The organism is Vibrio qingdaonensis (assembly GCF_026191675.1).
Taxonomy (GTDB): domain Bacteria; phylum Pseudomonadota; class Gammaproteobacteria; order Enterobacterales; family Vibrionaceae; genus Vibrio; species Vibrio qingdaonensis.
In genome coordinates, this window is the sequence record NZ_JAKRRY010000005.1 from 1 (window position 1) to 57671 (window position 57671).

The following is a 57671-nucleotide window of genomic DNA, read 5'->3' on the forward strand; positions in this document are numbered from 1 at the left end:
GTTCACTGGGCTTTGCTGTATTTAATTAGAATGTCTAGAAGTGCAAATGAATCACCGATGTCGCAACACATGCAGGACGACGAATCCCTTCAATTTCCACTCGAATCTCTCGCTCTATCTCCAATCCCTTTTTGATTGGTGTGACCTTTACTAAGGTGCTTTTTGCACGCAGATTACTTCCTGCTTTCACTGGATATGGGAATCGAACTTGATTAAGACCAATATTAACCATCATCTTAGCGGTTGGAAACATTGGTTTATCTGGATCAACGCTATCTGTCAACGCTGGTAGCAAAGACAAGGTAAGAAAACCATGAGCAATGGTTGTCTTAAACGGTGATTCTGTTGTCGCACGCTCAGGGTCCGTATGAATCCACTGATTATCTTCAGTAACAGCGCCAAACTGATCAATACGTTCTTGACCAACCGTTAGCCAGTCCCCCTCGTGAATGACCGTACCGACTTTGCTCTGCAGCTCTAGGTATAAACGCTGTGCTTCTGGCTTTAACACAATCTCTGGCGTCAAATCCGAAACATGGGGTTCATTTACTGCAGGCTTGTGGTAGTCTCTAACCCATGCAAGAAAATTACGGTTGTGGGTTTTATCAACAAACTCAGACCAATACTCGCGAATTGCAGGCGACATCCATTGCATAAGCTCAGACTGATGCTTAATCGAATCAGCGCTTTGTTTAAACAATTTTACCACTTTCATATTGACCTCAGCTTACAGTCGTTTCAACTAACCGTAATATTTTGAATCAGTTCACAACTTCGTGCAAATGTTTTTGAGCTAACACCCGTATTCTGAACGGCGTTTTATTTAAAATAATCAACCAGTTAAGCATAAAAAACAATATTTTATTAATTTGTAAACGTTATCAATTTGAGTGGATATCGAGATCTATTTTCAACTACACTCAGAACAATCTGACTTTTGGTCATTCTAAAAGCAAAACGTGCAGGATTTGTGCAAACAGTTCACTGAAGGTAAATTTAGTCTTTACAGCGTTGGGCGTAACGAATAATATTAGCGCCAACAACGGAGAGATGGCTGAGTGGTCGAAAGCACCGGTCTTGAAAACCGGCAAGGGTTAATAGCCCTTCTAGGGTTCAAATCCCTATCTCTCCGCCACATTCAAAAAAAGCCGCTAATTATTAGCGGCTTTTTTGCATTTAGCGTGCAATTGTCTGTGGTGCGATGGTTCGTCTGTAGTTGCGTTTCCTTTGTTACTTCTATATTCCAACCCATTGCTCATTTGGTTCTAGGTATCACTATCGTAAACCTTGCTCCCCCCAGGTAGCTATCATCAACCGAAACTGACCAACCTAAATTTTTTGCTGCCTGATTAGCGATAGCAAGCCCTAATCCAAACCCTCCTTGACTGACGTTTCTATGTGTATCGATACGTGAAAACGCTAAGAAGATTTCGTCTCGCTTGTCCAATGGAATACCCGGCCCATTATCTTCTATGTCGATCGTCCAGCACGCATCAAAACTCCGAATAGCGAGTTCAACTTCCCCGCAACCATAACGAACAGCATTTTTAAGCAAATTATCTAATACCAACTTAGCGAAACACTGAACCGCAATATATTCTTCACTAGATCCCTCGCTGTCTATAACTAACCTAACTTCGTCTTCTCCCACAACCATCTTAATTCTATCTTTACAAAATTCGCTCAAGCTAAAACGTTCTGGATTAGCATTTGATGCACTGCAACGACCATTCCCGAGTCGGGATAATTGTAAAATATCGGTAGTTAATGAAGAGATATCTTGTATATAGTCATCAATATCATTGAACAGTCTTTCTCTATCTTTCGTATCTTCTCGCCTTAGTAAGTCGCTTGCCATTTGTATTCGACTTATAGGTGTTCGAATCTCATGAGGAATAGCCTGAGCAAACACCATAGACTCTTTGACTCGCAATTCAATATCCGACGCCATTTCATTAAAACTCTCTGCAAACTCTTTCACAGGCGAGATATGAAAAGCTTCAGAGCGTGTGGACAAGTTCCCTTGACCAAATGAGGCCTGAGCTCGTAGTAACTTGTTAATGCGTTTGTTGACTCTTCGAATAGGTAAGTAAAGTAAACCAGCAAGCGCAAACGCCATGGTCAAAAACATCAACGCAACAACGTGATTATCTCGATTTTTATACCAGGCCGTAGTCGACGCAAATGGGTCTTCTAATTCTCGATACAACAAGTAGCGCGCTGATTTTGGGATAGGAAATGCGGCGTAGAACAAATTATCACCATCGACAAAAACCTTTATACCGTGGGTGGTTGTAAAAAGTTGGCAAGCTTCACAGCGGTCTTGACCGACATTGTATTTATCCACTATTCGTAACTTATAATCATACAATGTCAACGCGCCAACTCTATTTAAACGACCATATAATCCATCTCGTTCGAACTGGCTGTTGACATAATTTTTTACGTGTCTGATTCCACTATCAACGAACGTTTCAGCATCGGACGCTCTTACATAGTCTGCGGTTAAATGGAGAAAAACTAAGAAGGTGACCACAAGGCCCACTAAGCTCTCTAGATACAAGCAAAAAAACATAGATTTAGGCCGAGTAAAAACCGTCACGATTGATTACCTACCAACCGATAGCCTTGATTTCTAATTGTCTTTATTGTGAGTGAATGTACCTCGGCTTGAATCAATTTTTTCCTCAGCCCTGACACCCTCATGTCAATCGAGCGATTTGTTGAACAATATTCAATACCACGAGCGAGACGGCAGCAGTGCTCTCTGGATACGGTTGTACCTGAATGCTCGACTAATACCTGAAGAATCTCAAACTCCGAGTTGGTCAGATTAAGCGGTTTTTGTTGGTAATAGGCAGTTTGGCGGTCGCTGTTTATTACAATTCCAAATGCGTCATAAAGCGAGCCGTGTTTATCTATCGCTGATTGATGCTGATAACGACGTTGAAGAGCTTCGATTCTTGCCACTAAGATGTGCCCTCTCACAGGCTTCATCAAATAATCATCCGCGCCAAGTTTAAGTAATGAGACTTCGCTCATCTCGTCCTCAGCAGCCGTCAAAATTATAATCATTCCCGAATAGAACTCTCGTGCGTCGCGACAAATATCGATGCCAGATTTTCCTGGTAACATTAAATCTAGAATAACCAAGTCGGGTTTCATATTTTGGATCATTGGTAGCGCTTCCGAACCGTCGCCGATCGCCGTCACTTGATACCCTTCAGCCTCTAAGTACATTTGTGTTAGCTGCGCTATCTCTTTGTCATCCTCAACCAGTAAAATCTTGCAACTCATTTCCTTTCCCCGTAATACTCATCGCGAAGGAGTATATGGATTTATTCATCACACTCAACAATGCAGCCAAATTTATTAGTAATAATGAGTAAGAAGTTTATTACACCCTGGCGCTTACTTATGCTTACAAACGAAAGTTAATTGGAATGATATTCCGTATAATAAGCTTAATTAACACACCAGGCGCTCTAAATTGTTCTAAACCGATTAAATACGAATAAATATTACAAAAAATTATAGTTTGTGAATAATCAATACTGCTTAATTTGCTTACATGCCACGCCAAATAGCACTGTATTCATTCCTGTACATCTAGACATTTGGTTTCAGTTTTTTACTATCTATCTAACGATCTATTTTTAGATCGTACATTCCACACATTCTGCAAGAAGACGCTTATATTATTTTATTAATTATGAATAAAGGTTTATATGCTAAGTAAGAGATCGGCTTTCCCTACTATTTTAGTACTTATGACTCTAGGTTTCAGTAACACGTCTAATTACATCGGTGAGGCGTCACCTGCGTATAAAAATGAAGACAACGTTAACTTTTGGAGCCTAGGATACTTAAACAACCTAGACACATTAAGCAACGTAAAGCGAGTACCACATCGTACCAATAGTATAGGATCCCTTCATGAAGAGCGTACTCACGCGACGAAAAAGGCTAACACCAATATACAGCAGCAGTTTAAACGCATGACCAAGTCACTCATTTTAAAGTTTAGAGTCAATAAAGGCCGCTCTCGCACCATAGCGCACGTAAGGGGTAATCAACCCGACAATCTAGTGTAAATTAGTCCTTGTTCAAGCGATTACGGAGTCAGCTTAGCAATGTAAACCAGATTTTAAAGCTGAAACTGATAACGGCTTGCAGAAATAGTAACCCTGAAATAAATCAACACCTAAATCAACACACATATTCGCGGTAGACCGGTCCTCTATGCCTTCAGCAATAGTGATAGCGTGAATTTTTTTGGCCAACCTAACCGCTTCAGTTACTTTATTTTTATCGGTAACAATACTCTTATCGAGTTTTAGGTATGGCGCCTTGATAGCCATCGCACGTTTAGGAGTGGAGTACAATGTTCCAAAATCATCTAACGCTGTTTCAATTCCATACTCAGTAAGGCACTCTTTTCCCTTCACTATGGCATTCAAATCCGATTCTAAAAACTCTGTGATCTCAAACACAACTTGGCAAGGTGTACTGCCTAGTTCATAACTCCTTTGCACAAAGCGCTCTACTGCCTCTGGCGTGTTTGCTAACGACTTAAAGACTGAAGGCGACGCATTGATAAATAGCTTCACATGGTTGAATTTTGATTGTAGAAAATTGGCGAGGTGAATTTTTCCACACAACAGTGTGTGAACAATATTTTCGGTAGCATCTCTTTCTATTTGAGAAAAAAACAGCGAAGGATCAACACTGTTCGCATTCTCGTCATGTATCCGAACTAAACTTTCAAAAGCATACAGTTGTTGATGACGATCATAGATTGGTTGAAATACACTCGTAAAGTGCAATCCATTATAATCAGCATAAACAACACCGTCATCTGATTCACTTATTAATTCTTGTATTATGTCTTTTTTATTAGAATAGATACCGGTGGATTTCATACATATCCTTTCCTTGGCGTAATGAAAACAGTCACAAATATATGTAACTACACTGGTATTTTATCATATTCGGCATTTAGCTTAAGTAACGATGTGTAAGCAAACTCCAGTTTAATTATGTAAAGTTAGCGTATAAACACGATACTAAAAATATAAACTAATTATTAAGTGCTAACTAATTCTTGGCCGCTGGATGAAATTCAAAACCACCCGATGTAACCAAGTAACAATCCATTCCACCAGCATGAGCAGCTTGCAAACCTAGCATTGTGTCTTCAAACACGATGCAATGCTTCGGTTTCGCTTGCATCAATTGAGCGGCAATTAAAAACGTATCTGGATTCGGTTTATGTTGTGCCACATCATCGGATGTCACTAAGCAATCGAAGTGTTCCAACAATCCTGCATGCTCGAGCAATCGTTTCGCTGACTCTCGTATGCTCCCCGTCCCTATCGCCATCGGCTTACGCCCTAAATAAGCCTCCATCACACTTAAGGTATGAGGGATCGGTTTAGCGTTTATAGGCATTGCTTTGAATGTTTTTAACTTAAAATTAGCTACTGTCTGCGGACTGACATCACTCCCAGCGTGTTTTAGTACGACTGCCGCTATTTTCACGCTGGGCATCCCACCCATCGAATGAATCCATCGCTTATCAAAAGGTAAGCCATAATGTTCAGCGGTTAGCCGCCATGCGTCTAAATGACTGGGCATCGTATCGAGAAGAGTGCCATCCATATCAAAGATGATTGCCTGATAATGTTCTAAATTTAGCACTTAGTATCCTTCCATCTTAGTTCATTACTATTAACGATTCATATCGAGTCAAATTTCAATTCGGCTCGGTTTGTTATTGTTTCTTCACAATGACTTGTTCGTATTCGGCAATTTCTTTAACAAACGATGACGGAGATGACTGGTAGGTCACCCATACTTTTTTCTTCGCCCGTGTCAAAGCAACATAAAACAACCTTCGCTCTTCTGCATGGGGGAAAGTGTCGGTTGTATCTGTCAAAGCGTTATTGAGGTGAACATATTTACGCTTAGCTGGGAACTGCCCTTCATCCACATTAACCAATATAACGTAATCGGCTTCTTTACCCTTACTACTGTGACACGTCATAAACTCTAGAGACAACGTGGTAAATTGTTTTTGCCAATCCGTGAACAGCTCGGGGCGATGGTAGTGATTTCGTCCTAGCAATAACACTGAGGTGTTAGATTTCGCTTTGCTATTTAAGTCGTCTAATATTTTTTCTATACGGCTCGCATTTTCTATGATGATCGATTTTTGTTTAACGACTCTGTGGCTACTCAGCGCTTTTTCTAATTGATTTGGGTTCTCTTGAATAAAACGGTTTGCAACGTCGCCGAGCATATTGTTAAAACGATACGTGGTATCGAGTTGATGAACGGAAGCATTAGGGAAACGTTGAGAAAATCCCGTGGTCAAATCAACATCAGCACCAGTAAACTGATAGATAGACTGCCAGTCATCTCCTACGGCAAATAATGTCGTATTCTCATTTTCATCCGAGGATTGCTCGCACAGTCCTTGGATTAATGCTAAACGATCAGGGGATATATCCTGATATTCGTCCACCATGATATATTTCCACGCCGATGAGAATTGTTTGCTCTCGATCACTTTCGTGGCCTGCGTAATCATCGAGGTAAAATCTATCTGACTATTTTCTTTTAACATTTTTTGCCACGCTTGGTAGCATGGCCAACAAAGCATCAGTTCACTATTAAGGCGAGCATAATCCTCGTTGTCGACGATGTGTTCTTGGATGGATTTCTTAGTTAAACTCGATGATATAAGTTGGTCGAGTTGCTGCTCCAACCAAGCAATAAGCTTAGGGTTTTCCGATTGGCTACCTAATTCATCATCCCCTTTAAGGTAAGCAATCGGCCAACGAGAAAGATGCTTTTGCCACCGCTTGTAATTGGTCGGAGTCATCCAGTGTTTTTTTAACCAATCAACGCACCACGCATTCTTCTGAGCTTTTTCAGTGGCTAATGGCGTGAGTGATGTAGACATCTTTCCAGATTGATTGAGGAGTTTTAGACCTAGCTGATGGAACGTTAGCACCGAGATACTGTCTGCCGTTTGCCCCAATTTGGCAACGAGTCGCTGTTTCATTTCGTTCGCTGCATCACGCCCAAAGGCGACCAGCAGAATCTGTTCTGGTTGTGCAAGATGACTTTGTAGTAAGTAACTGACACGAGCCATCAGTACACTTGTTTTACCTGACCCTGCCCCAGCTAACACTAAGTTATGATCGTTATTGTGTAATACCGCTAATTGTTGCGAATGGTTTAAAGGCGAGGATTCCGACTGAGCAAACAACACTTGCCAATTTTCACACTCATTCTCAAGCCAAGTGTGATTTCTGGCCTGTAATGTATCACTGGTATTATCAAGCCACGGTAACAATGCATTCACTCGTTTCGGCATTCGCCTAATGGCTTCACTCACTGACATGTTCATATCAAGAAACTGAGTGTTCACCGTGCGTTTCCATTGTTCTACGCTTGAATGAGGCAAAAACCGTGGCAGAGCACTTAGGCGTCTTAGTTCATCTTCCCATTTAGGGAGCTGTTCATTAAGGAGTCGACACTGATTTTCATGCCAAAGTTGATAGCAAGAAACCGCATATTTGGCAAATTCTTGAGCTTTGAGCCAAGGAAGCCCCTGTACCACCCAACACAATTGACGAGCGTCAGTTTCATGCGAATAAACGGTTACTGATGACCAGAATACGCCACGCTTTACGCTCAGCTTCCCTGACCATTCACAGAATGGAATCCTCACTTCGGCTCGCGCAGAATGTAATGTAAGGCTATGTTCATCAAGTTCAATAGAGCGAAATTCATGTTGAGTAAAAATTTCGGCTGTTGGCGACGCGGTTAAATGCATGTGACTCATAATTCGTAAACAGATAAAACAACCATTAGTCTACTCCATCAATCTGTGAATACCATCTAAGTTTCTGTCAAAACTGTGAAAACCAATTTAAATTCGAGCGCCGAGAGCGAATGGATTAGGCCTCTAAAATAGGTGGTTCTCTTTATGACTCTACCCCCTAACTATGAATATTCAGGATCGGCGCACCGATGAACCCTTTCGTTTTTTAGGAGATCGTTGTGCAAATACAAGTGAAAATACCTCGATACCACGGTGATGAGATGAGTAAGATCAATAGCTCATCAACTCATCGACGAAGACTGTAACAGAGAACTCACTTTCTGATAGAATGTCATTTTGATTTAATGTAGCCATTCTCTTGAGTATATTCCGTCAACTTCGTCTTCAATGGGCTAATAAAACGTTTAACTACAGCATATTAATGCTGATCACCCTTCTAGGGGTTGTCATACCATCTTGGTACTTTGACAAGAACTCTTGGGTTACGCCTTTAATTCTTGGTGTCATTGCCGCCGCTCTGGCTGAAAGTGATGATAGTTTTGTCGGTCGATTAAAAGCCATCACTTTAACCTTTATTTGCTTCGCCATTGCCGCGTTTTCGATTGAATTTTTGTTTAGTACACCGTGGGCATTTGCAATCGGCTTATTTTGTTCGACCTTTCTATTTATCATGCTTGGTGCGCTGGGTGCTAGATATGCGAGTATCGCCTTCGGTTCACTTCTTATCGCTGTTTACGCGATGCTTGGCGCGCACGAGAGCACTAACTTATGGTTTCAACCACTGCTCTTGTTAACGGGGGCGGCATGGTATTACTTTATCTCGATGATATGGAATGTTTTTTGGCCCCTTCAACCCGTTCAACAGAGTCTCGCAAATGTCTTCAAGGATCTTTCACTATACCTCGATGCTAAACGAGGTCTGTTCCATCCAACTTTTGATTTGGTACCGCAACCGTATCGCCTTGATGAAGCAAAGTTCAACGCAAAAACAGTCAACGCTCTCAATGCCTGTAAAGCCACATTACTTAATCGGTCTCGAAAGGGGCATGTGGACGGCCCGAGCGATCGTTTTCTGAAAGTCTACCTCATTGCGCAAGATATCCATGAGCGTGTCAGCTCTAGTCATTCAAGATATCAAGAACTCTCTGCGCAGTTTGGACGAACCGACGTTCTGTTTCGTTTCAAGCATGTTCTTGAAACCCAGGCTCAAGCCTGTCGGGATATTGCCCTAGCCATCAAACTAGGCAAACAATACGACCATAATGATCGTTCAATTAAAGCGTTGGTTGAGTTACAAGATTCTATCGACTATTTAAACGAACATCCGGACAATGCCCAGTTCTCGTCGTTACCTCAGTTAAATTATCTACTTAATAATTTAGCAACCGTTGAAAAACTGTTAAGTAACGTCAGTAACCCAGATAGTGGCGTCGCAGATGAAACGATTCTGGACGATACGAACCCACATACTTTATCTGCCATGTGGGCCAAAATTAAGACTAACCTCAACACCGAATCGATTCTGTTTCGACATGCGGTTCGACTTTCTATCGCGCTAACCTTAGGGTATGGCATCATCCAATTTTTCGAGATCGAGCGTGGTTATTGGATTTTGCTCACGACACTATTTGTTTGTCAGCCGAACTACAGCGCGACACGCAAAAAACTCTCTGCGCGAGTCGCTGGTACACTAGTAGGCTTGTTTATTGGCGTCCCCCTTTTAACACTCTTCCCCTCTCAAGAGAGTCAGCTGCTACTTATTGTCCTGTCCGGTGTTATGTTTTTTGCTTTTCGCATCAACAATTATGGCTACGCGACCGGTTTTATTACCGTGTTGGTTCTGCTGTGTTTCCACCAACTTGGCGAGGGTTACGCCGTCGTTCTGCCTAGACTGATGGATACACTAATTGGCTGCGGCCTTGCGGTTGCCGCGGTATACTTTATTTTACCCGATTGGGAATCGCGTAAACTGCACAAAGTAATGTCAGATGCGATTCACTGTAACCGGCAATATTTGATGCAAATCATCGGTCAGTATCGAGTGGGCAAAAAAAACGATCTAAACTATAGGATCGCCCGTCGACAGGCTCACAATGCCGACGCACACTTAACTAACGCCATATCCAATATGCTTGCAGAACCAGGCCGCTATCAACTTGCAACAGATGAAAGCTTTAGGTTCCTAACATTAAATCATGCATTACTTAGTTATGTTTCCGCGCTAGGCGCACACCGCCAACGCTTGGAAGATGAGTCTATTCACCAATTAGTACTAGAAGCTCACCGAACCATTAACCATCATCTAGAGCAGTTAGAGCATCAACTGGCCACTTACTCGGAGGACTGTGTCTTTTCGACCGTTGATCAATTTGATATCCATCGGCGTCTAACCGAGTGGCGAGATGAAGATGATCGCTCCGCTCGAATGGTACTGCAACAACTCCATTTGATCTATCGTATGTTGCCAGAGCTGCATATCTTGGCAAACACTTTTTCTAAGCTTGAAGATTCGAGTAGAAAAACGAATGACCTCAATCAATAGCCCCCTAATTCGCTGATATGTCTATACATTATACCAGCACGAGCCTACAACCCCTTTTCCCATAAGGGTTTGTAGGCTTCAATTTTCACCTAGTGCTAAAACTACGCTTACATTTCTCGGACAAATATTGACCGTAAATTCTATAGATTAATGCTTAAATATTTAGTAAGAATTGCCGATGAACGGATCTCATCCCGCTTTGCTCAACACACTAGTAACAGGTGAACCTATGACTCATCAACAATTTGAACGACTTAAAGAACAGCTTAAGTTACTCTCTCCTCAGCAACTTAAGTCACTTAAAAGCGAAATCTCCAGCCAATTGGAACCCAGCACGAATTCACTCCTTAACGAAGATGAAATGAACGCACTTGCACAGTTGTTTCGCTAAATATCGACTAATCCCAGCTCTGTTTCCGTTAAATTGTTTACAAGTATTTCTAATCACTTGAGAAAAAGGCCGGAAATCAAGCACAAGGCAATACTATCGAACCTTAACGACCGGATTTGACTTGTATCTGACGCTGACCTAAGTAGAATTCTCCCAAACTGTTCTACCACGACCGAAATGCCCAAAATTAACCTACACAAACGAGACTATCTTGACAACATTAGTCAAGAAGATGCTCTGACTGAACTACAAAACAAACTTGCACCTAAAATGCATGCTTCAAGTCGACGTATCAATCGCAGCCCCAACCTGACTCAGCGACACGTTGATTACCGCTGGAAGCAACTTGATAACGAGTTGGCTAAAGCGCAGCTTTTGGATTCTCACACTCAAGTTCAGATGAGTGATTACAGTAAAAATATCGAATTTTTTATCGGCACCTTAAAAATGCCAATAGGCACCGCGGGCCCAATGCGGGTTAACGGTTTGTTTGCGCAAGGGGACTATCAAGTTCCACTTGCCACTACAGAAGCTGCATTAGTCGCATCTTACAACCGTGGCGCAAACCTAATCACTGCTAGCGGTGGAGCAAGTGCGATGTTACTTAATGAAGGCGTCACTCGTACGCCTGGCTTCGCATTTCGTACGCTGATTGAGGCTGGTCAATTCGTCGCGTGGGTCGTCACACAGTTTGACGATTTTAAACTCCTCGCAGAATCCACGACCTCACATGGAAAACTCATTGATATTAACGTCAACATTGAGGGTAACCATGTATATCTTGTATTCGAATACCTAACCGGTGATGCATCAGGCCAGAATATGGTCACTATTGCCACAAACTGTGTCTTTAACTTTATCCTTGAACATTCCCCCATAGAACCTGAATTCGCCTTTCTTGACGCAAACCTCTCTGGTGACAAAAAAGCCAACTCGCAATCGCTAAGAAGTGTACGTGGTAAAAAAGTCACCGCAGAAATTACAATACCTTCAGAGCTCATAGGGAAATACCTCCACACTACTCCAAAAAGAATGACCGAGTTTGGGCAAATGACGACCGTAGGTGGCGCACTAAGTGGCACCATCGGAATTAACGCACACTATGCGAACGCCTTGGCTGCCCTTTATATTGCTTGTGGTCAAGACGCGGCTTGCGTCGCAGAGTCGGCAATTGGCATGACTCGAATGGAGTTAACCAAAGATGGTGACCTTTACGCCAGTGTTACTTTGCCAAACATTATGGTTGGTACAGTTGGTGGCGGAACGAATTTGCCGAGCCAAAAAGCGTGTTTAGATCTACTTGGGTTACACGGCACTGGAAAATCTCAAGCATTGGCAGAAGTCACAGCAGTCTTATGCCTTGCTGGTGAGCTGTCTATTGTCGGTGCATTCTGTGCGGGACATTTCTCTCAGGCACACCATAAGCTAGCTCGTTAAAAGTGCGCACTTAATAATTGTGCCTGCCAGGGCTTCGCCTAGTAATAGTTGTAGCCCTGTTAGGCAAAATACGCTTTACAAGTTCCCGTCAGTGACAAATGGCTATCGATAAGTCAAAGAAGACAACGCACTTCCATATGCTAGCGGTTACGCCTTATGTTCAACGTAGTGGTGACGCTTAAAATGCGTTAAAGCTTGATTGAGAGACTTTTCTTTGATCGGTTTCACTATGACGTAGTCCGCACCGGCGTCCATGAATGCTTGCCTTGTCGCTTCCAAATTATCCGCAGTACAGGCATAGATTGTTGTGCTAATCTCATCATTAAGCTTAACCTCTTGCGTTATCTGTATACCAGAAATTGACGGTAATTGGTTATCCATTAAAATCAAATCAAATGGCATACTATTCAAAAGTTCAAACGCCTCATGCCCGTCCCTAGCCCAATAAACATTCATGCCATATTTTTCACAAAATGCTTTAGCGATAAAAGCGTTAGTGTGGTTATCTTCAACTAAAAGTACAGCGAGCGCTCTATTGAACAAGTTAAAATCTAATTCTGGCTCTATCGCTCTCTGCTCAGCTGTCTTTTCCACGATAAATTCAACAGGTAGCTCAATAGTGAAACGCGTCCCTTTGCCAAGATGACTTTCTAGTAAAACGTCACCATCAAATAAGTGTACCAAATGTTTCACAATCGCTAGCCCTAAGCCACTGCCTCCATACTCGCGAATGGATGTCGCTTCAGATTGGACGAAAGGATCAAAAATTTGAGACATCTGATCTTCAGAAATACCTATCCCGGTATCTTCTACAATAATACGTAAAACGTCGCTTGAGTGTTGCAACGCTGTATCTCTAAAGAAAGACACCTTAACGGCACCATCGTGAGTGAATTTAATGGCATTACTGACTAAGTTAAAGAGTATTTGATTTAACCTGACTTGGTCAGTATTCAACATCACGTCATTAGGAAGTTGATTGTTGATAACAAAGTCCACGTCTTTTTCAGTACATAAAGGGCTATAAATGCCATTTAGGGCCGTTGTAATCTCACCAAACTTAAAGGTGTGTTTTTCAACGTGAAAACTGCCATTTTCTATTTTTGAAAAATCGAGAACATCATTAAGAACCGCGAGTAAATGTTCACCGCTTTGGCAGAGAACCCCAATTTGCTCTTGATAGCGACTGTCAACACTACCCTGCTTTAGCAACTGTGAAATACCTAATATTCCATTGAGCGGCGTTCGTATTTCATGGCTCATTTTGGCCAAGAAATCGGTTCGAGCCTTTGCTGCAGATTCTGCTTCTTTACGGGCTTTCTTACTTTGCCGCTCAGCTTCAATTAGAACGGTAATGTCCTGCCCTTGCGCAAGCACCAACGTTTTAATACCATTCGGTTGTATCGCGGATAAATTCCAACGATACACTTTGTCACCAATAGGTACGTTTATTCCGGTAAGCGTGGCACCTAAGTTTGCTTTCTGCACGTGTGTTTGCATCAATTGAACAAATGCTAAATAGCTTTCACTACCATCACTATCCGAATCCATCGACAAACCAAGTGCTTTTTTACCCGCCGGGTTAATGCGCATGATAGTAGAAGTGTCAGACCATACAATTATCGGTGACAATGAAAAGTTGAATAGGTCCTGAAAGAGTTTTTTCTGCTCAGACAGTCGATCAAACGTGTCGCTTAATGTGAGTCCTATGTGGTTAAACTCGTATATAGAAGAACCCGCGAACTTCTTAAAATCGCCCTCATTTCCCGCCACTTTGGTATATGACATGAGCTTAGCTAGCTCAATGCTCACCTTTTTATTCAACCACTTACGTGTAAAAAATGACACAGAAGCAATCACTGCAAGCGAAAGAGCTATCCAAACCAAGTAGCTGTTGCGTAACACCAAAATACTAGGGTTACGTTGAATTGAATACACCTTGAGCACATGCTTATTAAGACCAACCGAAAGGTTAGTCTCAGAAATTAAGAGTTTTCCAAAGTCCTTTTTACCATTTTGGATCATCTCAAGGATCGACACATGCGTATAGCTGTCTTCTTCTGAAATGGTTGACGCAACAAAGCGATCATCAAACTTCAGCAGGACGTCATCACTGTTACTGCCACTCATTATGCTAGACAATAGACCTGCGTTATCATTTAAAACGATGCCAACAAAAACAAAACCGAGCACTTCTCCTGACTCGCTATTAATAACTGGCGTACGACGAACCAGAATAAATAACTCACCTAACTGAGAGTCAACACGAACTGCATTCCAATTACTGTACGCACCAACTTGGCGGAGTATGTCTTGCAGACTGTGGTCTTCTAAGCCATAAAAAAGTGCATTGCCATCATCCCAAATGATATCAGACAGGTGAGTTATAAAACGAAAGTCCGGAGAATGCACCGGCTCTAAGTTATCTTCTCTGAGAAAAAAGTAATCAAGTGAGCGGCTATCATAATTGTCAAAAAACTGTTCGACAGTGTCACTTTTAGCATTACTATCTTGCAGTACTTTTAACGACGCCAAACGATAATCAAAGTAATTTCTCACTAAGCTGCTCGTCTGACGTGACGTACGCTGTACTTCTTCTCGGACTAGGTCACGACTTAGGTGCCAGCTTTGTAATAGCATCCCAATCGTAAACACACCAATCACCCAAACAACAATTCGGGTAATCAGCGTTGCGAGTGTCTTCCTGCTATTAAAATCCGTTAGTGGCATCGTTAATTATCTGAATAGCGAAAGGCTTGCGCTTTCAGTCGATCCATTTTTTCCGTTGAATCCTCGCTGGTAACCAGCTCAAAATCTCCGGAATACACCGTTGGAACCGGCTTACCTTCCAAATCCCATTTAATGGCTTCCGCCATAGCGACACCTGTATCGTCATTCATCCGCATGACTGTAACGTCGAGATCCCCTTGCTTTATAGCATCGAGTTCAGCAGAACCTCCTCCCCAGCCGTTAAGCACGACATCATCACGTTTTAGCTCTTTGATGGCTTTAGCTGCACCTAACGCAACATCGGTGGCACAAGCGTAGATAAACTTGATTTCAGGATGCTCTCTCAAGGTATCGATCGCGGCTTGATAACCGCTTTCTATATTTGCTTTGGTGTAATATGAAGAGGCTAATCGATAACGATTTTCAGCGGACATATCCTGAATAAACGTTCCCCCTCGTGCATCACTCACATAGCCTTCCGAGAAATACAAAACTGAATACGCACTCTTTTCGGATATCGTTTTCTTAAAGTATTCCGCTAATACATGACTTCCTTTTACATGGTCAAATCCGACATACATAAAGGGTTGAGCACTCGCCCAATTTCTCACTGGTGTGGTGATATTTTGCAAAATAAGCTTCGTATCAGTCGAATGCAATACGTGTTCAATAAATTTTCGGTGACGTGTCGTGTCGAGAGTAAAAATCAAATAGCCTGATTTATTCTTTACCGCTTCCATCAAAGATACGCTTTGTTGGCGAGTATCAATATTTGGACGAGTAAAGACTTGGTTGATTTCATAATCGATACCCAGCTCGTCCATTCTTGACTCAAAAGCTTTAATATTACGAACCCAATAATCCGAGATCTGTTGTCCTGGATACACGACAGATATCGTTACCGGATCTTTTTGTTTGATCGTAAGTGGAATGGCGGGAGCTCTGACAGTTTGAGACAGTGACTCGGTTAATTGACCTTGCGTAGGAAAGGCATTAAGGAATTCATGGTACTCCCAATAACCAGGAAGCGATTCGCTCGACCACACAGGTGCAGAGCAAGCAGTGAACAATGTTGAAGCGAGTAGAGAAAACGTCTTTTTCATTAGTAATTATCATGTTGGCGTTTTATTACAATTGTATACAAAACTCCGACCTTCAGCCAGTAAGTGCACTCAGTTCGCTAAGATAAATTGCTCTGAATTAACCACCAGCTGCTCTTTTTGGGCTTTGGATAACTTTTTGATCGCGTGCTCGGTTTTCAGAGCATCACTTTTCCCCCTCACCAACTGAGTCCAAACCAAAGACAAAGGTCCTCGTCCTCTTAGTGCTTTTGCACCCTTTCCGGATTCGTGCTGCTTTAACCGACGCGTAATGTTATTAGTGATGCCACAATAGAGCTTTTGTTCATTGGTCCGTAATAAGTAGACGGTCCATGATTCATCGTTGTTTGTCATTTCGCGTTACCCTTTTGATAAACACACTAGAGACAAAGTCATCTCAACCTAATTAAGTACGCCGTTATATGAATGTTCAGAGTGAGAAAAGACTAAGCCGTAGGAACTAAATGCCGTCAATAAAACACGTTAAGTATTGCGTGCATTGTAAGTTTGGCTTATCAGCATGTTGTTTATACACACTAATGAAAAAACTGAAATGGCGGCTATTATTAACCGCCTCTTCTAGACTACGTAGTCAAACCTTCGACCAATGCTTTTAGTTCCGCTACCTCTAGCTCTAGCGATTCCACCTTAAGCTCGAGCGCTTCAAATCGACTATCCTGGTTAGTGTTCGATATTACTACACCCACAGATGCCTCAGCTAAAGCATTAACATCAACTTCACCACTAAGCAAATGAGCATATCGTGATTCACGTTTTCCTGCTTCACGTGGAAGCTTAACCACAAGCGCACCGTGCTCGCGAGACGCCATCGCATCAAGTGTCGCTTCCACTTCTTTAACGTCACTAAAATTGCATAAGCGGTTCGTACGAGTTCTTAGTTCACCCGGCGTTTGTGCCCCTCTTAGTAACATGCAGCAAACTATCCCCTTTTCCTGAGGTGTTAGCTGCAAATCACCAAACTCGGTGTTACAAAAACGGTGTTGGTATTTTGATACGCGACTATTAAATGCACTCTCATCGCTCACTAACCTGCGATTAATCAACCCCTCTAAGGTATCTTGAACTTCAGCTTCACCAAGCGCTAAAACAGGCTCCCGGTTGCTTTTTTGATTACATGCCGAAGTCAGGCTGTTTAACGTCAGCGGGTAATGATCGGGCGTCGTCACCTCTTTTTCAATGAGACAACCGATGACTCTTGCTTCTAACGGGGAAAGTTCAATACTCATATTAATCCTTTTATCTTTCTGCCTGATGTGCTTTGCTCAGTGCTCCACTAAAAATGGCACCTTAATGACATGCCCATGCTGATCCATTATCACAACACGTGAACGATTTAGTTCTAGTTCGGAAAGCTCGAGTTTTACGCGTTCGTCTATATAGGCTTGTTTGAGTTTAGGTGCAACGCCATCTTCGCATACAGTTGGCGATGAGGAATACTCGTCACTCACTTCAATCTCACTACTGTCTTTAGGGTATTGCTTAGGACTCGGCAACATGACTTATCACACTGTAATCGCTCAATGACCGAAATCATAGCGCTAACTGCCCCTTTAACTCAATTGGTTATTCGCTAAGTGCTTAGATTGTAATCAACAATGGTTCAGCATTGATCTAAGGACTGTTCTACAATCGATTGTTGTGTTTTAATCAGGATAGATTTTGACGAATAATTTAGGAAAGGATTTTATGAGTAGTGTATTCGAAATCGTGTCTCAAGCACGTCGTAAGAACAAACTAAAACGTGAACTGCTAGATAACGAGAAAAAAGTTCGTGATAACCGTAAGCGTGTCGACCTTCTTGAAAATCTTCTGGACTACGTTAAACCAGATATGTCACAAGATGAAATTCTAGCCATCATCAAAAATATGAAAGCGGATTACGAAGATCGTGTTGATGACCACATCATCAAAAGCGCAGAAATCTCTAAAGCACGTCGCGACATCAGCCGCCGTATCCGTGAATTGACAGAAGAAGACAAGCAGCTTGTTCAAGGCAAGAAATAATTAACTTATTTCTGACCTAACAACAATAACCGCCCACTATCATAGTGGGCGGTTTCATATGCAGCCTCAATTCCCCCTATCATCTCCAATTCAACATATTGAGTTATCTCAGCAACAACACCTCGAATAAACGTTTGCGTAATCGCTAACCCTCTCCAATAGCGAAAGTATGGGTTTAATCACAGTTCTAGCCTTGTTAGTATTTGTCCCATACACAACATACACCATTCGAGGCACGGAGCTTCCTCGTTAATCTCAAGATGAGAAGAATTGGTACCAGTTAATCTGGCAAGATTTAGAGGAGCAAAATATGGACGCAAATATGGTGGAAATTCTCGGCTACGCAGCATCAATTATGGTGGCGATCTCATTAACAATGAAGGACATTGTTAAACTAAGAGTGCTGAATTTCATTGGTTGTGCATTGTTTACCGCATACGGCTTAGCAATCGACTCAATGCCAGTTGTCATCACCAATGGCTTTATCGCCTGCGTAAATGTCTATTTTTTAGCGAAGATGATGCAAGAAAAAAAATCGGTTAAGTCTGTGGCTTAATTTACAATTATTGTCACGTCGTCTATGGACCTACTCGGTTTATAGACGCCACTTCCATATTTCCCTACACCGCTCAAAGTCCAAGTAATCGGCTATACCAATTCACTTCACCGTAAGAAATTAAGTCAAAGATAGATAAGAAAACCGCTGTAATCAGGGCGAGTTTAATCAATTTATAAACAATAAACATGGTTGCTCCAATAATGTTTTAGGCAGTCTAACTGTGGCCATTTTAACGCGCAAGTCTTTTAACCAACGGCACGGCACGAGACAAAACGTTTGCTTACTGCAGAACACCTGTTTCAAATGAGTAAAGGGGTTATACGCAATATCATGCTGCTTACGGCTAGCATCTGAAAAGTTTTGATTGGGTATTTAGAGAGAGATAAAATGGAGGCGCCTCCCGGAGTCGAACCGAGGTCCACGGATTTGCAATCCGCTGCATAGCCACTCTGCCAAGGCGCCATATTGTATTGCTGAACTGAGTACTGCCTATGGTAGCAATACTTAGTAAATAGTACTTGGAGAAATACTACCTATTATAGATGGTGCCCCGGGCCGGACTTGAACCGGCACAACGCGAACGTCGAGGGATTTTAAATCCCTTGTGTCTACCAATTCCACCACCAGGGCACGCAATACTTTGCGATGCGCCAACCAGGAACTCTTCATAAGAGTGGTTAAACACCATCTGTGTCTTATCGCTTACGCCATAAGATTTTAATTTGGAGCGATACATCGGGTTCGAACCGATGACCTCAACCTTGGCAAGGTTGCGCTCTACCAACTGAGCTAGTATCGCAATGTATTCTTCTTTCCAAAGAAAGAGAATGGAGGCGCCTCCCGGAGTCGAACCGAGGTCCACGGATTTGCAATCCGCTGCATAGCCACTCTGCCAAGGCGCCGTTTTGCTACTATCCCTCAGGTATCACTTATGATGGCAATACGATTTAAGATAGCTTGTTAATTGATGGTGCCCCGGGCCGGACTTGAACCGGCACAACGCGAACGTCGAGGGATTTTAAATCCCTTGTGTCTACCAATTCCACCACCAGGGCACGCAATACTTTGCGATGCGCCAACCAGGAACTCTTCAATAAGAGTGGTTAAACACCATCTGTGTCTTATCGCTTACGCCATAAGATTTTAATTTGGAGCGATACATCGGGTTCGAACCGATGACCTCAACCTTGGCAAGGTTGCGCTCTACCAACTGAGCTAGTATCGCAATGTATTCTTCTTTCCAAAGAAAGAGAATGGAGGCGCCTCCCGGAGTCGAACCGAGGTCCACGGATTTGCAATCCGCTGCATAGCCACTCTGCCAAGGCGCCTTTACTTTCAACACGTTATCGAGACACTGTCTCCGTGTGAGACGCATACTTTACGGATTGAGGGGGATTAGTCAAACAAAAACAGGAAAAAAACATCTGTATGCTTGGTAAATGTTCAATGCGCTTAGCTAAGCGCCAATATGGATAATATTCACTCGAAGAAACTCACCTAAACTCACTCGATGAGCCGTTCTATTTAGATAGAAATTCCGTCACCACTTTTTCATGAGACGACCCACAAGATTAGGGTGATAAGACCAACAGTGATCAAACATATTCATCAGAGACGGATTGCCGTACTTGGATAAATTAATCGCATGGAAACGATTTTTGTTGTTTTTAAGCTCGTTAATTTTACCCACTAGCTCTTGTGACTGCTCTGGCGCGATAAAATCAGAGATGACGACCAAGTCTGCATTTTTGTAGGTATCCGATAACATCAGATCGATTGACTGCGTTAACACTGGCTCTAAGTCCGTTCCGCCATGAAAGGAATAACTTAAGAAATCTGCAGCTTCACGCAGCCCATCTTGTTTAGTTAGCTCGTACGTGATGTGTTGGGTTGAAAACAAAATAACGTAACACTCTCTGGACTCGGCTAAAGCGATTTGCATCAATGCATAAGCCATTGCCTTTGCACACTGCTCTGGGAAGCCGCTCATTGAGCCTGATGCGTCTACACAAACAATAAACGGGCCTTTATCTACCTCAATTTGGCTGTTGTCTGGTTGCGTAGTGCGAACCTTTTTTAACGTCCTTGTTTTACCCTGAGTCTTATAATTCATCAACCGTTTGTCAGCCAAATGTTTATAAAAGACCACTTCAAGTTCTGGGTAGGCAAGAAACATAGTTTCATTGGGCAGTAATTTATTCAGGTCATCGGACTCATGAATGCCCACAATGTCGTCCGTCGCTTCATCACTTAACTCTTCAACCATTTCTGGCGCTTCCGTTGGCGACTTATTTAGGTCAGGGTCATCTTGGTCATTTGCCATCCGACCAAGCTGTTCAGCAATGTCTTGCAAGCCCTTATTCTTTTTCAAAAACTCAGCATGGTTGTACATGACCTTAAGGTCAGTTTTAGTTAGCTTGGCCGCGGCCATATCCCACAAGCGACCAACAGCGGTCTCGTCCCCCTGCTCCGCAACGGTATCCATATTCTTCATGGTTTCCATACGCTGATAGAGATCAGTCAAAAACTTCTCTTTACTCGCTTCTAGCTCAGACAATTCTGCTTGTTTAATGGCATCTGCGAGGCTCTTGTACCAAAGGTCACAAAAATAGCGCGGAAACATCGGATTATGGTGTTGATTATTTTTATCAAGTAAACGTCGCGCTTGAAGATAAAACGCTGAGTGCCACTCGAGTTTTTTGACAACGTCATTAATTTGGGTGAAAAACGTAGCCTCGTCCCAATGAATCACTTCTTGGTACAAAGCGAGTTCATGTTGAAAGCGCTCCGTTTCACAAACTCTGGTCATTCGCTTTTTTACGGAGCCTCGCCATTTCAACAAGTGCCCTTTTACAGAACGTCTTACACCGCGATTTTCTGTCAACGCGGCAACTTGGGAGCGAGCCATTAAATCATTAACGGCGCTGTCAACGATGCCAGAGTCAGCAATCATTAACGCTAAATTTAATCCATCTGCTCCTAACATGCCCACTCCCTGTTCTAGTATGTGGTGACCGATTTACTCAAAAAATGATCGTAACCCTTTCACTCTCTGTATGACTTTTTCACTTTCTGAACTGGTACTCTCTAGCGTTTTTGTCACCGTTTGAAGACTTACTTCCATTTCCGTTGGGATCATAGGATCAATGAAATTATGCGGCAACGCACCATGGAACTTAGAACGGACTGAGCGCAAATGATGCTCCGCATGATGAAGTTGCGCTAAAACTTGCTGAGCTTGCGTTTCCCACTCTAGATGTAAGTCCTCATCAATACCCGACTTCGTCACCAACGTTGTTAACACAGAGCGATTGGCAATATCCTTTATCACCAAATTATTAGCGGCATCCAAATCGATTTTTAAGCGACATAAATGAGTATTCTGGTTCACATAACCATACACATCCCCGCCACCTTCCTTAATCGTCCGGTTTAGTTCATCACGAGGGATGTACACCCAGCGACTGTCGCCTTTTTCACTTTCAGATACCGACAAGTTACTGCGAAGCAATACCAATTTGACCAAATCTGTTGCCGGCCCCACTTTGTAGGATTTGGCTATGCTAGTGTCATATTGGTACACATCTTTTCTTAGTAAACCTGTTGTGCTCTCCATTGAAAGTGGCATCGCATATTCAGCTTCAATCTCTTCTTGCAGTTCGGCTAGCTTCTCTTTACCGTCTTCAATTTGTTGAAACACTTCTTGCTGATCAAACGCGTAATTTAAGGCAAAGTCTTGCACCACATTGTTTACAATTTCTCGTGACTCAGGGCTATTCCACAAACAGTCTTGTAGCAGCAATAGATCTAGCGGGTTAACGCTGTCTCGACCATTAAAAAACGCGCTCGCTTTTAACAGTTTAACGGCCTTCTTCCATCGTCTATCCGACACATACAGATCCGACTCAGATAAGCGCGATTTATTTTCATCTGATGCCGTTTCTAGCAACTGCTTTAGCTGATATAGCTTCTCAAAAACATCATCACTGAGTTCTACCGTTTCAAGATCTTGCTGCCACTGGTGGTATTCTTCATCCGTAATGGCCAGCCCATCCGGAATCTTAGCCTCTTGCGGCGTTCCCACAGTTAACATTGATTTGAAGTTTTGCTTGTTTTGTATGCGGTTGACAAAGATGCGTACCAACATGCGGTCATATAAGGCATCCAAACCGCTGTCTTCATCTGGCAATTCATTCGATGCCGAAACCAACAGGCGCATAGGTACGCGTTCAATATCACTGCCATTTTTGAATGTTTTTTCATTAACGACCGTAAGCAGTGTATTAAGAATCGCAGGCCCCGCTTTCCAAATTTCATCTAAAAATACGACTTGGGCCGTTGGTAAATAGCCTTTAGTCAGACGCAAATAGCGACCGTTATCCTTAAGCTCTTGAATACTTAATGGACCAAATACTTCTTCTGGCGTCGAAAAGCGCGTCATTAGATATTCAAAATAACTGCTGTTATCGAATGCTTGAATAAGACGTTTAGCAATCAGACTTTTTGCGATACCTGGAGGCCCAAGTAAGAAAACACTCTCCCCAGCTAAAGCGGCAAGCAGACACAATTTAATGGTTTCTTCTCGCTCGTAAACGCCGTCAGACAACGCTGCAGCTAGCTTGGTAATTCTCTCTGACCTTAACGCTCTGTCAGCATGGGAAACGATAGTGGGTTTGATCATGCCTATACCTCTGAGCACAAATTAGAATGCATAAGTAAATTTATACATTTGTTGACATTATGTTACAAGATTTTTCATTCACGTCTAATGTTACACATCACATTAGGCGTAAACCTATCCGATTGATTTAACGATACTTTAGGGGCTACTGCACGGCTATAGCGGTTCAACTCTTAGCCTAAAGTATGAGAGGTCACCCTGTGGTACTTGCGAACCTTGGCGTTTCTCGATGAAGCTTCAATGAAGTGTTCTTAATAAACTGCCCCACTAAGCTTGGGTGATAGCGCCACTGATTATCAAATAAATCCAGTACATCGGGGTTGCCATATTTCGATAGGCATAAAGAGTGAAAGCGATTGTATTTACCTTTAAGAGACAAGACCTTTGTTATTGTTTCACTGTCTTGTTTTGGGGTAATAAAATCCGAAATAACGAGAAGATCTGCATTTTTGTATTGATCCCCCTGCATCACGTCAACGGCATAGCGCAATACTTTACTTAAATCAGTCCCACCTTTAAAACGATAAGAAAGAAAATCAGATGCCTCTTTCAAGCCATTTACTGCGGTTAAGTCATAGGTAATAAAGGTCGATGAAAATAGAATTACATGGCATTCGCGCTTTTGTTCAGAGGCCATTTTCATTAATGAGTATGCCATCGCTTTGGCTGACTTTTCAGGAGCGCCATGCATCGAGCCGGAAGCGTCAACCGCGATAACCATAGGCCCTTGCTCTTTATCGGCATGGCCATTAACCTGCGTGGGTGTTTGCCATTGTCTTATGGTTCGCTGCTTGCCTTGCGCTTTATATGTCAGAAGACGTTTTTCGACAAGATGTTGATAGAATACCGTTTCCAATGCAGGGTCCGCCAAATACATGGCTTCATTAGGTAGCATTTTGTTAATGTCATTACTTTCATGTATACCGACAATGTCATCGGTTGCGAAATCACATTTCTCCTCAACAACAATATTATCAACGTATTCGGCTTTATTGAGCTCAGGCGCATCAACGTCTTGTGCCATCCGCCCAAGCTGATCAGCAATTTTTTTCAACTCGGCATTTTTTTCAAGGTACTCGGCGGCTCGCTCAATGTGTTTCCAATCCTGTTTCGTTAATTCTGAGCCCGCTAAATCCCATAAACGACCCAATGTGTGGCCACTGCCTTCTTTATGGAGATTCTCCATATCCTTTATTGTTTCTATTTTCTGATACAGCTGTTTAAGATACTTCGATTTTTGCTCGTCAAGTGTTTCACGCTGTTTATGCTCAACCGCCGAAACCAGGCTTTCGTACCAGTATTTACAAAACTGACGAGCAAATAGAGACTCAGGTAATGAATGGGGATTTGATGATAGTCGCTGCGCGTTTTCATAAAATGGCGACTGCTGAGGAATTTGTGAAACCACGTGGGTTAGTTCTTCATGAAACTCTCGTTCGGACAAATACACGACATGTTGATAGAGCGTCAGCTCAGCTTGTAATTCATCCGTTCCATTGTCTTTAATGAGTTTACGCTTGACGCTCTTTGTCCACTTGGCCATTGAAGCAGTGAAGCTCTGTTTAACCCCTTCATCACTCCCCATTGCGAGCAGGTCGGTTTGTTGAACAATATCCTGTACCGCAGAATCAATGATTCCGGATTCAGCGACCATCATCGCTAAATTGAGACTATCTGCTCCAAGCATGCAACACCTATTAAAACGTCATAAAATCACAGACTTCCTGATATACAGAGTTTTTTAACAACGAGACAGACAGGTAACCCTAGTTTCCATTTTCGATCTGATAATGACACAACGTTGACCTTTCCACCCATCGACTTTCTTGCCGTGTTGTGCTCATATTACATTTACGCTTACTACTGCTCTAAATACAACATGACAAGTCTGCTCACTCGCACTAACAAAGCAGATAACCGATAACGTTGTAAAACACAGAGCTTCAATGGATGAACTTATGGCAAACCGCATTATTCACCAATGGAAGTCTATTTCCTTGGTCGAAGAAGACATCACGCTGCCTAACTCGAAGACCGTGACCCACACCACGATTAAGCATCCGGGTGCTGCGATTATTCTCCCCCTCACCGAAAACGGTGACATAGTGCTGATCAACCAATATCGACCTTCTTTAAAAAAATGGTTACTCGAAATCCCCGCAGGGACGATTGAAACAGGCGAAGATGCAATAACCTGTGCACATCGCGAACTCATTGAAGAAACCGGATTACAAGCAAGTGAGATGCACACTCTTGGGCAAGTCACGCCACTCGCCGGATTTTGCGATGAAATACAACACCTGTTCATCGCCAAACGGCTTACCCCAAATCATTCTCATACTTGCGATGATGATGAGATTATCGAAGTGGTGACAATGTCACTTAAACAACTGCAACAGAAGATAATTGATGGTTGCATCACTGACGCCAAAACGATAGCGTGTTTAAGTAAAGCCACGCTATGTGGATATATTTAGGAGAGTTTCAATGGATTTTCGTTCAGATACCGTTACACAACCCACGCAAGCGATGCGTGACGCGATGGCAAATGCCCCTGTAGGTGATGACGTCTACGGAGATGATCCGACAGTCAATGCCCTAGAATTGTGGGCTGCAGAGCGTCATGGGTTTGAAGCGGCTTTGTTTACCACCTCTGGCACACAAGCGAACTTACTTGGATTAATGGCACACTGCCAACGTGGTGACGAATACCTGTGTGGTCAGCAAGCTCATAACTACAAATACGAAGCTGGCGGTGCAGCTGTGCTTGGATCAATTCAGCCACAGCCGATTGAAAACAATCCTGATGGGACGTTGGATTTCCAAAAACTAAAAGCCGCGATAAAACCGGACGATAGTCACTTTGCGCGAACCACCCTATTAAGCTTAGAAAACACCATTAACGGTAAAGTTCTACCCATGTCTTACTTGGCGCAAGCAAGGCAATTCGTTGATGAACACGGCTTAAAACTGCACCTTGACGGCGCTCGCGTTTACAACGCAGCAGCGGCGCTTGATATCGATGTCAAAGAGATTGCCAAACACTTTGATTCAATGACCATTTGTCTTTCCAAAGGACTCGCAGCCCCAATTGGTTCACTGTTACTCGGTGATCGTGCTTTCATTGAGAGAGCCAGACGACTGCGCAAAATGGTAGGTGGTGGCATGCGCCAAGCCGGTATACTTGCAGCGGCAGGAAAGCTTGCGCTTACAGAACAAGTTGGCCAATTAAAAATTGATCACGCTAACGCAAAAAAATTGGCGAATGAATTGAATGCACTTGATGGTTTTAGTGTCAACGCAGACTTCGTAGAAACGAATATTGTCTTTGCCAAGCTTGATGAGTCGGTTGATATTGATGCCATCGCTCAACAACTAGCAAAAGATGGCATAACCATCACCCCCGGCAACCCTATTCGCTTTGTCACACATAAAGATGTTTCGTCTGAAGAGATTGATGTATTTATCCAAGCACTGAAGAAGACGTTGTAACTCACCCAGTAATATTTCGCTTTACGACAAATCTTTTGTTGCGGAGTAACAAAACGGTATCCCTATCAAGGTTACCGTTTTATCACCAACCTAGCGTGCCTTTCTGAATCACTTCGTGTTTATTGATTGAGTCTAACAAACCATCAAAAACCCCTTGATCCTCCCCTAAGGGAAAGGTTTACACTACACGTCTTGTTCATCGTTCTATCGGATACTTATGCTTCGTCTTTTTGCTATTGTTTTTTCGACGTATTTAGTGAGTTTTACTGTCACGGCGAGTGGGTTTGGTGATGCCAATTTAGGTGAGCAAAAATCCCCGAGCTGTGTGTTTTGCCATAATCCAAATGGCACGCCGACACAAGCTCACTACCCCAACCTAAATGGGCAAGATCCATTGTATTTATTTAATGCGATGAAGGCGTATAAATTGGGTGAGAGAAGCGGAGCCTTGTCTGACATGATGAAGGTGCAATTACAAAACCTAAACGAAGACGACCTAAGAGATGTGGCCGCCTTCTATGCTACTCGTGCAAACTAGAATAAACGATAAAGTACAATTAACGATAAAGTATAACTAACGCTTTTTACCGCGATTGGCGTGGATTTTCATTTTCGCCTTCATGCGACGCTTATCTGAAGAGCGGCTGCGCCCTTTGATTGGTTTGTCGCTTTCAATTTCACTCAGTGGCTTTGGTTCAAACCCTGCTAACCATTCTTGTGGTAGGCGAGTATCCAGTAGCCTTTCGATGGCTTCTAGCAAGTATTGCTCATCATGGCTCATCAGTGACACAGCCAAGCCGGTTTGCCCAGCACGGCCCGTTCGACCAATACGGTGTATATAGTCTTCCGCTTTGTATGGTAAATCAAAGTTAACCACTTGCGCTAACTGTTGAATATCAAGTCCACGCGCTGCGACATCGGTTGCAATAAGCGCTCTCACTTGCCCAGACTTAAAGTCATCTAACGCTTTCTGGCGTGCGCCTTGGCTCTTATCACCATTAATTGACGCCGCTTTAATTCCATCCAATTTTAGCTCTTTTGCTAACGCATCACTACCTTGTTTGGTTTTGGTAAACACCAATACTTGCTGCCAGTTTTTTGAACCAATTAAATACGCTAACAGTTCATGTTTGCGGCTTTTATCTACCGGGTACACCATTTGTGTCACGGTATCAGCGGTCGTATTTTCTGGTGTGACTTGCACTTCAACCGGAGTAGACATGATTCGATGCGCCAACGCTTTGATTCGTTGTTCAAATGTGGCGGAAAACATCAAGGTCTGACGCGCCTTTGGTAAGCGTCTAAGAATGCGATTTAGATCAGGCATAAAACCCATATCAAGCATTCTATCGGCTTCGTCTAGGACCAGGTATTCGCACTCGGCTAACGTGATATTGCGAACATGTTGATGATCAAGCAAACGGCCCGGTGTCGCGACGAGTATATCGGCACCACCTTTTAAGTTCTTTGTTTGCACCCCCATGCTGGTCCCGCCATACGCGACAACAATTTTGATACCGGTTTCTTGTGCTAATGGGACTAGGTTGTCAAAGACTTGCTGCGCTAGCTCACGAGTTGGTGTCAGAATAAGCGAGCGTATCGCGTTGTGCGCGCATCTTGGCGTCGCTGACTTATCCATTAATTGTTGAATCACTGGGACACCAAATGCTGCCGTTTTTCCGGTTCCGGTTTGCGCCCCCGCTAACACATCTTTACCGGCTAAAACATGGGGAATGGCTTGTGCTTGAATTGGCGTTGGCGAACGGTATCCTAAGCTGTCTAAGTTATTGTTAATTATTTCACTAAGTGAAAACTGAGCAAAGCTCGACTCTACGGTTTGGGTCGAAGATTGGGTAGTGTCTGACATAAATTCGCCAACAAGAAAAATAAAGGGACGCGAGTGTAACAGAAAGTCTATCAGAACCCTACTTAGCATCACTCTTGTCTTGATAGTTTTTCATGCTGACGTTAATTCTGAAAGCTCGTTGTGAAGACTAGTTGTGAAGTCGTTTTGTCTTCGATATTCTTATTATCAAAAGGACACGGTGGTTATTTCTCACTAAATCGTATTGTTCTATTGTGATTCGTTAGTGTTAAACCGCCATGGCACATAAAAAACATCATTAGGAAAGCTCATGTCTACCGTTAATACACGTTGTCCTTCTTGTAAGGGCGTTAACCGCATCCCCTCAGAACGTATTGTCGAATCCCCTAACTGTGGCCGATGCAAAAGTCCACTGCTCGATGGCGCCCCAATTGAAGGGACGGCCGATAACTTTGACACCCTGCTCAACAGCAACCAACCGATCATCGTTGACTTCTGGGCCCCATGGTGTAACCCGTGTGTTGGATTCGCTCCGGTGTTTGAACAAACCGCGTCGGAACACAGCGGCAATGTCAGATTCGTTAAAATAGATACAGAAGCGCAACAGCAACTCGCTGCTCGCTATCAAATTCGCAGCATTCCAACCATCATGGTCTTTAAGAATGGTCAAAAAGTAGAGCAGTTAAGCGGCGCATTACCTAAGTCCCAGTTTGATCAGTGGCTGAAGCAATTTATTTAGTATCACACCCTATTGCCATCGATATTACGTTAAGCATTATTGATGACTCTTTTTCTAAAATCCGTGGGCGAACACCCCACATGTTTAGAGAAACGATGGGTGAAATTAAAGGGGTCCTTATACCCTAACCGCTCCGCAATCATGCCAATGGTCCAGTCATTATTGCGGAGCAAGTCGCACGCTTTGTCCATCCTTAAATTAATCAACCGACTTCTCGGCGACACTCCATAGAGTTGTTTGCAGATTCGTCCCAGCTGCACTTCACTCAAGAATGTACGCTCTGCCATCGCTTGTACAGTCCACGGTAAATGCAGTTGGCTTTCAATTAAGTTAAATAATGCTTGTACACGAACGGTTGAATCTGAAGTCTGCGTTTCAAAACCCGTGATCAAACGACATACTTCACTAACCAAGAGTTTACGATAACTCGCACGGTGACCAATGTCGTGGTAAAGCAATGTCATTAGCGCCCACATACGCTCACAATCGTGAAACGGCAGTACTTTTTGCCCCAAATTCGCTACAGGTAGCCAACGTTCCGTCTCTTTAGGCAAAAACCAAATCATACGCCAATGCTTGTATTGTGGATTAAGTTCAAAACGATACGGCTGATGTGCAGGTAACACGACAATAGAGTATGGCTCGATGCCTTCTACCGATGTTTGTGTCGTTAATACACCGCCACCCTCGATGGTAAACAGTAACGTATGCACATCGACTCCCCGACGTTCGACATGGTAGCCGTCAACTAGATTCGCCATGCCGGCCATAAAAATATCTTCCGACTTAAACTCGGGAATATCACTTTCTGACAAAAAACGTTCTTCACACTCGTTCGATAAATAAACTTCATCTTCCCAAGTTGATTTGACGCAAAATTGCTCAATGATTGATTTGCACAGGTTTTGTTTATTTTTGAACATGGCGATACTCGATTGTTTTCCTTATATTACACACAAAATTCTCGATGCTAATCACACTGTTTAAGGAGCAGCTATGACCACTCGCACTCACTCTATGTCATCTAAGAATGCTACTCAAAACCAAATGCTTGCCACTGTCGTGAAGCTTGGTTTTCCTGTGGCTATTCAAAGCGCACTGGTTGCGATTTTAGCAATGGCTGACGTGCTGATGGTCAGCGATTTTGGTCATGAAGCGACAGCTGCCGTTGGTATTGCCTCTAAATGGCACTTCGTTGCAATTATGATTATGGCTGGAATGGCCTCTGCGAACGGTGTCCTTGTTGCTCAATATTGGGGACGTAACGACAAACGCTCTGCAAAGACAATAACACAGCTTTCGATGATTGTGGGTGCCAAACTTCTCATCCCTGTCACGCTGGTGATTACCGTCTTTTCAAGCTTTATTATGATGCTGCAAACCAGCGATACGGCAGTGATTGAATTAGGTTCGACCTACTTATGGTATGCCTTTCCGGTATTAATCCTTACTCACGTGGTGATTGTTGCCGAATCTGCCATGCGCTCATCTGGTGACGCTGTCACGCCTTTAATGCTTGGTGGCGTGACGATTATCGTCAACATTGCTTTGAATTTCTGGCTTATTAAAGGCGGATTTGGTGTGCCTGCTATGGGTGTCGCTGGCGCAGCACTCGCGACGTCAATTTCGCGCTTATTACAAGTGGCATTAATCTGGGGTTGCCTTCACTATCGCCAACATTGGTTACTACAGGTGAAACAACTCGACTCCCATACTCGTTTATGGGCGTCGTATAAGAAACTGGCGGTTCCGACAACAATTAATGCCGTGCTATGGGCAATGGGCACACTCATGTATCAAGTCATTTTTGGTCATATGGGTACGACTGAACTTGCCGTCTTTAGTATGATTGGGCCGTTCGAATCCCTTTGCTATTCACTGTTTTTTGGTATTTCTGTGGCTTGCTCAATTTTGCTTGGCCAATCTTTAGGCAGAGACGAGTTTGAACATGCGTTTAGTATGTCAAAATTCTTCATTAAAGCCGTGTTTGTTTTCGGCATTGTGGTGGGAGGCTTATTACTGACTAGCCGGGATACTATTCTAGGATGGTTAAACCTGACAGATGAAGCACTCTATCCGCTCGCTTCCCCTGTAATGGTAATCATGTGCTGCGCCATCTGGCTCCGTATGCTTAATTTGATCATCATTAATGGCATCTTAAGAGCCGGCGGAGATAACCAGTTCTGCTTACGTATGGATTTTATCTCTATGTGGACGGTAGGATTGCCGCTCACTGCCATTGGCGCCTTTATCTTTGGCTTTGAGTTTCCAGTCGTTTATGCGTGTATGCTTATGGAGGAAGTGGTGAAGTTAGGTTTATGCTTCCATCGCTACCTTAAACGTCACTGGATGAACAACCTAACGCTGGCAGCGGCATAAGCGCGCCCATTAATTGCCATAACGATTACTATCTTCATAGAATAAATTGCTTTTAGACTAACAAAAAAATACCCGCTTAAACGAGCGGGTATTTTTATTCACCAATGACAGCCCATTTATATGACCAATCTACTCTGGTGAGTCACTTGCTTGTTGCATTAAAAACGACGGCGACGGCTCAATGGTATTGATTAGGCTTTCCACTTGTAAAATGGCCTCAATCGCCGTGCTGTTTTTACGATAACTGACAAATAGAGGGCGCGACCATGCTTCCGAATCCGACACAACATACAACTGTTCAGACTCGATAAATGGCTCTACTAGCATTAACGGCAAATAAGCACAGCCACCTTTCTCTAAGATAAAATCCAATGCAATGCGTCCAGTCGAAGTCCTTAAATAAGGTGCTGGAATGTTAGGATGGCGCTCTGCGTGCTCAAAACTAAATTGCGTTCCCCAGTCCACATAGACGTACTTATCATTAAACACTTCCTCTAGAAGATGAGGCTGTGTTGAAACCAGCACTAAGGGCAGTTCCGCAATCTGATGACTCTTAAATTCTTCAAGTTTAAAAGGGTCAAACGAGAACGCTAGATCTAAAGTTCGCTCTAACAGCTTACGATTTAATTGCTCTCGCCCCAACGACTCAGCAACAAAGCCATAGCCACTTAATGAATCCGTCACGACACTCAAACAATTTTGTAGATAGGCATCCCATATGTTGGGTGTGCCACCAATCGTCAACTGAAGCGCTTTATTACTCTCTAACGACAAGTCAAATGTCGCTTGTTTTAGGGTCGACACCATAATTTCAGCATACCCTACTAAACGCTCTCCGGCGGAGGTCAGTTGGATGTTATTTCTATGCCGCGTAAACAAGCGCGTATCAAAATGCTCTTCTAATTGCTTGATCCTAGCACTCACCGCGGCTTGGGTAATATACAAGTTCTCAGACGCGCGTCCAAAGTGCTTTTCCTTTGCGACTTCAAGGAAAGTTTGAAATACTTTTACATCCATAACCCACTCTCAAACAGTGTCTAACTCACTGAGCTTCTTTAATAATTCGTCCATCATTCTACCGATTAACGCCCACCAAATCATAAATAGTTTTTATGATTTCGACAAAAACAATTCACTTCCTTTCTTATCGGTTTCGCTCTATTTTCAGCGTTGAAATAACACCGAATTTGTTGCTACTCAACCTTTAGGTTCAACAACAGATCCGATTAACCACATTGCTATACACTCTATTTTTCATTGAGAACGCTATGACTGATACTCAATTTCGCCACGGTAAAAAACGTTTTTATGATGCCGCCAAATTCCCTCGTGGATTTGCTAAGTCCGGTGATTTTACGCTTCTAGAAGAAGACATCTTGGTAACTTTTGGTGAAACCATGTTAGCGCTAGAGCTAGGTGCCATTTCGCCTGAAAACGTTGATGAAAAGCACTTCCTAAAAGTCATCGATAATCCAAGTAAAGCTAAAAGTAAACTTGAGCACACTTGGCTTAAGTATGTAAGACTCGCTCGTGGTCGAAAAGCGTTCCATACACTCAATAGTAAATCAAAATATCGTGAAGCATCAAAAGATTACGACTACGATATGGAAAGCGATAACGAATTAGAGCCAGCTTAACGCGTTTCATCCCCTTCCTCCTAGTCAAAGTAGAGCGTTTAAATGCTCTACTTTTTTTATGTCGCGTGTTTTATTACCGACGATGGCAACATGTTTTATGCCTCTATATTTCTATACTTCTATACTTCTATGGCGCTCAATTACGAAAAAACCGCCTACTGGCGGTCTTGATGCTCCCCTTTTAGCATAGTTCAACATAAAATATGTTAAGCATACTAAAAGAGGAAAGAAGCGAGGACATTACGGTTTCAAGCTAAAAACCAACAATGTATACGTCAACGCAGAAAACGTTAGTCAATCAAAAACGCTTTGCCTGGATCGACATACACTTTGTCTATCATCGCTTCACGCCCTAACAACATCATATAAGACATATCTTGACGATTGGTTAACGTCACCTCAATCGGCCACTCTCTATCGCCCAAGCGAAATAGGGTTTGAATAACGCAACGCTGCTCTGTGTCACCATTAGACGACTTAATGCGTCGTGAGTCGATAACCAAAGATTCGCAATGTACAATTTGCTCTAGATGATAAATATCTGGGTGCAAATCATACTGTACATACAAACGCCCCTCACGTTTAACACGAGTGAGGTTATCAACGTGCAGAGACGACGTTTTAGCGCCAGTATCTATGCGAACTTCTAGATCAGTGATCCCAAATTCAGGAAGACTACACAGCTCTAAGTTACCAATGATCATTCTATCGTTATATGTGTTTGGCATAATTTAAATGCTCGGTTCTACAGGAACAATCGAATCTTGCATGATTTCGATGTGTTCAAATACCTCTTCAGCGCAATCTCCAAAATACGCGATGTGATACATAGCTTCACCTTCTTGCACAAGCGGAATGTTTTGCTTGCCAATAATGATGCCAGCTCTGTTTGACGTAACTTGGCTGATATTGTTACCTAGTGGTCCATTAATATCAGCAAGTATGTCGCCTTTCTCTACCTTAGAGCCTAAGGCCACATACTCTTTAACAAACCCACTCGCATCAGCACGAGTCCAATCACTTCGGTTTGCAATAAACGGTTCAGTATTCGCCGCTTTAATACGTTTGCGGATCATACCCAACGCTTTAAGGACGCGAATTACGCCTTTCACGCCAGTTTGAATCGACAGTTCATCAAAGCGCAATGCTTCCCCTGCTTCATAAAGCAGTACACGAGCGCCATTATTTACTGCAGCTTCTCGTAGTGAACCATCGCGTATGTTTGCATTCAATAAAACAGGTACTGCGAATGCTTCCGCAAGTCGTTTTGTTTCTGGGTCGTCTAAGTTAGCTCGGATCTGCGGTAAATTAGAGCGATGAATCGCCCCTGTATGCAGATCAATACCGTAGTCACAGTGAGCAACGATACTATTTAGAAACGTATACGCTAATCTTCCTGCCAGCGATCCTTTTTTTGATCCCGGGAAGCAACGATTGAGATCGCGTCTATCCGGCATATAACGACTTTGGTTAAGTACACCATAAACGTTCACCATTGGAACGAAAATAAGCGTACCGTTTTGTAATTTCAAATTTTCGGCAATGAGTCGGCTAATAATTTCAATGCCATTTAATTCATCACCATGTACAGCCGCACTGACAAAAACTGTCGGCCCTTCCTTCTTAGAGCGTATAACCTGAACGGGTATAGAAACCTCAGCATCGGTATACAGTTTTGCTACGGGAATATTGATTTCTTTTCTTTCACCAGGGCGTATTTCTACGCCCGCAATAACAAGCTCTCTTGCCATTTAGCCACGTCCTATGGTTTTATTTTTGTTTGGCTTTGCGTTTTTTTCAATGAAATCGAAGATCAAGTCACCCACATCTTTGCCTGTCGCTTTTTCAATGCCTTCTAAGCCTGGAGAAGAATTCACTTCCATCACTACCGGTCCATTTTTAGACTGAAGAATATCAACACCACAAAGGTTAAGACCCATCGCTTTAGCTGCATTTACTGCTGTCGCACGCTCTTCTTTTGAAAGTTTAACAAGTTGAGCACTGCCACCACGGTGAAGGTTTGAGCGGAACTCACCTTCTGCGGCTTGGCGTTTCATTGCAGCAATAACTTTACCACCCACAACAAAACAACGAATATCTGCACCATTCGCTTCTTCAATAAACTCTTGGACCAATATGTTGGCTTTCAGACCCATAAATGCCTCAATGACACTTTCTGCAGCCTTGGTTGTTTCCGCCAATACCACACCAATACCTTGAGTACCTTCCAAAAGCTTGATCACTAGCGGCGCGCCGCCAACATTCTTAATAAGATCTTGAATGTTGTCTGGCTTGCTAGCAAACCCAGTTCTTGGTAAGCCAATGCCTTTACGAGAAAGCAACTGAAGCGAGCGTAACTTATCGCGTGAACGACTAATTGCTACCGATTCATTAACACAAAATGTTCCCATCATTTCGAATTGACGAACCACTGCTGTTCCGTAAAAAGTAATGGAAGACCCAATACGCGGAATAACAGCGTCGTACTGTGGCAATTCCTCACCCATATAACGAACTTTCGAGCTACTACTCGTAATATCCATATAGCAATGCAGGGTATCAATGATATCCACTTGATGTCCCCTCGCTTCACCTGCTTCTTTAAGGCGACGAGTTGAGTACAAGTTTTCGTTGCGAGATAGAATCGCAATGCGCATGGCAGTATCCTCTTAGATATAGTTTGTTGTTTGGATTGTGAAACGCCGGTATACGAATGACCGGAAAGAGCGTGCACCTTAAGAGTTTAGTCGAAAAAAATAAAACGATAATTTTTATCCTTAACGACAAATATTTTTTGTTGGAAAAGTGAAATTTTAGGCACAAAAAAACCGGCCTAAGCCGGTTTTAGTTTAATAATTCATTCACTTAAAAAGTATGTAACAAAAAGGTGTGAATGATGTTATTTTTTAGCCATTTCTTTTTTAACCATTACCGCTGAGGTAACGACAAAAGCAATGATGAGCGCTAACTCCATGGAGTTCCCCTACAATTCAAAAGAAATTTCGCACTTATTATTAAGTTGCAAACCTATCTTACCAAAAAAATAACAATGTGACACTTTTTAATCACTAAACAACACGATATGGATCAAAAAAAGGCGCATAACACGCCTTTCCAAATCACATTTCAACAAATTGTTATTCAGCCGTTCTACTCATTAGGGTAACCATTTGGGTTCATTGATTGCCACTTCCAACCATCAGCAGACATATCTTTTAATGTGCGAACCGCTTTCCAACCAAGGTCACGATTGGCTTTACTTGGATCAGCCCAGCATTCAGCGATATCTCCAGGACGGCGATCGACCACCTTATACGGTACCTTTTTACCTGAAGCTTGGCTAAAGGCCTCAACCATATCAAGGACACTGTAGCCGTTTCCAGTTCCTAAATTGTAGATATGTAGCCCTTCACTTTGCTTTAACGTCTGCAGGGCTGCGATATGCCCATCCGCTAAGTCCATTACATGGATGTAATCGCGGACGCCCGTACCATCCTTGGTTGGATAATCGTTACCGAATACCGATAGGAATTCACGGCGTCCCACAGCAACTTGCGACACAAATGGCATTAAGTTATTAGGAATACCCTGGGGATCTTCCCCCATTTCGCCACTTGGATGCGAACCAACTGGATTAAAATAGCGCAGTAACGTAATGGTCCAATCTGGATTGGCCTTTTGGAAGTCAGTTAAACACTCTTCCACCATTAATTTACTTCGCCCATAAGGATTGGTTGCACTTAAAGGAAACGTTTCTGTGATTGGCACAGATGCCGGATCACCGTATACCGTAGCTGAAGAGCTAAAGACAATATGCTTAACACCAGCGTCTCGCATCGCATCAACCAAAACCAAAGTACCATTCACGTTGTTGTCATAATACTCTAAAGGTTTATCTACCGACTCACCCACTGCTTTTAAACCTGCAAAATGAATCACGGCATCAATATTATATTGCTTGAGTGCACTGACTAACGCAGCCTTGTCTCTCACATCCGCTTCAACAAATGTTGGACGTTTACCAGAAACGTTTTCTATGCGATCAAGAACCGCCAATTTACTGTTATATAAGTTATCAAAAATGACAGGTGTCATACCTGCATTGATAAGTTGAACACACGTATGACTGCCAATGTAGCCTGCTCCGCCTGTTACTAGAATATTCATTAGCCAACTCCTTGTTTTTTATGCCGGAAAGTATAGCGCACCCTAGCCATGCATCGCAATTTATACGTATTTACAAAACCATTGAATCGAGCCGCCGCATACGTAGAGACAAACACATCGTGTTATCGCCCCTAACCGATACACTAAAATAGTAAACCGCTAGGCATTGCCTAATACACATAATTTCTTAATGCACCTTCCTAGCTCAGCGGGCTCTAATAGGCTTTCGCTAACGATTCCGGGTATCCCCGTGACTTAGCTAAAGCCTTTCCTCTTTCCTCAACCAAACCTAAGGAAAAATCGTTACTTAAAGAAGAAGACTCATAGCTTTTGACATCAAACCACTTTTCACTGATCTTTTTCGCCGCTTCCAGCGCGGATGACGCTTTCACTATTTCTAGTCTAGCGTAATTTTCCCCTTCAAAGCTGACATCAGCGGTTCTCAAACTTGGGTTCGTACCTGGAATTTGCTGAGCACCATAAAGCGGTTTTCCCGCAGGAAGTGCGGTTGCAAAACTGGGGACGTATTGGCTTAGGTGGGCTATAGCACTAAGTGAACGCTGGTTTTGAACTTCAAATGACCAGCCTTTCTCTACTTTACTAATAAGATAGTGAGGTAAGCATGGCTGCGCACTGGTTGGGCTCGAGTGCGCCAGACCATCTTTAAACAATGTGATATCCCCAGTCATACCGTGAAGTTGAAAATAGCCATCTGGATAAGGCGTCAGTTGAGCCATGCCTCGGGGCGTACCACGCTCGCCATGAAAAATTACCTCTGGCCACTTTTCATTGTTTGGTGTTTTCCAATGGGTGACATAAGCGGCTTTAAATTCGACCATACGTTGACGGTGATAGTGCATTTGGTCATCAATAATGCCAGTACGAAAACCACAAGCATTGACAACGTGTGCATAATGTTCAGATAAATCACCTTCACTGGTTATCGTCATTCCAGTTTCGCACGGTGCAACATGATCAACCTTAACACCAGTACGTATCGTTAAGTTAGGAAGCCGCTCAGCCCCTAATTCAATTGTAGCAGCGACTCTGAACAGACTAAGACCATACTCTTGTACTACGTAAATAGGGTATTTTAGGCTATCAAGATCGGTATGATTGGCAAATGGCGTCAACCAATCATCAAGGGTCTTTGGTGAAGACACCCCTCGTTTGCCGATTAGCGCTGCCAATTCTGCTCGTTCAATGCGCTGGAAGTACTGATCTGGATGGCCGAGTACCTGGTTATATGGATCCACTGCCACTAACTGTCGGTAAGTATTTCTCAGTAGCTCTAGTCTTGGAAGTAAAGCATCAGGCTCGCCCTTATCATTCTTGGGTATGGCGATCACAGTCGGTCGACGATTGACGGTATGAGGAAAAAAGCGCACAAACGCGATAGATTGCTTAAGTAAGTCGATGCAATCTTGGTGAGAAAGCTCTCGATAAAGGTTGCCCCCAGCATGAAGGTGACAGATCGGCGGCCCACTCACTAAACCAACATTTTTCTCAAATAATGTTACCTCAATACCTTGTTTTGCTAAAAAGAGCGCGACAGTGGCTCCAGCCACTCCGCCTCCTATAATGGCAACACTTTTACCGCTGGTTACCTGAGCATTAACTGAGTTCATTGATTCGTTTTTATCGTAAATTCGTTTAGTTTTTATCGTTATATAGAAGCACTATTTTATCGTGATAGGCTATTAAAAAAAATCACATTTTTCATAATGTTTTTCTTGACATAATTTCACTGAATAACTGTTGAAAACACATTCCTCTTTCAAAATTTCGCGTCATCACCGACACATCAATGGTTATGCTTTTATGACACAATTTTTACTTTTGAGTTATCCCAAATGTTATCCACCGTTTTTGTGGATAACTCAAAAAGATTGCCATTAAACCCTATGATATTCCATTATTATTGGTACTAAGCATCTGTCGAATCAAAGAAAACAACACCGCTGCTAGTGTGACAAACGCAAGAACTGGAACAACAACCCAAGTGGACAAGTGCCAACTCCATGGCAATTCAAAGCCCAGCTTCATTATTAAGCCAACAACAATTTCAGCGCCTAATGTCGCCACAAGTCCAGCGATTAGTGCCATGATCCCATACTCTGACCAAATGGTTCGAATAATACGCTGACGACTCGCTCCTAGTGTTCGATATAAACGTAACTCATCTTGACGCTGCGCCAAACTTAAGCGAAGCAGAGTAAAGATAAGTAACACCCCAGCGAGCACACCGAGGGCGGCAAGCACCGTAATTGACCATACGATTTGTGACAATAATGACTGTATCTTTTCACCCATGATACGAATATCCATAAGGCTAACCGTCGAATACTGTCTAGACAGTGATGAGATCAATGCATTGTCTTTAGGCTCAATCCTAAAGCTAACCAGCCAAGCACTCGGTATTGCTTCCATGACGTCGGGAGTGAAAATAAAATAGAAGTTAGGCTTCATGTCTCGCCATTCAACAAAGCGAATTGAATTCACTTTGGCTGATACTTTCTGACCGTTTATTGTAAACCCAAGTTCATCACCAATTTTAATATTGAGACTTTCAGCAACTTGTTGTTCCACCGAAACGCCATTTGTCGTCGTCCAAGCCCCCTCAATGACCTCGTTATAGTTTGGAATAGCCGTTGCATAAGTGAAGTTTAACTCTCGACTAAGCGCGTCAGTGTTTTCCTCCCCTTGAGTTTGAGCCTGTTGCGCATCCTCACCATTAATTAGAGCCAAGCGACCACGTGAAATTGGAAACGCCTGAGAGCGCTGAACTGAATTTTCATCAAGAATCTGCAGATAAGACTCTATTTCATGTTCAGCAATATTAAGTGCAAACGCATTAGGCGCATCGGCGGGTAATGTCCGTTGCCAATCGCTCAACAAATCAGTACGAACCAACCAGATGGTAGTAAGTAACATTAATGACAGACCCAATGCGCCATACTGAAGCGCGGTGTGTCGTTTACTGCGATTAATTCGGCTAATTGCTAATTTTAGGGAAACGGGGAGCGAGACTCTGCCCAGTAACCAAGTACACAAAACGCTTACCGCACCCAGCACGCCAAATAAGCCCGCAATCCCGGCCAGTAAAATCCATATGAGTGTGTTATTTTGATAAACAATCACCAACGGAATTACAGGCACCGCAAGTAATAGATAGATCCATCCGAAGCGTTTTTCATCGGCACTTTGCAGTACTTCAACAGAGGAAACGGATACCAGTTTATATAAAGGAATACCCAACGCTGGAATACCAATCAGCAAGCTTGACGCAACCGCAATCACAGCCGGCAGTACGCCGTAGCTTGGTAAAGGGCTCGGCAATAATTCTGTCAAGGGAATCCGCAGCAAGTACTCTAAACCAACCCCAAGTAACAAGCCGACTACAATCGCCATGGTCACCAATAAGCCTGCCTGTATTGCCAGCCAACGCACTACCCAGCGCTTGCTCGCCCCAAGGCTTTTCAACATTGCAACCGTTTTTCTACGGCTTTGGACATAGTTCTGACAGGTAAGCACCAGCGTTGTCGCGGCCATAATTATGATAATGGCAACGGTTAGGGACAAATATTGTGTGGTTCTCTCAAAAATATCATTACTGCGACTTGCTGAGTCTTTATCACGCCAGCGGTCACTCGGAGACAACGTGATATTTTCTTTCAAATTGGCAAGAACGTCGTCGCTCCCAGTTAAGTATGCTCTAAACTGCACACGGCTCCCGAGCTGAATCGCACCTGTTTCTTCGACAGAATGTTGATGAATATAAGCGGTAGGCATTTGTTGAAACGGATTAAAGCTAATACCCGGCTCTTCAACGATCAAACCACTCACGGTTAGCTCTGCGTCTCCAACGGCGACTATATCGCCCTGCTTGACAGCAAGTTGGTCGGCAATTCTTTCATCTAACCACAATTCATCTGGACCAACATGATGCTGTTTGTGCTCATTAGATGCCAAAGTAAGCGTACCGCGTAATGGAAATGCGTCATCTACAGCCTTCACCGTGATCAGCTGCATGCCAGAGTCACTAAAAGACATCGTGGCAAAACGAGTATAGAAAGACGCCTGCAGATTGCTGCTAGTTAATAGCTCGAGGTTATCTTCTGTTATTGGGTTGTCAGAAATATATATGGTGTCCGCAGACAAGGCGTCTTTTCCCTGCTTGACGATCACCTGCTCCATACGTTCCGCTAGCGCAGCCAAACCAAAAATGCAGGCAATAATCATGGTCAATGACAGTGCGATTGGCCAAAGTTGACCTTGCTTGATCTCATCAACGCTCCACAGAAGTAAACGTTTATTCACAGAGGAAGACATATTAATGATCCTCAGTTAGTTGACCTGCGTTCATCAGGAACACTCGGTCACATCGTTTGGCTAGAGACAGATCATGTGTGACCAAAACAAGAGTCGTACCGTGTTCTTGGTTCAAGTTAAACAATAGCTCCACTATTTTATGCGCTGTATTTTGATCAAGATTACCGGTGGGTTCATCAGCAAAGAGTATTTTGGGGTTGGTCATAAATGCCCGAGCAATGGCGACGCGTTGCTGCTCACCACCTGATAATTGAGAAGGAAGGTGGTCCAATCGGTGGCCAAGGCCAACCGACTCCAACAAACGCGTTGCTTTTTCAACGTCTTCACTTTCCCCTCTCAATAGACAGGGCAACGTCACATTCCCCAGAGCCGTTAAACTTGGGATCAACAAAAAACTTTGGAAGACAAACCCCAAGTGTTGGCTTCTCAGCGCCGCGCGCGCTTCATCATCGAGTATTGATATTTTTTCGCCCAATAACTCAATCTCGCCAATACTTGGCACATCTAGACCCGCAAGTAATGTCATTAAGGTTGACTTGCCCGCCCCTGATGTACCCACAATAGCAATGGACTCACCTTGCTCTATCGAAAGATTTACGTTTTCTAGGATTGTTAATTGCTCGGTTTTCGTAGACACTACTTTTGATACCGATTCGGCTTTGATGATGGAAGAACTCATGATTTGGCAACGTTCCTTTATAGTTTTATTTATTTTATCCCTAGCATCATTCCATGCTAAAGCCGCCTCTTTACTCATTCTCGGCGACAGCCTCAGTGCAGGCTACAATATGAAAGCCGAAGAGAGTTGGCCAACCATACTACCAAGCCTACTATCAACGGTTGATCGCCCCATTACAGTAGTAAATGGCAGCGTGTCTGGCGACACCACCGGTAATGGCTTGGCCAAATTACCTTCACTGCTCGACAGCCATCATCCTGATTATGTTCTTATTGAGCTTGGTGCTAATGATGGGCTACGAGGGTTCCAGCCTAATATCGTAAAAAATAACCTGCTGCAACTCATACGTATGAGCGAAGATTCAGGTGCAAAGGTTATGCTAATGCAGATTCGTATTCCACCTAATTATGGCAAAAGGTATGCAAAAATGTTTGAAGCTATCTACCCTGAAGTTGCGGAAGAAACTACCACGCCTTTGATTCCCTTCTTCCTAGAAGACGTCATCACCAAATCTGAATGGATGATGGACGATGGCTTACACCCGAAAGCTGAAGCGCAACCATTTATAGCAGAGAGCGTTGCAAACGCACTACGCCCCTATTTATAACGGAATGCGTATTACAAGTTAATACGTTACCACACTCACTGGCTCACCTATAAAGGGCTATTTACTAACATTAGCCCTTCAAAAACACCGTTTTTAATGGTCTAGCTCAATGTAGATTAAACATTATTACGTTACCCTATTTCTTTATCATCGTCTTAGATAGGTTGTAATTAATGATAATTGAACCAGTTATTCGCGGTGTTATTGCTCGCTCATCTCATCCAGAAGGATGCAAAAAGGCGGTCGATAATCAAATTGAATACGTGAAATCCGCCACTCCAATCAAAGATGGTCCGAAACGTGTGCTTATTTTGGGTGCCTCGTCCGGATTTGGCTTAGCGGCACGCATCGCATTGACATTTGGTGGCGCAGAAGCGGACACCATTGGTGTGTCGTTTGAACACGGTCCTTCCGAAAAGGGCGTTGGTTCTGCAGGTTGGTACAACAACATCCATTTCAAACATCGTGCCCAGCAAGCTGGTCGCCAAGCGATTAACATTATTGGTGACGCATACTCATCGGAAACCCGTGAACAAGTCATTGAAGCCATAGAGACCTATTTTGAAGGTGAAGTGGACCTCATTATCTATAGCTTAGCGTCTGGTCGCCGCACCAAAGAAGACGGTAACTATTGGCACTCAGCCATTAAACCAATTGGTGAAAGTGTTTCTGGCGCCATTATTAATCTCGAAACACAGAAGTGGGAAAATACCACCCTTGCCCCTGCAACCGATGACGAGATTGAGGGTACCCTTAAAGTCATGGGTGGACAGGACTGGGAGAACTGGATTGACACCCTCATCAATACTGATTCCATTGCCAATGGCTGTAAAACCATTGCCTTTTCGTATATCGGTCCAGAAATCACCCACCCTATCTATCTTGATGGTACCTTAGGCAGAGCCAAGGTTGATTTGCATCAAACCAGCCATGCACTCAATCTCGAACTTGCGCATTTCAATGGTAACGCCTACGCCGCCGTTTGTAAGGCACTTGTCACTAAAGCGAGTGTTTTCATCCCAGGTTTAACGCCTTACTTATTGGCACTATACAAAACCATGAAAGAACAAGGCACTCATGAAGGCTGTATTGAACAAATGCAGCGGCTATTTAGCACTAAACTTTATGGTCAAGACAAGGTACCCGTTGATGGCGAAAGGTTACTAAGGGTCGACGACTTAGAATTGGATCCAGAAATCCAAAGACAGGTTGCGGAACGTTTAAGTCAAATGGACGAGAGTAACTTTAAAGAAATTGGGGATTTTGACGGCTTCCAGCAAGAATTCTTAAACCTTAATGGTTTTGGCTTAGAAGGTGTGGACTACGCTAAAAGAACTGACGTAGATAAACTTAAGACTCTTACACCTTAGTTTAGCCATACTGCGTAACACCATCTCACATTTGAGACACATCGTTGATTTATTAGGCTTTCCCTCTCGTGACGGAAAGCCTTTTTTCTGCCTTCCAATTCAGCACGTATACTTAAACCGTTCAGAACAACATAAATCGCCGGATTGACGTTGATAATTACCCACAGGACGTGGTAACCCAAAATGGAACGAACAGGAAGCACTATCGAAATCAAATCCCTAACTCCGTCTGACTGTAACAAGGTTTCAGACATAATCCGCAACCATCTGGTGGTGCTCTCAGTGAGGTGCTTTGGGTGGTGTATTGTTGAAAATAAGCAGCTTTCAATCCAATGGATTGACCACACGAACAACACTCAACCGCAAACCACATTGCCCCCTGTCACTTTCATTAAGTCAACGCCAAAAACCGCGGGAATACAGCAAGCTCTACAAACAACATTAGTGCGTCTTGGCTACCTTACTATCGATACACATATACATTACCAATATTTACCAACTTCACATCATGGTTATCAACTCGGAATATTTGCAGCTTGCCCACCAGCAGAAAATACAAGCCAACTTATCAGACTATCTCTCACTCAAATCGATACGTACTTAACACAGCGCCGTTTATCTACAGAACTTTTTAAGGCAAAAAAAGAGTTTCAACAGCAGCTGCAAAGTAAAGATAAAAAAATAGCCCAGCTAGATGCGATGGTCGAAGCATTAAAGAGTCAGCACAGCGAACTCGGCACACAAATGCAGTTTCAAGTCACCCATGACCCCGCGACAAGAATGCTAAATAGGGCTGGCTTCGAATTAGCTCTTCAACGTATCTTACGCAGCACCACGGTAAAATCTGGCAAAGTTTACCTATCGGTCATTTTTCTTCATTTCACTAACGGTGAGCGTGCACAAGCGCGCATTGGCTATCAATCCTTTGATCTGTTATTGAGCGAATTTGAAAATATGATCCACTTAAACACGCCCCATGTTAGCCATGTTGCCCGTATTTCCACTACAGAAATCGCCCTTGCCGCTATTGTTCCCTCGTTAGATGATATGTTTTTACCCAACTTATGCCAAAGTCTCTCCAGCGTCGCTCGTGAAGGCTTCAACATTGATCAACAAGAAATTCATCTACACACGTATATGGGCGTAGCCAACTCTTACCATACAAGTAACGCCACTGACCTTATAAATAATGCCTATCAAGCGTCCGTCGCATGTAAGGAGTCAGGTAATCTTGTCAACGTCTTTTCTTATGCTGACCAAGTTGAACAAAAAGAGTTCAACCAGCTCGAGAACTACCTATTGCAAGCGGTTCGAAATGACGACCTTATTTTGCACTTCCAACCAAAAGTAAGCCTCGACACGGGACAGTGGACTGGCGCTGAAGTCTTACTGCGATGGCGGCACCCTGTTTTGGGTGATGTATCAAATGAAGCATTGATTCACATGGCGGAAAAAAATGGTCTCATTATCGAGGTCGGTTATTTCGTGTTACGGAGCGCCATAGATCGGGCCTCGGAATGGATTCAAATTGCCCCTGAATTTCATTTATCTGTCAACGTGTCAGCCAAACAGATTTGCGCTTTACACTTTGCAGACAAAGTCACCGATCTGCTCACTCAGCATGAACTCCCTCCAGGTAATCTAGAATTAGAATTAACGGAGAGTTGTCTTGTCGATAACTTCGAGGTAGCAAGAAGCAATATTGAAAAGCTCAAAGCACAAGGTGTCATGTTTGCACTTGATGACTTTGGCACGGGCTATGCCTCCTTTAATTACCTAAAACAATTGCCCTTTGATGCACTTAAGATCGACAAAGAATTTCTTAGTAATGTTTTGTATAGCAAGCAGGATAAAGCCATTTTACGTTCAATTATTACCATTGCTAAAAAACTGAACAAGCAAGTCGTGGTTGAAGGCGTTGAAAGTGAAGCACAACACGAGTTTATTCGACTAGAGCGCTGCGATATTGGCCAAGGATATTTCTACGCTAAACCTATGCCTCGTGACGTGTTTGAACGACAGCTCATTAAACAATACCCAGTCCCGCGTAATTTCATCATCCGTTAGACTATGCGTAATGGCGTGCTTTGAAGACATCGAATATGCGTAAAAACAAGGAATAACGTACTCTTCGTCGGTAGAATGACGTTTATGTCTTTACCATCACTAGCGCGGCTCCTATAATCGCGCCCCAAACTCTAGAAATGCGGAATTTGCGTCATGGATCAATTGATAGCCAAACTAAAGAAAATTGAAAAACAGAACTACCGAGCCTACCAACAAATTAAAGGCCAATACGACTTTACTGATTTCGATTTTTATATTGATCACGTCCAATCCGACCCGTACGCCACCGCATCTCGAGTTCGCGCCTTTAGAAAATGGTCGTTAACCGGTTTGGAATGGCTTAAAGCATGTTCACCAAGCTATCAGATTGCGGCGCGTGACTTTATTGCACGTACCTTTGCCGACTTTGCCAAGCAAGAAAACAGTGTCTCTGTCACATTAACGGGCCAAACCGTTATGGATTCCACCTCGGTGGTTTTTAGTGATGAAGGTATTGAGTTACGTTTTCGAGTTAACCTACCAGCAGAAGGTCGAAATATCTTAGGCAAGAAAGCCTCGAACATCCTGACATTCCACCTCCCAAAGTATATTCGTAAATGTACGCTAGAACGTGAAATCGATGTCGAAGCGCTGAAGCGTCACTGTGAAGTGATCGAAGACCAAGACGCACTGCGTCGTCAGCTAGACGAACACAATCTCATTGCTTTTGTTGCCAATGGCAGTGTGCTACCACGTATTGCCGGTAACTGTGATTTCCCGATGAAAGACGCCATTGCATTTGTGTCACCACTCTCACTAGAAGTGACACTGCAACGTCCGAATCACGGCGAAGTGAAGGGAATGGGTGTACCAAAAGGCGTGACCTTAATCGTTGGGGGTGGTTTCCATGGTAAGTCTACGTTACTTAACGCTATCGAGCGTTCAATCTACAACCACATTCCTGGCGATGGTCGCGAGTGCATTGTTACCTCAACTGACGCAACTAAAATCAAAGCAGAAGATGGTCGTTCAATTCACAACTTGAACTTAAGCAATTACATCAACCACCTGCCCTTTGGTAAAGAGACCAGTGACTTCAGCACTCAAGATGCCTCAGGTTCGACGTCTCAGGCTGCGTGGCTACAAGAATCTATTGAAGCGGGAGCGACGGGCATCTTAATTGATGAAGATACCTCAGCGACCAACTTTATGATTCGTGATGAGCGTATGCAAGCGCTTGTCGCTAAAGGGGCCGAACCTATTACTCCATTTGTCGATCGGGTTGGTCAATTGCGCGATGAGCTTGATATCTCCACCATAATTGTCATGGGCGGCTCTGGCGATTATCTTGATGTTGCTAATACCGTCATTCAAATGCATGACTATCAAGCTATTGATGTGACCGAAAAAGCACAAGAAGTCGTTAAACTACACCCTAGTGAGCGACAAAATGAGAGCGAAAAGCCACTGGAGATGATTCCGCCACGCCATGTTGATTCAGAACACTTAATGTCGATTTTAGCGGAAGGAAAATTCCGTGTATCAGGGAAAGGCGGCAACTCATTACGCTTTGGTAAAGAAACTATCGATCTAAAAGCGTTGGAGCAATTAGAGTCCAATGCTGAGCTAAATGCAATTGGTTGGTTAATATTCCAACTCGCACAGCAACCAGGTTGGTCAGAGCACCCACCAAAAGCGATGCAGACATTGCTAGAGGGGGATTGGAGCTCAAGAATGCCTAATTCAGGGGATTTGGCAAAACCTCGTGTTATTGATGCTCTTTCAGCATTAAATAGGCTGCGCAGCGCTAAAATGCGTCAACCAAGATAAACAAGCTAAGCACGCAATCGATGAAGCGTAGCAATGATAAACATGTGTTTTTGTCGGAATTATTTCAGTAACGACCACGCTTCGCAGGCTAATTTAAATTGTTCCGCATCCCCTCCTTCACGGTCGGGATGCCACTTCAATGCGCAGCGACGCCAGGCTTGGCGGATATCTTTTGATGTGGCGGTTTCGTCCAGATTAAAAAAATCGAACGCCTTACGCTGTGACATTGTCACGTCCTTCGCACCAACATGCGCCTGATATCGATCCCAAAAGTCATTCAGTAACCGTTTTACTTCCAACGTGTCCGCTTCATAATGAGACCAATCTAAGTAATATTGACGCAGTGGATCGGAAGGAGAAATACCGTGATTGTCTGCATCAAAAGGCAGCAGTTCGATGCTCATCGCTTCTACATTTAGCCACTTTTCAGGTACCAACATTCCTTGTAGTTGGTATAAAGCATTCATCAATAGAAAGTTACGCTTGAACAGATCTTTTTCTGGTCGCTCATCAAGCACAGGGATTAAATTATCATTCATTAGCTCCGAAGCTAACACATGAATCTTCCAACTGCTCGTGCTTGCTTCTAAACGATTTAGCACCGACCAGATTAATGGATTATCCTCGGTTCTAAAGGCATGAACTTCGCTATCTCTTTGCTCTGTCAACACATTGCTCCCTAATGCACTCTTTTTATGTTAGCACTTCTCCAAATTGAATGCGTCGCTAAAACGCTCGTTACCTAACCAAGAGTCCATTCGAGTTAGCGCTACATTGTTGAACATTTGACTCTAGGCTGCTTTAAACACAAAAAAGCCAGTGTCTTCATTCACTGGCTTTAGACTCGTACGATCCAACGACTTGCTGAGCTAGATTACACCGAGCTCTCGTAAACGTTCCATTAGATAACTGTCGGCAGTATAGCGCTCAGATAATACCACTTCAGGTTTGGGATGCAGAAATAACGGCAACGATATTCTTGATTGGGTTTGCTTCTCACCCGTTGGGTTAATCACGCGATGCGTGGTAGATGGGAAGTATCCTCCACTGGCTTCTTGCAACATGTCACCAATGTTAATGATCAAGTTGCCAAAGTCACAAGGCACATCTAACCACCCCCCATCTTGCGTTTTCACCTGCAATCCAGGCTCGTTTGCCGCAGGCAACACGGTCAATAAGTTAATATCTTCATGCGCTGCTGCTCGGATCGCCCCGGGTTCTTCATCACCCGTCATTGGCGGATAGTGCAATACCCGCAATAGGGTCTTGTCACTATTGTTAATCATTTCCGACAAGGCGATAGAAAACTTTTCTTGTACATCTTTTGGTGCATGCGATTCAACCCAGCCCAATAGCTCTTCAGCAAAGGCATTCGCACGCGAATAATAGTCTAGAATTTCACTCTTTAGCTCTACTGGAATTTGTCCCCATGGGTAGATATGAAAGTACTCTTTAATGTCTTTTACCGCATGCCCTTTCGCAACCTCGGACACGCTAGGCGGGAAGTATCCATCTTGGGTGTCTACGTTGAATCGATAACCTTCTTTCTCAGAAGAATTAAAAAACACTTGCCAGTTCTTATAGATGGATTCAACTAATGACTTAGGGATCGGATGATTTTTTAATACACCAAACCCCGTTTCTCTTAGTGAATTGACAAATAATTCCGGAGCATTGGGATCTAAATAATCGACAGTTTCTAATTTCATGACTTCACTTTCGTATCTTTTTTGTTGTGGGGCGATGTTAAGAAAAAGTTAGCGTACTTTCAAAGTATTGCTGACTCAATTTCAGCAACAACCACTTGCAATGTGAACTACATCACACAAACTCAGTATTCAATCCGTTGGCCTAGCATGTAATGACATCGACATGCCAACACCCACAGAAAATAAAATGTACTATAGTGATTCAATCGTGACTGGTAAGGATACTAAATGACCGCTTCACTTGCGCCGCGCCCCACTTTGGTGGTTTTGACCCTGCTCTATACAGTCATCTTAGGGTTTTCATCTATCGATCCCCACTCTCGTGCGGTTTGGATTGCTGAGATCATCCCTGCTATTGGAATTTTAGTGCTGATTTGGATTGTATCTCGGCGTTTCACCTTCTCTAACATCGCCTACATGCTGATGTTCATTTGGCTAGCGCTGCACACGGTTGGGGCAAAGTACACCTTTGCAGAGGTCCCGTTTGACTGGTTTAACGAATTGATCGGCTCTGAACGAAATAATTTTGACCGTGTCGCGCATTTTTCCATCGGCTTGTACGCGTTTTCAATAGCAGAATACGTACACCAAACCAAACTCATGGCAAAAATACCCGCCACACTCTTCGCTTTGTTTGCCATCATGAGTTTAGCCGCCGCCTACGAAATTATTGAGTGGTGGTATGCCGTTTTGGCTGGCGGCGATGAAGGCATCGCGTTTTTGGGATCGCAAGGCGATATATGGGATGCGCAAAAGGATATGCTCTGTGACACGTTAGGGGCGGTTACATCCCTATTGCTGTTTCTTACTCTCACACGCCGCCATAGCGTATCTCGTTGATAGCGTTTGCTTAAAAAACAGTCATGCAACTAATTAACCACTGCATGATAGTAAATAAAGACCCACAGAAGTCGTCAACGGTATTACCTCATCCCAAACAACGGCCAGGTCACTCATCGGTGTGACTCTTGGCCGTTCCACATTATGGTTTTACATGGCTCTTTAACCAGTTTAGGTAAGGTCTATACCCCGCTTCTATGGGCAGCGCCACAATTTGCGGCACCTCATAATCATGGAGTTCAATAATCAGGCGCTCGAGTTTCGAATAAGCTTCGTTCGTGGATTTAATGATCAACAACATCTCTTGTTCATGGCACACTTTACCCTCCCACATATAGTGACTGCCGATCACTTGCGTTTGAATACAAGCCGCTAACTGTTTCTCCAACAATCCCGTAATAATAACATTTGCTTGCTGTTCATTGGGCACCGTGGTGAGTACCGTTATCGCATTAGACTTCACTGAACTTCTCCAATTTATTTCATACGGACCTTACCACCTACCATCTTAATAGCAGGGGTACCGCGAACTAAGGTATCGCGCCCAAATACACTGTCACAGTCTGGGCAAACGCCTAAATCATTCGTGTAATCTTCGGTAATTCTTTCTTTGAAACACTTTACCAACGCGCCCTTTCCGCCTTTTTTATAGCGATAGAGCTTGGCGCCACATTTACTACAAAACACATCCACCGATTTTGCTGGCGCTTTACTATTGGGTTTCGCCATTACCCGTCTCTCTTATTACTGTCACTTGTGAGCGGGTAGTTTTGATAGACCAATTCGTCGGGTTTGACCCAAACTTGGCTAAAGTCAAACCACCCAAGGGCGTTACATTTGGCGTTTTGTAGGCTACCGCAATGATCTTTGCTGATACCTAACCAGCAATGAAACATAGGTATGACTTGGTAACTTTGCACCAACTGCTTAGCAATTTCTTGGGCTGGAAACTTATAATCTTCTTGGCTTCGCCATTCTTCTACCACCGTCGACCATGCCAAAAAGTCCTCTGGCTTGGACATCAACTCAATGCCACTATAATCCAACAACCAACCAGCAATTGCTTCTTCCCTTTTTGTCGCTATACCCATTGGTCTTATCCAGATATCCACATTTTCAGCATCAGGAGAGTCATGACCATAACGAATAAACTGAGTACGTATTCCGTCTTGTTTCAATAACTCTTCTATTGCTCGCGAAATGTCTGGGAATGTAGGATGCTCTGAATAATAAGCGATTTTAATATCTCTAGTGAGCTCAAGTCCTTGCATGTTCTCATATTGAATAGAATCAGCGTGTATTGGCTGGTGATACCAACCTGGTTTTAATCCATGAGCAGGGATAATGCCCAAATCGGTGACTGTGCTTTCTGGTAACTTTTTGAATACCGCTAAAGACGTCAATTTTTTCGTTAAATAACGTGCCCAAGTATCGTCTTTAGCAAGACCACTGACACGGTTAAGCAATAGATAGGTGCATCCTGGGTCGAGCTCAATATCATCATGTTTTTCAGAGCGAGCCCCTGCAATAGGGTCCGCTAGAGTCGGAAACACGAGAGTAGAATGAGGTTCATCGATGATCCACACTTCGACCGTATCAAGCAATGGTCGATACCCAAAATACCCATCAAAAGCAGACAGAATCAGGCGCTTTTCATTATTCGTGGTGACGCTATAAGGACCTGTACCAATAGGAAACCGATCAAAATCATCGTTTCTCATGTTGAGCGGGGGTAACACCTTAGCGCTGATTTCCGCAAACAAAAAAGCCGCTTGAAAATCAGGTTGCGAAAAGTGAATGTCGAGCACCCAAGGAGACGGGCTAACCACATGATCGATATGAGAAAACAATCTCGATGTTTTTAATGACTCAATACTTGAAATAATATGTTCAATCGTCAGTAGTTCACCATTATGAAAGCGCACACCAGGTCGGATGTAAAAACGCCAATGACAGTCACTCAACTGCTGCCAGTGATGGGCGAGATCGGGCTTGATCTCATCATGCTCATCAAGTTTGGTTAGCCCGCTGAATACCTGCCTAGCAATGTGCAACTCGGAACGGCGCAACGGCTTAGCCGGATTAAGCATAGAAAGTGCGCGATAATACGGTAGGCGGATGACTTGCTTGCCATCAGTCTGCGTTACCCCTAGATAGCTTTGAATCACTTTACTAAGACGATTGGCATCTTTATCTAAGACATTCAGCGCGTGTCCGATTCGTCCTTCTTCAAGATAACGGCGAGCGAGCGTTTCACTGACGTCGTTGCGGTTTTGCTTAAAATTTAAAGTAGAGAGTTTCCCACGACCTGCCGCAGGGTGCCATTCGATCCAACCTGCCTCTTCTAGCTTGTTAAGTACGATGCGGGCGTTGCGGCGCGTACAAAACAGTATTTCGGTGACATCATCAAGCTGCGTTTCAGCATTTTGACCAGAGAAGTGTTCGAATAAGGTTTCAAACTGTTTACGAAGACGAGGACTACTCATAAAGAGGAAAGGCTCAAGAAATGACTTTGGTGTTAGTTTCCTCTTTACGAGTGCAATTAGCAAGTTACAAAGACAGAACCTCGATACCTGTCTCATTCGCAATCTGTTGAATCTGTTCTTGATTATCTAAGCGGATAGACCATTTGCATTCGGCACCGATAGCGGAAATAACGCACGCTGGCAAAATTAACTGAACGGCGTCTACTTGAGCTTGTAAAGTCGCTTGGTTACTCGCTAATCGAACCACAATTTCATGAGGGGTCATCAACACTTTTCCACCACTAAATTCGACCGTCATGATGTCACTCTTTTGTGTTTCTTGACCGCGATGGTCAAACGACTCGTACAAACCAATCGTTGCTGGGAGTCGGTAATGTCAATTTGCCACACCTGAGTAGACACCCCTAAATGTACCGGTGTTGCACAACCAATAACATGCCCAGAACGCATCGCTCGTACATGGTTGGCGTTGATATCTAATCCCACACAGTAATGATTTTCATCGACACAATAATTCGCAGCAAGTGACCCCAACGTTTCGGCTAACACTACCGATGCACCGCCATGTAACATCCCTAAAGGCTGATGAGTAAAGCTGCATACCGGCATGGTGGCAGACAATGAATTGTCGGAAAAATCCGTGTATTCAATCTGCAAATGTTCAATCAGTGTATTCTCGGAAGTGCGATTTAGCGCAGCTAATGAGAGTTTCTTCTTCCAAATACTCACTGTTAAATCCTATACTTAGAGCCATTAATAAAAAGTATGATGCCTTGAGTTCTTTCGTTTGGCAAATATCATAAAATAACAACTGTTCACCGCTACGCTGTTCTTTACGTAATCTTATACTTTGACAAACAGAAAGTGCTAGCACGGATGCATAGGAGTAACAACATCATGAACACTTGGGCAAAAGTAAGCGCTGCCGCAATCATTACATCTTCCATCATAGCGTGTTCATCATCACCGACTGGGCGTAATCAATTAATTCTATTTTCAGACAGCGAAATGAGCCAGTTGGGTGCCCAATCTTTTGAGCAAATGAAGAAAGAGCAAAAAATCAGTAATAACCAAGCAACCAACGCCTACGTGCAATGTGTCGCGAAAGCCATTACCGATCATGTTCCACCTCAAGCGGAGTTTTCTGAGTGGGAAGTGGTGGTATTCGACAGTGAACAGGTTAATGCCTTCGCTTTACCAGGCGGTAAAATTGGCGTTTATACTGGTTTACTTAACGTCGCTGTCACACCGGATCAACTTGCTACGGTTATCGGCCACGAAGTCGCTCACGTTCTCGCCGACCACAGCAATGAAAGGTTGTCACAGTCACAACTTGCCAATACCGGTATGCAAATCACTAACGTCGCCCTCGGCGGATCACAGTACCAAAATGTAACCATGGCAGCACTTGGTGTCGGTGTTCAGTATGGCGTAATCCTCCCCTACGGGCGGACTCAAGAATCTGAAGCCGATATTGTCGGCCTAGAACTGATGGCAAAAAGTGGCTTTGACCCACGACAAAGTGTTGATTTGTGGAAAAACATGGCGAAAGCGTCCGGGGGAAATCAACCACCAGAATTACTTTCAACGCACCCTTCCCACGATACCCGAATCAACGATCTTAAATCCAAGGCTGCAACATTACCCGCGTACGCCACTAAGGCCCCAAATTGTAAAAAGCCTAGTGTTTAACACTCATTACTAATGGCTTCGTTCTCGTCTATTCGACGACATTTATCCGGTTCCATCACTCAAAAGTTTATGCGGTGTTCCCTGCACCGCCTTTTTCGATAATCCTCACCTCCTCTCGTCTCCATACCCATCAGCGCAGTCACTATTATTTGTTTTGTCACACTTAACGCAATTTAACCTTGATTTTACCAATAATTTACATGACATTAACAACTGGTCTGATCAGTATAAGTCCTACTTCATCTCCAAACACTACGATGAAAGGTAGGAAGATATTCAGCGACACGATAACAGTCTGTTACTAGCTCATTTAAGAATATTGCTTAAAAAGGGAATTTATAATGAAAAAAAGAGCGCTCCTTACGCCCATTATATTGGGGGTTATCACACCTACCTCGCTTGCCGCTGGCTTTCAAGCAAACGAACATTCGGCGTCTGGTTTAGGTCGAGCGTTTTCAGGCGAGGGTGCTGTCGCCGATAACGCCAGTGTACTCGCTCGAAATCCGGCAGCTATGACGCTATTTGATAATGCACAGTTTTCAGGTGCAATCACTCTCGTCGATCCCAACGTCAATATTACCGATGACACCAATAACCAGCAAATGAAAGACGTGGCGCCAATGCAACTCGTGCCAGGAGCCTACTACATTAGCCCTATCAATGAGCAATGGGCGTGGGGGATCGGACTTTTTAGTACTTACGGTGTTGCGACAGATTACCCAGATAAAGCCTATGCTGGTGATTTAGCCGGTGACACTGCTCTTATTTCCGTCAACTTAAATCCAAATGTCGCTTACCGCATTAATGAACATTTCTCAGTTGGGGGCGGCGTAAATCTGGTTTATGCAGAAGCAGAGTTAAATCGTCACAAAGGTGCATTAGCCCCATTTTTAGGCGGCTCTGCAAGTGATATGCTCATTTCGATGAAAGGTGATACTTATGCTTTTGGCTGGAACCTCGGCGCACTTTATGAAGTCAATGACAACCACCGCTTTGGTTTCTCATACCGCTCTGCGATCGATCTTGCATTCGAAGATGGCGATTTTTCCAGCTATGACAGTGGCATTTCAACGCCCCCAAACACTAAGGCTGATTTAGACGTGACCCTGCCTGCTATTTGGGAGTTTTCTGGCTATCACAAAGTGGCAGAAAAATGGGCGATTCATTACGGACTACAGCGTACAGAGTGGAGTAGTTTTAAAGAACTTAAAGCGACATCCCCGACCTGTACTGGCGGTAGTGTGCCCGGAGAATGCTTCTATAAAAAAGAAAACTATAAAGACAGTAACCGTTACTCGGCAGGATTTAGCCACTATCTAACTCATGATTGGACACTGCGTGCTGGCTTTGCATTAGATAAACAAGCAGGTGAAGCTACATTAAGCATCCCAGATTCAGACCGTTATTGGTATTCAGCGGGCATCACTTATCAAATGAGCTCGGCGCTTTCAGTGGATGCGGGTTTGACGTTTCTTCAAGGAAAGTCCGGATCATTTACCGAAGTCGACAAGTTAGGTCAAGAGTTGCAATTTAGTGGTGATTCCACTGCGTATATTGGCGCACTTCAAGTTAACTACCAATTCAACTAAGTCAGTAAGGATACGACTATGAAACCATTATATTTAGCGTCGATCATTTCTGGCGCACTGCTTTTGTCTGCCTGTGGTGGTGAAAGTGAACTGTCTGGAACCCCAACCACCGCGGCTTATGAACAACACATTCAAGCCCTGCTCAGTAAACCAACCAAAGTGGTGTATACCCTTCAGGGCGCAAACGCCGATGTTCCTTTTCCAACCTTTGCGCTAATGAACACCGTCGATGGTACATTAGAAATTCCGACAGGTGGAAATGACGCACTGAGCAACCCCATCGCAGCAATGGGACAAACTGATGGGTGGTCCACCACCTCTCCTATTGCAATAAAATTCGACAAACCACTAACAAGCACGCCCGCTGCCACATCAGTCACTATGGTTAAGCTGACAAAAGGCTTAACTTCAGACTCACCGTTACCAGAAAAGTTACTGACTTATGGTGTTGATTATGTACTGAAAACACAGGGTACAACTCTCATCGTCATTCCTCTTATAGACCTTACTGGCTCAAGTGAATATATCATTGCTGTTAACAATACCCTGCTGGACGCCAACGGGGATTCGGTCGGTACCTCTCAGAGCTACGCGGCGTTAAAATCCCAAACCAAAATTTACAGTGAAGGATCGCTCGCAACGGTTCAACAAGTTGTGCAAGGGGTTGAGGCACTGATCCACGCCGGTAGCGCTGGCGCTATCGACCCCAACAGCATTGTTTATTCCACTTGGTTTTCTACCCAATCTATTGGTGCCACGCTTTATGCAACCAAAGGGATGCTTGCGGCGGCACAAGACCCGACCAAATCCTACAGCGATATTTGGAAAGGATCAGCAAACCCAAATAATGCCGACGTTAACCGGATTGGTGAGATGACCTTTTCTACACCCGTTGACCTTGCTACCGCTCTCGCGAGCGACGACAACTTCAC

The 57671-nt window shown here is 43.5% G+C and carries 51 protein-coding genes and 8 tRNA genes (1 of these 59 running past the window's edge); 21 read left to right on the top strand and 38 right to left on the bottom strand.

Translation table 11 applies throughout. The annotated features are described in order from the left end of the window. Positions 1–34 precede the first annotated feature (34 nt). A complete protein-coding gene (locus MD535_RS05730) occupies positions 35–715 on the bottom strand; it encodes a MaoC family dehydratase (RefSeq protein ID WP_265673929.1) in 681 nt (226 codons plus the stop codon). Between the two features lie 329 nt (positions 716–1044). On the opposite strand from MD535_RS05730, the gene MD535_RS05735 reads away from it, so the two are divergent. Then, positions 1045–1135: transfer RNA gene (locus MD535_RS05735), tRNA-Ser, on the top strand. A 120-nt stretch (positions 1136–1255) separates the two neighbouring features. Here MD535_RS05735 and MD535_RS05740 read toward each other — a convergent pair. Both MD535_RS05740 and MD535_RS05745 read right to left on the bottom strand, forming a co-directional pair. After that, positions 1256–2602: a HAMP domain-containing sensor histidine kinase gene (locus MD535_RS05740; protein WP_265673930.1), complete on the bottom strand. Its 1347-nt coding sequence runs from the start codon at positions 2600–2602 to the stop codon at positions 1256–1258. Beyond that, positions 2599–3297 (bottom strand): response regulator transcription factor, encoded by a 699-nt coding sequence (locus MD535_RS05745; protein ID WP_265673931.1) that lies wholly within the window; start codon positions 3295–3297, stop codon positions 2599–2601. The genes MD535_RS05740 and MD535_RS05745 overlap by 4 nt, the downstream gene beginning before the upstream one ends. 431 nt (positions 3298–3728) lie before the next feature. Between MD535_RS05745 and MD535_RS05750 the strand changes: the two genes are divergently transcribed. Beyond that, positions 3729–4094: a hypothetical protein gene (locus tag MD535_RS05750; protein ID WP_265673932.1), complete on the top strand. Its 366-nt coding sequence runs from the start codon at positions 3729–3731 to the stop codon at positions 4092–4094. Positions 4095–4127: 33 nt separating this feature from the next. Here MD535_RS05750 and MD535_RS05755 read toward each other — a convergent pair whose 3' ends face one another. The 3 genes from MD535_RS05755 to helD all read right to left on the bottom strand — a co-directional run bounded on the left by MD535_RS05755 (position 4128) and on the right by helD (position 7846). After that, positions 4128–4922 carry an EAL domain-containing protein gene (locus tag MD535_RS05755; protein ID WP_265673933.1) on the bottom strand — a complete coding sequence of 265 codons (795 nt, stop codon included), beginning with the start codon at positions 4920–4922 and terminating at the stop codon, positions 4128–4130. Positions 4923–5097: 175 nt separating this feature from the next. Further along, positions 5098–5700, bottom strand: coding sequence for a beta-phosphoglucomutase family hydrolase (locus tag MD535_RS05760; RefSeq protein ID WP_265673934.1), 603 nt, complete (start codon positions 5698–5700; stop codon positions 5098–5100). Positions 5701–5773: 73 nt separating this feature from the next. Continuing rightward, positions 5774–7846 carry a DNA helicase IV gene (gene helD / locus MD535_RS05765; protein WP_265673935.1) on the bottom strand — a complete coding sequence of 691 codons (2073 nt, stop codon included), beginning with the start codon at positions 7844–7846 and terminating at the stop codon, positions 5774–5776. Positions 7847–8213: 367 nt separating this feature from the next. Here helD and yccS point away from each other — a divergent pair, with 367 nt between their 5' ends. The 3 genes from yccS (at position 8214) to MD535_RS05780 (ending at position 12225) form a co-directional block, all read left to right on the top strand. Further along, positions 8214–10397 carry a YccS family putative transporter gene (gene yccS, locus MD535_RS05770; protein ID WP_265673936.1) on the top strand — a complete coding sequence of 728 codons (2184 nt, stop codon included), beginning with the start codon at positions 8214–8216 and terminating at the stop codon, positions 10395–10397. Positions 10398–10575: 178 nt separating this feature from the next. Continuing rightward, positions 10576–10788 carry a hypothetical protein gene (locus tag MD535_RS05775; RefSeq protein ID WP_265674069.1) on the top strand — a complete coding sequence of 71 codons (213 nt, stop codon included), beginning with the start codon at positions 10576–10578 and terminating at the stop codon, positions 10786–10788. 177 nt (positions 10789–10965) lie between these two features. After that, a complete protein-coding gene (locus MD535_RS05780; protein ID WP_265673937.1) occupies positions 10966–12225 on the top strand; it encodes a hydroxymethylglutaryl-CoA reductase in 1260 nt (419 codons plus the stop codon). Between the two features lie 147 nt (positions 12226–12372). Here the strand turns inward: MD535_RS05780 and luxQ are convergent, their stop codons facing one another. The 5 genes from luxQ to MD535_RS05805 all read right to left on the bottom strand — a co-directional run bounded on the left by luxQ (position 12373) and on the right by MD535_RS05805 (position 17572). Next, positions 12373–14955: a quorum-sensing autoinducer 2 sensor kinase/phosphatase LuxQ gene (gene luxQ, locus MD535_RS05785; protein WP_265673938.1), complete on the bottom strand. Its 2583-nt coding sequence runs from the start codon at positions 14953–14955 to the stop codon at positions 12373–12375. Between the two features lie 2 nt (positions 14956–14957). Further along, positions 14958–16058, bottom strand: a complete 1101-nt coding sequence (locus tag MD535_RS05790; RefSeq protein WP_265673939.1) for an autoinducer 2-binding periplasmic protein LuxP — start codon at positions 16056–16058, stop codon at positions 14958–14960. A gap of 69 nt (positions 16059–16127) precedes the next feature. Beyond that, positions 16128–16409 carry a GIY-YIG nuclease family protein gene (locus MD535_RS05795; protein WP_265673940.1) on the bottom strand — a complete coding sequence of 94 codons (282 nt, stop codon included), beginning with the start codon at positions 16407–16409 and terminating at the stop codon, positions 16128–16130. Positions 16410–16639: 230 nt separating this feature from the next. Beyond that, positions 16640–17302 carry a YceH family protein gene (locus MD535_RS05800; RefSeq protein ID WP_265673941.1) on the bottom strand — a complete coding sequence of 221 codons (663 nt, stop codon included), beginning with the start codon at positions 17300–17302 and terminating at the stop codon, positions 16640–16642. A gap of 36 nt (positions 17303–17338) precedes the next feature. Continuing rightward, the gene (locus MD535_RS05805) at positions 17339–17572 is read right to left on the bottom strand and encodes a hypothetical protein (RefSeq protein WP_265673942.1); all 234 of its coding nucleotides are present in this window, start codon (positions 17570–17572) and stop codon (positions 17339–17341) included. Positions 17573–17762: 190 nt separating this feature from the next. Between MD535_RS05805 and MD535_RS05810 the strand changes: the two genes are divergently transcribed. Together MD535_RS05810 and MD535_RS05815 are read left to right on the top strand one after the other, a co-directional pair. Then, the gene (locus MD535_RS05810) at positions 17763–18080 is read left to right on the top strand and encodes a DUF496 family protein (RefSeq protein ID WP_265673943.1); all 318 of its coding nucleotides are present in this window, start codon (positions 17763–17765) and stop codon (positions 18078–18080) included. A 310-nt stretch (positions 18081–18390) separates the two neighbouring features. Continuing rightward, complete coding sequence (locus MD535_RS05815; protein ID WP_265673944.1) at positions 18391–18636, top strand: YgjV family protein; 246 nt, start codon at positions 18391–18393, stop codon at positions 18634–18636. A gap of 391 nt (positions 18637–19027) precedes the next feature. On the opposite strand, the gene MD535_RS05820 is transcribed toward MD535_RS05815, so the two are convergent. From MD535_RS05820 to MD535_RS05865, 10 genes are all read right to left on the bottom strand, one after another. Continuing rightward, a tRNA-Cys gene (locus MD535_RS05820) sits at positions 19028–19101 on the bottom strand. Between the two features lie 81 nt (positions 19102–19182). After that, positions 19183–19269 (bottom strand) — tRNA-Leu (locus MD535_RS05825). Positions 19270–19362: 93 nt separating this feature from the next. Further along, positions 19363–19438 (bottom strand) — tRNA-Gly (locus tag MD535_RS05830). A gap of 29 nt (positions 19439–19467) precedes the next feature. Then, positions 19468–19541: transfer RNA gene (locus MD535_RS05835), tRNA-Cys, on the bottom strand. A gap of 66 nt (positions 19542–19607) precedes the next feature. Next, a tRNA-Leu gene (locus tag MD535_RS05840) sits at positions 19608–19694 on the bottom strand. A 94-nt stretch (positions 19695–19788) separates the two neighbouring features. Then, positions 19789–19864 (bottom strand) — tRNA-Gly (locus MD535_RS05845). A 29-nt stretch (positions 19865–19893) separates the two neighbouring features. Then, positions 19894–19967: transfer RNA gene (locus tag MD535_RS05850), tRNA-Cys, on the bottom strand. Between the two features lie 212 nt (positions 19968–20179). Further along, positions 20180–21625, bottom strand: coding sequence for an ATPase RavA stimulator ViaA (gene viaA, locus MD535_RS05855; protein ID WP_265673945.1), 1446 nt, complete (start codon positions 21623–21625; stop codon positions 20180–20182). 33 nt (positions 21626–21658) lie between these two features. Further along, complete coding sequence (locus MD535_RS05860; protein WP_265673946.1) at positions 21659–23320, bottom strand: ATPase RavA domain-containing protein; 1662 nt, start codon at positions 23318–23320, stop codon at positions 21659–21661. A gap of 193 nt (positions 23321–23513) precedes the next feature. Continuing rightward, positions 23514–25007, bottom strand: a complete 1494-nt coding sequence (locus tag MD535_RS05865) for a VWA domain-containing protein (protein WP_265673947.1) — start codon at positions 25005–25007, stop codon at positions 23514–23516. Between the two features lie 271 nt (positions 25008–25278). Between MD535_RS05865 and MD535_RS05870 the strand changes: the two genes are divergently transcribed. The 3 genes from MD535_RS05870 (at position 25279) to MD535_RS05880 (ending at position 27350) form a co-directional block, all read left to right on the top strand. Beyond that, a complete protein-coding gene (locus tag MD535_RS05870) occupies positions 25279–25797 on the top strand; it encodes an NUDIX hydrolase (RefSeq protein ID WP_265673948.1) in 519 nt (172 codons plus the stop codon). Between the two features lie 10 nt (positions 25798–25807). Further along, positions 25808–26812 (top strand): low-specificity L-threonine aldolase, encoded by a 1005-nt coding sequence (gene ltaE, locus MD535_RS05875; protein ID WP_265673949.1) that lies wholly within the window; start codon positions 25808–25810, stop codon positions 26810–26812. A gap of 217 nt (positions 26813–27029) precedes the next feature. Then, on the top strand, positions 27030–27350 hold the full coding sequence (locus tag MD535_RS05880) for a c-type cytochrome (RefSeq protein ID WP_265673950.1): 321 nt from the start codon (positions 27030–27032) through the stop codon (positions 27348–27350). 36 nt (positions 27351–27386) lie between these two features. Here MD535_RS05880 and MD535_RS05885 read toward each other — a convergent pair whose 3' ends face one another. After that, complete coding sequence (locus MD535_RS05885; RefSeq protein WP_265673951.1) at positions 27387–28679, bottom strand: DEAD/DEAH box helicase; 1293 nt, start codon at positions 28677–28679, stop codon at positions 27387–27389. Between the two features lie 268 nt (positions 28680–28947). Between MD535_RS05885 and trxC the strand changes: the two genes are divergently transcribed. After that, positions 28948–29376 carry a thioredoxin TrxC gene (gene trxC / locus MD535_RS05890; protein WP_265673952.1) on the top strand — a complete coding sequence of 143 codons (429 nt, stop codon included), beginning with the start codon at positions 28948–28950 and terminating at the stop codon, positions 29374–29376. 29 nt (positions 29377–29405) lie between these two features. Here trxC and MD535_RS05895 read toward each other — a convergent pair whose 3' ends face one another. Next, positions 29406–30299 (bottom strand): helix-turn-helix domain-containing protein, encoded by an 894-nt coding sequence (locus tag MD535_RS05895; protein WP_265673953.1) that lies wholly within the window; start codon positions 30297–30299, stop codon positions 29406–29408. Between the two features lie 73 nt (positions 30300–30372). Here MD535_RS05895 and MD535_RS05900 point away from each other — a divergent pair, with 73 nt between their 5' ends. Next, positions 30373–31755, top strand: coding sequence for an MATE family efflux transporter (locus MD535_RS05900; protein WP_390902898.1), 1383 nt, complete (start codon positions 30373–30375; stop codon positions 31753–31755). A 129-nt stretch (positions 31756–31884) separates the two neighbouring features. Here MD535_RS05900 and MD535_RS05905 read toward each other — a convergent pair whose 3' ends face one another. Beyond that, complete coding sequence (locus tag MD535_RS05905) at positions 31885–32772, bottom strand: LysR family transcriptional regulator (RefSeq protein WP_265673954.1); 888 nt, start codon at positions 32770–32772, stop codon at positions 31885–31887. 251 nt (positions 32773–33023) lie between these two features. Between MD535_RS05905 and MD535_RS05910 the strand changes: the two genes are divergently transcribed. Further along, complete coding sequence (locus tag MD535_RS05910; RefSeq protein WP_265673955.1) at positions 33024–33392, top strand: DUF413 domain-containing protein; 369 nt, start codon at positions 33024–33026, stop codon at positions 33390–33392. A 290-nt stretch (positions 33393–33682) separates the two neighbouring features. Here MD535_RS05910 and MD535_RS05915 read toward each other — a convergent pair whose 3' ends face one another. From MD535_RS05915 to MD535_RS05945, 7 genes are all read right to left on the bottom strand, one after another. Further along, a complete protein-coding gene (locus MD535_RS05915; protein ID WP_265673956.1) occupies positions 33683–34120 on the bottom strand; it encodes an ATP-dependent zinc protease family protein in 438 nt (145 codons plus the stop codon). A gap of 3 nt (positions 34121–34123) precedes the next feature. Then, a complete protein-coding gene (locus MD535_RS05920; RefSeq protein WP_265673957.1) occupies positions 34124–35143 on the bottom strand; it encodes a succinylglutamate desuccinylase/aspartoacylase family protein in 1020 nt (339 codons plus the stop codon). Further along, entirely contained in the window at positions 35144–36049 is a 906-nt protein-coding gene (rimK, locus tag MD535_RS05925; RefSeq protein WP_265673958.1) for a 30S ribosomal protein S6--L-glutamate ligase, read from the bottom strand. Between the two features lie 493 nt (positions 36050–36542). Next, positions 36543–37559, bottom strand: a complete 1017-nt coding sequence (gene galE, locus MD535_RS05930; protein ID WP_265673959.1) for a UDP-glucose 4-epimerase GalE — start codon at positions 37557–37559, stop codon at positions 36543–36545. Positions 37560–37774: 215 nt separating this feature from the next. Next, positions 37775–39187, bottom strand: coding sequence for an FAD-dependent oxidoreductase (locus MD535_RS05935; RefSeq protein ID WP_265673960.1), 1413 nt, complete (start codon positions 39185–39187; stop codon positions 37775–37777). 274 nt (positions 39188–39461) lie between these two features. Beyond that, positions 39462–41891, bottom strand: coding sequence for an ABC transporter permease (locus MD535_RS05940; RefSeq protein WP_265673961.1), 2430 nt, complete (start codon positions 41889–41891; stop codon positions 39462–39464). A 1-nt stretch (position 41892) separates the two neighbouring features. Then, complete coding sequence (locus tag MD535_RS05945; RefSeq protein WP_265673962.1) at positions 41893–42570, bottom strand: ABC transporter ATP-binding protein; 678 nt, start codon at positions 42568–42570, stop codon at positions 41893–41895. On the opposite strand from MD535_RS05945, the gene MD535_RS05950 reads away from it, so the two are divergent. The 4 genes from MD535_RS05950 (at position 42569) to MD535_RS05965 (ending at position 48423) form a co-directional block, all read left to right on the top strand. Further along, positions 42569–43177 carry an arylesterase gene (locus MD535_RS05950; protein WP_265673963.1) on the top strand — a complete coding sequence of 203 codons (609 nt, stop codon included), beginning with the start codon at positions 42569–42571 and terminating at the stop codon, positions 43175–43177. The two genes, MD535_RS05945 and MD535_RS05950, sit on opposite strands and share 2 nt — an antisense overlap. Before the next feature lie 173 nt (positions 43178–43350). Next, positions 43351–44547, top strand: a complete 1197-nt coding sequence (gene fabV, locus MD535_RS05955; RefSeq protein WP_265673964.1) for an enoyl-ACP reductase FabV — start codon at positions 43351–43353, stop codon at positions 44545–44547. Between the two features lie 183 nt (positions 44548–44730). Further along, complete coding sequence (locus MD535_RS05960; protein ID WP_265673965.1) at positions 44731–46614, top strand: putative bifunctional diguanylate cyclase/phosphodiesterase; 1884 nt, start codon at positions 44731–44733, stop codon at positions 46612–46614. Between the two features lie 153 nt (positions 46615–46767). Further along, positions 46768–48423 (top strand): ABC-ATPase domain-containing protein, encoded by a 1656-nt coding sequence (locus tag MD535_RS05965; protein WP_265673966.1) that lies wholly within the window; start codon positions 46768–46770, stop codon positions 48421–48423. Between the two features lie 59 nt (positions 48424–48482). Here MD535_RS05965 and MD535_RS05970 read toward each other — a convergent pair whose 3' ends face one another. Next, entirely contained in the window at positions 48483–49091 is a 609-nt protein-coding gene (locus tag MD535_RS05970; RefSeq protein WP_265673967.1) for a DNA-J related domain-containing protein, read from the bottom strand. A gap of 201 nt (positions 49092–49292) precedes the next feature. Further along, positions 49293–50132, bottom strand: coding sequence for an isopenicillin N synthase family dioxygenase (locus MD535_RS05975; RefSeq protein ID WP_265673968.1), 840 nt, complete (start codon positions 50130–50132; stop codon positions 49293–49295). Positions 50133–50360: 228 nt separating this feature from the next. Between MD535_RS05975 and MD535_RS05980 the strand changes: the two genes are divergently transcribed. Continuing rightward, positions 50361–50972, top strand: a complete 612-nt coding sequence (locus MD535_RS05980; RefSeq protein ID WP_265673969.1) for a DUF2238 domain-containing protein — start codon at positions 50361–50363, stop codon at positions 50970–50972. 142 nt (positions 50973–51114) lie between these two features. Here the strand turns inward: MD535_RS05980 and cutA are convergent, their stop codons facing one another. From cutA to MD535_RS06005, 5 genes are all read right to left on the bottom strand, one after another. Then, positions 51115–51435 (bottom strand): divalent-cation tolerance protein CutA, encoded by a 321-nt coding sequence (gene cutA, locus MD535_RS05985; protein ID WP_265673970.1) that lies wholly within the window; start codon positions 51433–51435, stop codon positions 51115–51117. Between the two features lie 14 nt (positions 51436–51449). After that, the gene (locus MD535_RS05990; protein ID WP_265673971.1) at positions 51450–51701 is read right to left on the bottom strand and encodes a hypothetical protein; all 252 of its coding nucleotides are present in this window, start codon (positions 51699–51701) and stop codon (positions 51450–51452) included. After that, positions 51701–53458 (bottom strand): SgrR family transcriptional regulator, encoded by a 1758-nt coding sequence (locus tag MD535_RS05995; protein ID WP_265673972.1) that lies wholly within the window; start codon positions 53456–53458, stop codon positions 51701–51703. The genes MD535_RS05990 and MD535_RS05995 overlap by 1 nt, the downstream gene beginning before the upstream one ends. Before the next feature lie 64 nt (positions 53459–53522). Continuing rightward, complete coding sequence (locus MD535_RS06000; RefSeq protein WP_265673973.1) at positions 53523–53756, bottom strand: DUF3389 family protein; 234 nt, start codon at positions 53754–53756, stop codon at positions 53523–53525. Next, positions 53753–54187, bottom strand: a complete 435-nt coding sequence (locus tag MD535_RS06005) for a hotdog fold thioesterase (protein WP_265673974.1) — start codon at positions 54185–54187, stop codon at positions 53753–53755. Before MD535_RS06005 ends, MD535_RS06000 begins: the two co-directional genes overlap by 4 nt. Before the next feature lie 168 nt (positions 54188–54355). On the opposite strand from MD535_RS06005, the gene MD535_RS06010 reads away from it, so the two are divergent. The 3 genes from MD535_RS06010 to MD535_RS06020 all read left to right on the top strand — a co-directional run. Then, entirely contained in the window at positions 54356–55150 is a 795-nt protein-coding gene (locus MD535_RS06010) for a M48 family metallopeptidase (protein WP_265673975.1), read from the top strand. Positions 55151–55491: 341 nt separating this feature from the next. After that, positions 55492–56739, top strand: a complete 1248-nt coding sequence (locus MD535_RS06015; protein WP_265673976.1) for an outer membrane protein transport protein — start codon at positions 55492–55494, stop codon at positions 56737–56739. An 18-nt stretch (positions 56740–56757) separates the two neighbouring features. Further along, on the top strand, positions 56758–57671 hold the start of the coding sequence (locus tag MD535_RS06020) for a VolA/Pla-1 family phospholipase (protein ID WP_265673977.1). The gene runs 1537 nt beyond the window's last position; only the first 914 of its 2451 coding nucleotides appear in the window; the start codon lies at positions 56758–56760; the stop codon falls past the right edge of the window.

Bases quoted from the DNA above. Each gene is read 5' to 3' on its own strand.
- MD535_RS05730 (WP_265673929.1), bottom strand. From the start codon at position 715: ATGAAAGTGGTAAAATTGTTTAAACAAAGCGCTGATTCGATTAAGCAT.
- MD535_RS05745 (WP_265673931.1), bottom strand. From the start codon at position 3,297: ATGAGTTGCAAGATTTTACTGGTTGAGGATGACAAAGAGATAGCGCAG.
- MD535_RS05750 (WP_265673932.1), top strand. From the start codon at position 3,729: ATGCTAAGTAAGAGATCGGCTTTCCCTACTATTTTAGTACTTATGACT.
- MD535_RS05755 (WP_265673933.1), bottom strand. From the start codon at position 4,922: ATGAAATCCACCGGTATCTATTCTAATAAAAAAGACATAATACAAGAA.
- helD (WP_265673935.1), bottom strand. From the start codon at position 7,846: ATGCATTTAACCGCGTCGCCAACAGCCGAAATTTTTACTCAACATGAA.
- MD535_RS05775 (WP_265674069.1), top strand. From the start codon at position 10,576: ATGAACGGATCTCATCCCGCTTTGCTCAACACACTAGTAACAGGTGAA.
- MD535_RS05780 (WP_265673937.1), top strand. From the start codon at position 10,966: ATGCCCAAAATTAACCTACACAAACGAGACTATCTTGACAACATTAGT.
- luxQ (WP_265673938.1), bottom strand. From the start codon at position 14,955: ATGCCACTAACGGATTTTAATAGCAGGAAGACACTCGCAACGCTGATT.
- MD535_RS05790 (WP_265673939.1), bottom strand. From the start codon at position 16,058: ATGAAAAAGACGTTTTCTCTACTCGCTTCAACATTGTTCACTGCTTGC.
- MD535_RS05795 (WP_265673940.1), bottom strand. From the start codon at position 16,409: ATGACAAACAACGATGAATCATGGACCGTCTACTTATTACGGACCAAT.
- MD535_RS05800 (WP_265673941.1), bottom strand. From the start codon at position 17,302: ATGAGTATTGAACTTTCCCCGTTAGAAGCAAGAGTCATCGGTTGTCTC.
- MD535_RS05805 (WP_265673942.1), bottom strand. From the start codon at position 17,572: ATGTTGCCGAGTCCTAAGCAATACCCTAAAGACAGTAGTGAGATTGAA.
- MD535_RS05810 (WP_265673943.1), top strand. From the start codon at position 17,763: ATGAGTAGTGTATTCGAAATCGTGTCTCAAGCACGTCGTAAGAACAAA.
- MD535_RS05815 (WP_265673944.1), top strand. From the start codon at position 18,391: ATGGACGCAAATATGGTGGAAATTCTCGGCTACGCAGCATCAATTATG.
- viaA (WP_265673945.1), bottom strand. From the start codon at position 21,625: ATGTTAGGAGCAGATGGATTAAATTTAGCGTTAATGATTGCTGACTCT.
- MD535_RS05860 (WP_265673946.1), bottom strand. From the start codon at position 23,320: ATGATCAAACCCACTATCGTTTCCCATGCTGACAGAGCGTTAAGGTCA.
- MD535_RS05865 (WP_265673947.1), bottom strand. From the start codon at position 25,007: ATGCTTGGAGCAGATAGTCTCAATTTAGCGATGATGGTCGCTGAATCC.
- MD535_RS05870 (WP_265673948.1), top strand. From the start codon at position 25,279: ATGGCAAACCGCATTATTCACCAATGGAAGTCTATTTCCTTGGTCGAA.
- ltaE (WP_265673949.1), top strand. From the start codon at position 25,808: ATGGATTTTCGTTCAGATACCGTTACACAACCCACGCAAGCGATGCGT.
- MD535_RS05880 (WP_265673950.1), top strand. From the start codon at position 27,030: ATGCTTCGTCTTTTTGCTATTGTTTTTTCGACGTATTTAGTGAGTTTT.
- MD535_RS05885 (WP_265673951.1), bottom strand. From the start codon at position 28,679: ATGTCAGACACTACCCAATCTTCGACCCAAACCGTAGAGTCGAGCTTT.
- trxC (WP_265673952.1), top strand. From the start codon at position 28,948: ATGTCTACCGTTAATACACGTTGTCCTTCTTGTAAGGGCGTTAACCGC.
- MD535_RS05895 (WP_265673953.1), bottom strand. From the start codon at position 30,299: ATGTTCAAAAATAAACAAAACCTGTGCAAATCAATCATTGAGCAATTT.
- MD535_RS05900 (WP_390902898.1), top strand. From the start codon at position 30,373: ATGACCACTCGCACTCACTCTATGTCATCTAAGAATGCTACTCAAAAC.
- MD535_RS05905 (WP_265673954.1), bottom strand. From the start codon at position 32,772: ATGGATGTAAAAGTATTTCAAACTTTCCTTGAAGTCGCAAAGGAAAAG.
- MD535_RS05910 (WP_265673955.1), top strand. From the start codon at position 33,024: ATGACTGATACTCAATTTCGCCACGGTAAAAAACGTTTTTATGATGCC.
- MD535_RS05915 (WP_265673956.1), bottom strand. From the start codon at position 34,120: ATGCCAAACACATATAACGATAGAATGATCATTGGTAACTTAGAGCTG.
- MD535_RS05920 (WP_265673957.1), bottom strand. From the start codon at position 35,143: ATGGCAAGAGAGCTTGTTATTGCGGGCGTAGAAATACGCCCTGGTGAA.
- rimK (WP_265673958.1), bottom strand. From the start codon at position 36,049: ATGCGCATTGCGATTCTATCTCGCAACGAAAACTTGTACTCAACTCGT.
- galE (WP_265673959.1), bottom strand. From the start codon at position 37,559: ATGAATATTCTAGTAACAGGCGGAGCAGGCTACATTGGCAGTCATACG.
- MD535_RS05935 (WP_265673960.1), bottom strand. From the start codon at position 39,187: ATGAACTCAGTTAATGCTCAGGTAACCAGCGGTAAAAGTGTTGCCATT.
- MD535_RS05940 (WP_265673961.1), bottom strand. From the start codon at position 41,891: ATGTCTTCCTCTGTGAATAAACGTTTACTTCTGTGGAGCGTTGATGAG.
- MD535_RS05950 (WP_265673963.1), top strand. From the start codon at position 42,569: ATGATTTGGCAACGTTCCTTTATAGTTTTATTTATTTTATCCCTAGCA.
- MD535_RS05945 (WP_265673962.1), bottom strand. From the start codon at position 42,570: ATGAGTTCTTCCATCATCAAAGCCGAATCGGTATCAAAAGTAGTGTCT.
- fabV (WP_265673964.1), top strand. From the start codon at position 43,351: ATGATAATTGAACCAGTTATTCGCGGTGTTATTGCTCGCTCATCTCAT.
- MD535_RS05960 (WP_265673965.1), top strand. From the start codon at position 44,731: ATGGAACGAACAGGAAGCACTATCGAAATCAAATCCCTAACTCCGTCT.
- MD535_RS05965 (WP_265673966.1), top strand. From the start codon at position 46,768: ATGGATCAATTGATAGCCAAACTAAAGAAAATTGAAAAACAGAACTAC.
- MD535_RS05975 (WP_265673968.1), bottom strand. From the start codon at position 50,132: ATGAAATTAGAAACTGTCGATTATTTAGATCCCAATGCTCCGGAATTA.
- MD535_RS05980 (WP_265673969.1), top strand. From the start codon at position 50,361: ATGACCGCTTCACTTGCGCCGCGCCCCACTTTGGTGGTTTTGACCCTG.
- MD535_RS05990 (WP_265673971.1), bottom strand. From the start codon at position 51,701: ATGGCGAAACCCAATAGTAAAGCGCCAGCAAAATCGGTGGATGTGTTT.
- MD535_RS05995 (WP_265673972.1), bottom strand. From the start codon at position 53,458: ATGAGTAGTCCTCGTCTTCGTAAACAGTTTGAAACCTTATTCGAACAC.
- MD535_RS06000 (WP_265673973.1), bottom strand. From the start codon at position 53,756: ATGACGGTCGAATTTAGTGGTGGAAAAGTGTTGATGACCCCTCATGAA.
- MD535_RS06010 (WP_265673975.1), top strand. From the start codon at position 54,356: ATGAACACTTGGGCAAAAGTAAGCGCTGCCGCAATCATTACATCTTCC.
- MD535_RS06015 (WP_265673976.1), top strand. From the start codon at position 55,492: ATGAAAAAAAGAGCGCTCCTTACGCCCATTATATTGGGGGTTATCACA.